The sequence below is a fragment of the Enterobacter cloacae complex sp. IR53030 genome (assembly GCF_049238365.1).
GTDB lineage: Bacteria > Pseudomonadota > Gammaproteobacteria > Enterobacterales > Enterobacteriaceae > Enterobacter > Enterobacter kobei.
On the sequence record NZ_JBMKHA010000021.1, the window covers coordinates 1 to 56,688 of the forward strand.

The following is a 56,688-nucleotide window of genomic DNA, read 5'->3' on the forward strand; positions in this document are numbered from 1 at the left end:
GAAACGCCGTAGCGCCGATGGTAGTGTGGGGTCTCCCCATGTGAGAGTAGGGAACTGCCAGGCATCAAATAGAAGAACCCCGTACCGTAAGGTGCGGGGTTTTTTGCTTTTGGTTTTCCTCTCCCGCAGGAAGAGGGCATCAAACCGCACTCCACGTCACAATAAACTCCGCTATCCCATCCACATCATTTAAATCCAACTGCGGAACCTCAAGCGGCAATACAACATCACCGGCCACCGCAATCACATGCTCATCAAGCGTTAACTCGCTAACATCGTGCCCGGCATCGCTTCGGAACAGCAGGATCTTAGGTACAGCCTCATGCTTAAACCCCTCGACCAGCACCAGATCCAGGCTGGAATGATCCATCCGGCTGACCAGATAAGCCAAATCCAGCAGTGCCTCATCTGGCGTTTCTGTCATTAATGCCCAGCGCTGATTGCTTGCCACGATTGTCTGCGCGGCACCCGCTTTACGCAGCTCATAGCTGTCTTTTCCCGGTTTATCGACATCCATGTTATGGTGCGTATGCTTAATCAATCCGGGGCGAATACCTTTCGCACACAGTGCGGGTATCAGTTTCTTCAGCAGCGTGGTTTTCCCTGTGCCGCTCCATGCGGAAATAGCTAAAACGGGGATCATCTCTTCTCCTGCATCCTCTGCAAATCTTCACTCGTATTCACGTTCACAAAAGCCGATTTGAAATCGCTAAAATCAACAGGATGGCCGCCAGACTGGCGCATAAACACCATCACTCTGCGTTCTCCCGCCGCCAGATACGCCTCCAGAGAAGACACTAGCGAGCGGTGCATTAAGGCAATAGCAGGATGGTCGCGCTCGCCGTCATGTACCCAAACCACGGATGCTGTGCCACGAAGCTGAACCAGACGCTCAACGAGACAGGATGGAATAAACGGGGTATCGCAGGGACAGAACAGAAACCACTCACCGTTCGACTGCTGCATCACTGAGAGCATACCGGCCAGCGGCCCCGGGTAATCCTCAATATTATCCTGATACACGGCATACCCGCTGTGCTGATACGTGTCGATATGCCTGTTAGCACTGATGGCCAGGGTTGTCACCTGGCCGGCGAGCGTATCAGCGACACATTGCCATAAGGGTTTGCCATTCAGGAGCTGGAGCCCCTTATCTTTCCCTCCCATCCGCGTTGCTCTGCCACCTGCCAGAACGACCCCAATGATTTCCTGGCTAAGATTCACGATTATCGCCTCTTTTATTGTGGGATTGACCCTGCTAACGTGTCACTCTAAATGAAAGGAGCACCACCATGAAATGTAAACGTCTGAATGAAGTTATTGAACTCCTCCAGCCAGCCTGGCAAAAAGAGCCAGAGCTTAATCTGATGCAATTCTTGCAGAAACTGGCAAAAGAGTCAGGTTTTGACGGCGAACTGGCAGACCTTTCTGACGACATCCTGATCTACCACCTCAAAATGCGCGATTCTGCCAAAGATGCTGTTATTCCTGGTATTCAGAAGGATTATGAGGAAGATTTTAAAACGGCGCTGCTGCGCGCCCGTGGCGTAATTAAAGAGTAAAAGCTTGTAAGCGGAGCCACCGAAATCGCCACAAGATGATATCCTGAATCATTCGTATAATTTCCGGATGATCGGATGAACGACCAGGCTTTTACTTTCCAGACATTACACCCGGATACCATTATGGATGCCCTGTTTGAACAGGGCATTCGTGTGGATTCGGGGTTAACGCCTTTAAATAGCTACGAAAACCGTGTCTATCAATTTCAGGATGAGGATCGTCAGCGCTTTGTCGTGAAGTTCTATCGGCCTGAACGTTGGACCGCAGAACAAATTCAGGAAGAGCATCAGTTTGCTCACGATCTGCTGGATGACGATGTCCCGGTTGCCGCACCGATAAAATTCAACAACCAAACGCTGCTGACGCATGAAGGCTTTTATTACGCTGTATTCCCAAGCCTGGGTGGCCGCCAGTTTGAAGCGGATAATATCGATCAAATGGAGTGGGTTGCCCGCTATCTGGGTCGCATTCACCAGACGGGAAGAAAAACGGCATTCACAGCCCGACCGACGATCGGTATTCAGGAATATCTTATCGAGCCGCGCCAGGTATTCGAAACCTCTGCACTGATCCCCACTGGGCTAAAGGCTGATTTCCTCAGCGCCACCGATAAACTTATTGCTGCGGTAAAAACCTGCTGGCGCGATGATATTTCCGTCCTGCGCCTGCACGGCGATTGTCACGCCGGAAATATACTCTGGCGCGATGGCCCGCTGTTTGTCGATCTTGATGATGCGCGCATGGGGCCCGCGGTTCAGGACCTGTGGATGCTGATGAATGGCGACAAAGCCGAGCAACGCATGCAGCTTGAAATCATTATTGAAGCCTATGAAGAATTTAGCCCGTTTAATTCAGACGAAATTGCCCTGATTGAACCTTTACGTGCGATGCGTTTTGTATATTATCTCGCGTGGTTAATCAGGCGTTGGGACGATCCCGCATTTCCCCGTAATTTCCCGTGGCTTACCGGGGAAGATTACTGGCGCAGCCAGATATCTACATTCACTGAGCAGGTTAAGGTTCTTCAGGAACCCCCGCTGCAATTAACGCCGATGTATTAATAGGACACACCCAGGAGAGAGTTAATCATGAAAAAAATTTGGCTGGCGCTGGCAGGTATGATTCTGGCATTTAGCGCTTCTGCTGCACAATTTACCGACGGCAAACAGTACACTACGCTGGAGAAGCCGGTTGCTGGCGAGCCACAGGTTCTCGAGTTCTTCTCGTTCTACTGCCCGCACTGCTACCAGTTCGAAGAAGTGCTGCATGTTTCTGACAACGTGAAGAAAAAACTGCCGGAAGGCACCAAAATGACCAAGTACCACGTTGAGTTCCTGGGCCCATTGGGTAAAGACCTGACTCAGGCGTGGGCGGTTGCGATGGCACTGGGCGTGGAAGATAAGATCACCGCCCCAATGTTTGAAGCCGTGCAGAAAACCCAGACCGTTCAGACCACAGCGGATATCCGTAAAGTGTTCGTTGATGCTGGTGTGAAAGGGGAAGAGTATGACGCCGCGTGGAATAGCTTTGTGGTGAAATCTCTGGTTGCTCAGCAGGAAAAAGCGGCGTCTGACCTGCAGCTTCAGGGCGTTCCGGCGATGTTCGTTAACGGTAAATATCAGCTGAACATGCAGGGCATGGACACCAGCAGCATGGATATTTTCGTTCAGCAGTATGCTGACACCGTGAAATACCTGGTTGAGAAAAAGTAAGTTCTTAAGGATGAAAACGCCGGTCACTGACCGGCGTTTTTGTATGAAGATTTAATGCTGTCTATCTGCTCGTCTTTTTCTTTCCAGAGTGTATTAAGCCACTGCTGGAAACGACGTTTGAAATTTTTATCGTTAACGTAGTCGCCATGCAGTTCGGCATCGACGGGAACTAAATTCACCCGCACAACAATGTGTGTCAGCTTGCCGCTGAGCATATCGAAGAACGGGGTGTTATCGTTCTTCGGGTAGCAGAGCGTGACGTTGAGTAACTTATCGAACTGAGCACCCAGTACATTAAGCGCCATCGCAATGCCCGCCGCCTTTGGCGGCAGCAGGTTTTGATACAGGGAGCGTGTTTGCTGACGTTTCTCTTCCGTAAACCGGGAGCCTTCCACAAAGTTCACAATGGTTGTTGGATGCGCGCGAAACTTTTCGCAGGAACGGCGGGTGGTCTCTACATCCTTACCACGACGCTCCGGATGACGAAGCAAATAGCTGCGCGAATAGCGTTTCATAAACGGCATATCGAGCGCCCAGCAGGCCAGACCAATAAAAGGTACCCAGGCAAGTTGTTGCTTGAGGAAGTATTTATTCATCGGGATGTGTTTGCGGAAAAGCACGCATAACACCACGATGTCGGCCCAGCTGTGATGATTACAAATCAGCAGATACCAGTTCTTTTTATTGAGGTTCTCCAGTCCTTCGACATCCCACTTCAGATGCGGGTTCAGACACAACAGGATCGCCAGCCCTTCACACCAACAGTACATCATGAAGTTACAAAACGCTGACACGGCTCGCCACACCGAGGGCACAGGCAGCAGCAGTTTAATGATCCCGGCGATGATGATCGGCACGGAACAGGCGATCGTCACCAGAATAGTTAAAATGATGCTTAACAGTAAGGTTATTGCAGCGAGCAATCTCGACATGATGAGTTTTTTCAGGTGGTTAGCGGTAAGAGCGCGGCCGACACGTCGGCGCTGGGCGCTGATTTTACCAGAAAAACGACAAAGTATTGGCGCTTTCACGCCGTCATTTGACCGCTTTTACCCTGACGCAGAAGATTTCTCTAATATTGCGCACTAATCAGGACTTATATCCACATAGACTAAATTGCCATCAGTAAGCTGTTTTTATGTGATGCGCTTAATTAACAATATGATATCTAATGATTTATTATCAGTCTTGATCTGCAATGGCTGTCTGTTTTTCATTTGAAGTGAAAATATTCACAAACTTATCCACAGTTTGATTTTTGCGAGCGATCCTCACGATCGCAAAATCTTTTTCTGTATCGGGACTGAATAACTGATGTTTTCATCCTTATGTGGCATCCTTTACGCATAAATTGATTAAAGGCACGGACATTATGGTTCAGATCCCAGAAAACCCACTTATTCTCGTCGATGGCTCATCTTACCTGTATCGGGCATACCATGCGTTTCCTCCTCTGACCAATAGCGCAGGGGAACCTACCGGCGCAATGTACGGCGTGCTGAATATGCTGCGCAGCCTGATCCTTCAGTATCAGCCAACCCATGCGGCAGTCGTTTTTGATGCGAAAGGCAAAACCTTCCGCGATGAGTTGTTCGAGCATTACAAATCCCACCGTCCGCCTATGCCTGACGATCTACGTGCGCAAATTGAGCCGCTGCACACCATGGTGAAAGCGATGGGCCTGCCGCTGCTGGCTGTCTCTGGCGTGGAAGCCGACGACGTCATCGGTACGCTGGCGCGAGAAGCAGAAAAAATGGGTCGTCCGGTACTGATCAGCACCGGTGATAAAGATATGGCACAGTTGGTGACGCCAGGCATCACCCTAATTAACACTATGACCAATACCATTCTGGGGCCAGAAGAGGTGGTCACTAAGTATGGCGTGCCGCCGGAACTGATTATCGACTTCCTTGCCTTGATGGGCGACTCCTCGGATAACATTCCTGGTGTGCCCGGCGTCGGTGAAAAAACCGCGCAGGCGTTGCTTCAGGGGCTGGGTGGGTTGGATACGCTTTACGCCGAATCAGACAAAATTGCAGGCCTCTCCTTCCGTGGCGCAAAAACCATGGCCGGCAAACTGGAAGAGAACAAAGAGGTGGCTTATCTCTCTTATAAGCTGGCAACAATCAAAACCGATGTCGAACTGGAACTGGGCTGTGAGCAGCTGGAAGTGCAACAGCCTTCTGCTGACGAATTGCTGAGCCTGTTTAAGAAATACGAATTCAAGCGCTGGACCACTGACGTGGAAGCGGGTAAATGGCTGCAGGCGAAAGGGGCCAAACCTGCTGCAAAGCCAAAAGAGACGATTGTCGTTGATGCCGAAGAGCAGGCAGAAGAAGAAGCCACAGTCCTCTCCTTCGATAACTACGAAACCATTCTTGAAGAGTCGCAGCTGATCGCCTGGATCGAGAAACTGAAAAAGGCACCGGTGTTTGCCTTTGATACCGAAACTGACAGCCTCGATAATATCTCTGCCAACATGGTGGGTCTGTCCTTTGCAACAGAGCCGGGTATGGCAGCCTATGTGCCTGTGGCGCACGACTATCTGGATGCACCAGAGCAGATCTCTCGCGAACGCGTGCTTGAGCTGCTGAAGCCGATTCTGGAAGACGAAAAGGCGCTGAAGGTCGGGCAAAACCTCAAGTATGACCGCGGTATTCTGCAAAACTACGGCATTGAACTGCGCGGGATTGCCTTCGACACCATGCTCGAATCCTACATTCTGGACAGCGTCGCGGGTCGTCATGATATGGATTCCTTATCTGACCGCTGGCTCAAGCACAAAACCATCACCTTTGAAGAGATTGCCGGTAAAGGAAAAAATCAGCTCACCTTTAACCAGATAGCGCTCGAAGAAGCTGGGCGCTATGCGGCGGAAGATGCCGACGTCACGCTGCAGCTGCATCTGAAAATGTGGCCGAAACTCCAGAAGCATGAAGGTCCGCTCAACGTGTTCCAGCATATCGAAATGCCGCTGGTTCCCGTGTTGTCGCGTATTGAACGCAACGGCGTAAAAATCGACCCTACGGTGCTGCATAACCACTCCGGAGAGTTGGCACAGCGTCTGACCGAGCTTGAGCAGAAAGCCCATGAGCTTGCAGGCGAACCGTTTAACCTCTCTTCACCGAAACAGTTGCAAACCATCCTGTTTGAAAAACAGGGCATCAAGCCGCTGAAGAAAACCCCTGGCGGTGCGCCATCCACCTCTGAAGAGGTGCTGGAAGAACTGGCACTGGATTACCCGCTGCCAAAAGTGATCCTGCAGTACCGTGGTCTCGCGAAGCTGAAGTCTACTTATACCGACAAGCTCCCGCTGATGATCAACCCGAAAACGGGCCGGGTGCATACGTCATATCATCAGGCGGTTGCGGCAACCGGTCGACTCTCGTCAACCGATCCAAACCTGCAGAACATCCCGGTGCGTAATGAAGAGGGGCGTCGCATTCGCCAGGCCTTTATTGCACCTGATGACTACCTGATTGTCTCGGCTGACTACTCGCAAATTGAGTTGCGCATTATGGCGCACCTGTCCCGTGACAAAGGCCTGCTGACGGCATTTGCGGAAGGGAAAGATATTCACCGGGCGACCGCAGCGGAAGTGTTCGGTTTGCCGCTGGATAGCGTGACAAACGAGCAGCGCCGCAGCGCAAAAGCGATCAACTTCGGTCTGATCTACGGTATGAGCGCTTTCGGCCTTTCACGCCAGCTCAACATCCCGCGTAAAGAGTCGCAGAAGTATATGGATCTCTACTTCGAACGTTACCCGGGCGTGCTGGAGTACATGGAACGCACTCGCGCTCAGGCGAAAGAGAAAGGTTACGTTGAAACCCTGGATGGCCGCCGTCTTTATCTTCCGGACATCAAATCCAGCAACGCGGCGCGCCGCGCTGGCGCAGAACGTGCCGCGATCAACGCCCCGATGCAGGGAACTGCAGCAGACATCATCAAGCGTGCAATGATTGCCGTGGATGCCTGGCTGGAGAAAGAGAAGCCGCGCGTGAAAATGATCATGCAGGTACACGATGAACTGGTGTTTGAAGTGCATAAAGACGATCTCGACACCGTGTCGAAAAAGATCCACGAACTGATGGAAAGCAGCATGACGCTTGACGTGCCGTTGCTGGTGGAAGTGGGGAGTGGTGAAAACTGGGATCAGGCTCACTAACGGTTCTGTGAATAACGCGCTTTTTATGTAAGTTAGCAACATAACCACGTGCGTTTTGTGACAATCATTAGAATTCCCTATGTAAAGAATGAAAAAAAACTACAAAAAGTGCTTTTTCTGCAGCAAAAAAAGGGGTAGAGTTATCGACGTAGGGTACAGAGGTAAGATGTTCTATCTTTCAGACCTTTTACTTCACGTAATCGGATTTGGCTGAATATTTTAGCCGCCCCAGTCAGTAATGACTGGGGCGTTTTTTATTGTGGCAAAGAAAAGTTCAGGTAAAAAAAAGCGCGGGCATTGCCGCGCTCAGTATTACTCTTCTTCCGCTTCTGTCGCGGGTTCCAGCTCGTTAAACCAGCTATCAAGTTTCTGGCGCAGCTTGTCTACACCCTGTTTTTTCAGCGAAGAGAAAGGCTCCACCTGAACATCGCCATTGAAGGCCAGTACCGCTTCGCGAACCATATTCACCTGCGCTTTACGCGCACCGCTTGCCAGCTTATCGGCTTTTGTCAGCAGCACCAGCACGGCAATATCGCTTGCGACGGCCCAGTCGATCATCTGCTGATCGAGATCTTTCAGCGGATGGCGAATGTCCATCAGCACCACCAGACCTTTCAGGCACATGCGTTTTTCCAGGTATTCGCCCAGCGCACGTTGCCATTTGATCTTCATCTCTTCAGGCACCTGCGCATAACCATATCCCGGCAAGTCGACCAGGCGTTTGCCTTCAGCCACTTCAAATAGGTTGATCAGCTGGGTACGGCCAGGCGTTTTTGAGGTGCGCGCCAGGTTCTTCTGATTGGTCAGCGTATTCAGGGCGCTGGATTTCCCCGCATTGGAGCGGCCAGCAAAAGCCACTTCAATACCGGTATCAGATGGCAGGTGGCGAATATCGGGCGCACTGGTGACAAAATGCGTCTGTTGGTAGTTCCAGGTAGTCACGTGGTCGTCTCCAAAATCGTAATCTGGGGGGGATTATACCCGAATGCCAACAAAAGGCTTTTCTCATTACACAGAGCTTGCAGGGGAAAGCCCGCACTTGTGTGAGAGATCGGCTCATCATGCTATGGGAGATTTAAGAGAATTCGCAGGTGTCAAAAAAGTCAAACTGTTTTAAATCATAAGCTTATTTCCGGGTAATTGTCTGAAAATCTCTTTTTGCACCGTTTCGTTGCTTGTTAGTTTAAGCGAACAAGGTAAAGTATGCGTCAGGGCGAGGAAGCCAACAGGAATTCGACTTAAGGATTAGGGTCAGGAGCGCCAGGAGGCGAAGACGCAGGACAGTCAGGACGACCGGCGCCTGGAGGCGTTTTAAAAGGAAAGGGAACCGTACACGGACGGTATCAGCCAAGGGATAAACAGGGTTTGTTGTTGGTAAACATGGAATGTCTGACCCGCTAAGGGTTGTGAGTCAGGAAAAAAGGCGACAGATTGCTCTGTCGCCTTTTTTCTTTGCTTGCTTTCTGCTAGATTTCGCCGCAATTCTATACTGAAGAAAACGACTTAAAGACAAAACATCATGAAAAAACCAACCTCCGCAGCGGGTGCTAAACGCCCTGCGAAAGCACGCCGCAAAACGCGCGAAGAACTGAACCAGGAAGCGCGCGATCGCAAACGCGATAAAAAACATCGTGGCCATGCTGCGGGAAGCCGTGCGAACGGCGGTGGTGCAGCGGGCGCTTCTGCAAAAGGCAAACAGCAGAAAGATCCTCGTATCGGCAGTAAAACTCCCATTCCACTGGGCGTGACAGACACCCCGGTCACTAAGCAGCACAAACCAAAGAGCGAGAAACCTATGCTTTCACCGCAGGCTGAGCTGGATTTGCTGGAGAACGATGAGCGCCTGGACGCGCTGCTGGAACGTCTTGAAGAGGGTGAAACCCTGACCGCTGAAGAGCAATCATGGGTGGATGCCAAACTGGACCGCATTGATGAGCTGATGCAGAAGCTGGGTCTGTCTTATGACGACGAAGACGACGAAGAAGAAGATGAAAAGCAGGAAGATATGATGCGTCTTCTGAAGGGTGGAAACTAACATTTGCACCCGGCAGGTACGATAGTCCTGCTTATAACCCTTCCGGTTATATGTTATCTGGTGTGGTTATTCGTTAAACTACGGCGGTTGTCGCGGCGACAGAAGTGGCTGCGCACCCGAATGATGGCCCGCAACGGGGCCAGAACGGGCCGCCGTATACGAACGCGACACCAACGGAAGGAGTGAGCATGTCAGCACCAACTATCGACTGGGATTTGGCCCTAATCCAGAAATATAACTATTCCGGGCCGCGTTATACGTCATACCCCACTGCGCTGGAGTTCTCCGATGCCTTCGGCGAGGCGGATTTTCAGCAGGCTGTTGCGCGCTATCCTGAGCGCCCGCTGTCGCTCTACGTCCATATTCCGTTCTGCCACAAGCTCTGCTACTTCTGCGGCTGCAATAAAATCGTTACCCGTCAGCAGCATAAAGCCGATCAGTATCTCGATGCGCTCGAACAGGAAATTCTTCACCGCGCACCGCTGTTTAAAGGGCGTCACGTCAGCCAGCTTCACTGGGGCGGCGGCACGCCAACCTACCTGAATAAAGCGCAAATCACGCGTTTGATGACGCTTTTACGCAGCCACTTTAATTTTAACGACGATGCTGAAATCTCGATCGAGGTTGATCCGCGTGAAATTGAGCTGGATGTCCTGGATCACTTACGCGCGGAAGGCTTCAACCGTCTGAGCATGGGCGTGCAGGATTTCAACAAAGAGGTCCAGCGTCTGGTGAACCGCGAGCAGGACGAAGAGTTTATCTTTGCCTTGCTCAATCATGCGCGTGAAATCGGCTTTACGTCGACCAATATTGACCTGATTTACGGCCTGCCAAAACAGACGCCAGAGAGCTTCGCCTTCACGCTGAAGCGTGTGGCCGAGCTTAACCCGGACCGCCTGAGCGTCTTTAACTATGCGCACCTGCCGACGTTGTTTGCCGCCCAGCGTAAAATCAAAGATGCGGATCTCCCTTCTGCTCAGCAGAAACTGGATATCCTGCAGGAAACCATTACTTCGCTGACCGAGACCGGCTATCAGTTTATCGGTATGGATCACTTTGCTCGTCCGGATGACGAACTGGCGATCGCCCAGCGAGAAGGGGTGCTGCACCGCAACTTCCAGGGATACACCACGCAGGGCGATACCGATCTGCTCGGTCTGGGCGTCTCCGCGATAAGCATGATGGGCGACTGCTACGCGCAGAACCAGAAAGAGCTGAAGCTGTATTATCAGCAGGTGGATGAAACCGGCAACGCCCTGTGGCGCGGCATTGCGTTAACCCGTGATGACTGTATCCGTCGCGATGTGATCAAGGCGCTTATCTGCAACTTCCGTCTCGAATTCAGCGATGTTGAGGCGCAGTGGGATCTGCACTTCAGGGATTACTTCGCGGAAGATCTGAAGCTTCTGGCACCGCTGGCGAAAGATGGGCTGGTGGAGGTGTCGGAGAGTGCCGTTGAGGTCACGCCGAAGGGGCGTCTGTTGATTCGTAACATCTGTATGTGCTTTGACGCGTATCTGCGCCAGAAGGCGCGCATGCAGCAGTTCTCGCGGGTAATTTAAGCAGCAATGCCGGGTGTCGCTTCGCTTACCCGGCCTACATTTGCGCTTTTGTAGGCCGGGTAAGGCGAAGCCGCCACCCGGCTTTTCATTGACAGCTCGCTAGCTAAACAGCCCCACCAGCGCCGCACACAAAACAGCCGCAACGGCGGTTTGTGGCGTGTGGCTTTCAACGGCTCCGCTAGAGAGCATATTTACCAAAGTTTCCAGCATGATCGACACCCTCAATTTCCGGGCACGATCATACAAAACTCATCAGAACAGTAAAGCGCAAAATAACGGCAATTTGCGCTCAATTAATAACCTTTACACTTCGGGTAAGATTACTCCATTCCCAGCTCTTTAAGCTTGCGCGTCAGGGTATTACGCCCCCATCCCAACAGGCGGGCGGCTTCCTGCTTATGGCCTTGCGTATGACGAAGCGCGGTGGTCAACAACGTACGTTCCATCTCTGGCTGGGCTTCAGACAACAAGTTTTGATGACCGGAACGCAGCGCGCGGTCGGCCCATTGTGCCAGCAGCGTCGCCCAACTGTCCGGCAACGCGTGACCGGTACTGCTCTCAGGCGCGGTCGCTTCAAACAGTTCGGCCGGTAAATCCTGAATTAACACTTCCTGCCCGGCAGCCATCACGGTTAACCAGCGACAGGTATTCTCCAGCTGACGCACGTTGCCAGGCCACGCCAGACGCGTCAGGGCGGCATCGGTTTCCGGGTGAAGCTGCTTGGCTTCCACACCCAGCTCGCGGGCGGCCACCTGCAGGAAATGGCGCGCCAGGCGGGGAATATCTTCCCGGCGCTCACGCAGCGGCGGCAGATGAACGCGAATCACGTTCAGGCGATGGAATAAATCCTCACGGAATTTGCCTTCCTGTACGCGTTGCTCCAGGTTCTGGTGCGTCGCGGCGATAATGCGCACGTCCACCTTCACCGGCGCGTAGCCGCCCACGCGATAAAACTGCCCGTCGGCCAGCACGCGCAACAGGCGGGTCTGAACATCCAGCGGCATATCGCCGATCTCGTCCAGGAAAAGCGTCCCGCCATCAGCCTGTTCGAAGCGCCCCTGGCGAATGGTATTCGCGCCGGTAAAGGCCCCCTTCTCGTGGCCGAACAGCTCGGACTCAATCAAATCTTTTGGGATCGCGGCCATATTCAGGGCGATAAACGGCGCTTTTGCTCGCGGGCTGTGGCGATGCAAGGCATGCGCCACAAGCTCTTTACCGGTTCCCGACTCACCGTTAATCAGCACGCTGATGGATGAACGCGACAGACGGCCAATAATGCGAAACACATCCTGCATCGCTGGCGCTTCGCCGATGATGTCGGTGGTAGGCCCAAAATCGGGCGCGTGACGCGGCTGTTGCTGCTCCTGGTAATGGCTAATCGCACGCTCAACCAGTGCCACCGCCTCATCGATATCAAACGGTTTGGGCAGATAATCGAACGCCCCTTGCTGATAGGCACTCACAGCGGCATCCAAATCGGAGTGTGCCGTCATTATGATGACCGGAAGCATAGGGTGGCGTTGTTTAATCTGCTTTAAAAGCGCCAGCCCGTCCATGCCCGGCATGCGAATATCCGAAAGCAGAACGTCTGGCGTTTTGGTGGTGAGTGCATCGAGCACGTCGCTGCCGCTCTCAAACGTCGTGCAGCTTAATCCTGCCCCTGTGAGCGCGCGTTCAAGCACCCAACGGATGGAGCTATCGTCATCGACTACCCAGACTATCCCTCGTTGCATAAACGTCACCTTTATTTTTTAATCGGCAGGAAAACCGAAAACTCGGTATGTCCCGGCCAACTGGTAAATTCAATTTTTCCGGAGTGCTGATCGATCAAGCTGCGGGCGATAGATAAGCCCAGGCCGGTCCCGCCTTCGCGACCGCTGACCATCGGATAAAACAGAGTGTCCTGAAGATGGGAGGGAATACCGGGCCCGTTATCCTCGACGTCGATGCGCGCCGCCAGCCGATAGCGCACGCCATGTAAGGTGAGCTGGAAGGCGGTACGGGTACGTAAAATAATCTCGCCCCCTTCCGGTCCCAGCGCCTGCAGGGCATTACGCACGATATTCAACAGGACCTGCTCAATTTGATCCGGGTCATGCGCCAGTTCCGGCAGGCTGGGGTCGTAATCACGCACCAGCGTGACGTTCTCCGGCAGCTCCATCGAGACGAGTTTCACGACGCGTTCAGCCACCTTATGAATGCTTTCCGTAACATGCATTCCCGGCTGTTGCGGCCCCAGAAGACGGTCAACCAGATTACGCAGACGGTCCGCCTGCTCAATGATGACGTTGGTGTACTCCGCCAGCGCAGGATCGGGTAACGCCTTGGTCAGAAGCTGCGCCGCACCGCGTAACCCACCCAGCGGGTTTTTGATTTCATGCGCCAGACCACGCACCAGGTCACGGGCGGCAATTTGCTGCGCATGCTGGAGCTGCTCCTGGCTCAGGCGACGCTGATTATCCATCGGCGCCATTTCAAGCAGGATCATCCCTTCTGGAAGTCGTTGCGCAGTCAGCGACAGAATATGCGAGCGCCCGTCGATCACCAGTGTCACTTCGTTATCGGTAAACCCCTGGCCGGCCTGCAAACTTTCCTGCATCAGGCCAATATTCAGCGAAAAATAGCTCAGGAGTTCCGGAAGCGGGGTACCAAACAGTTTCCGCGCGCTTTGGGCCAGCAGCTGCTGCGCCGCCGGGTTGGCGTAATGAACGGCCAGCTCGTCGTCGACCAGCAAAATACTGTTAATTAAAGAATTGAGGATCTGCCCAGCATCGGGCAGCTTGCCAGTTGCCATTCAGCAGTCTCCTGGAGTCGTTGCACTGTTTTAGTGCAGTATAGCTTTTTCGGCGTAAAAAGCGCGTGAGATCAGGTTGTTGGTGGAGAAAAAAGCCCATCCGGAGATGGGCTAAAAGTTTCCACGGCAACTACTCCCGGCGCTTGTCACGCCGGGTAAAACAACTTAATTAAACGCTGTAGTACAGTTCGAACTCAACCGGGTGCGGCGTCATGCGCACGCGGTCGTTCTCTTCGGTACGCAGGGCGATGTAAGCATCGATAGCGTCGTCAGTGAACACGCCGCCCGCCGTCAGGAACTCACGGTCTGCGTCCAGCGCCTGCAGGGCTTCTTCCAGAGAGCCAGCAACCTGTGGGATCTCTTTCGCTTCTTCTGGCGGCAGGTCGTACAGGTTTTTGTCCATCGCTTCGCCTGGGTGGATCTTGTTCTTGATACCGTCCAGACCGGCCATCAGCAGTGCTGCGAAGCACAGGTATGGGTTAGCCGCTGGGTCCGGGAAGCGAACTTCGATACGACGCGCTTTAGGAGACGCCACCACCGGGATACGGATAGAAGCAGAACGGTTACGCGCAGAGTAAGCCAGCATGACTGGTGCTTCGTAGCCCGGGACCAGACGCTTGTAGGAGTTCGTGGTTGGGTTCGCCAGGGCGTTGATCGCTTTAGCGTGTTTGATAACGCCGCCAATGTAGTACAGCGCCTGCTCAGACAGACCAGCATATTTGTCGCCAGAGAACAGGTTGGTGCCGTTCTTGGACAGAGACATGTGGCAGTGCATACCGGAACCGTTATCGCCAAACATCGGTTTTGGCATGAAGGTCGCGGTTTTACCGAAACGGTGCGCAACGTTATGCACAACGTATTTGTAGATCTGAATTTCGTCCGCTTTTTTGGTCATGGTGTTGAAGCGGGTAGCCACTTCGTTCTGACCCGCAGTCGCGACTTCGTGGTGGTGAGCTTCAACCACCAGGCCCATTTCTTCCATCACCAGACACATGGTGGAACGGATGTCCTGTGCAGAGTCGACCGGTGGAACCGGGAAGTAACCGCCTTTCACGCCTGGACGGTGACCTTTGTTACCACCTTCGTATTTGGTGGAGGAGTTCCATGCACCTTCGATGTCGTCGATTGCTACGTGGGAGCCAGAAATAGAGGCACCGAAACGGATGTCATCGAACAGGAAGAACTCTGGCTCTGGCCCGAACAGCACGGTGTCCGCGATGCCGGTAGAACGCAGGTACTCTTCAGCGCGTTTAGCGATAGAACGTGGGTCGCGGTCGTAGCCCTGCAGCGTGCCTGGCTCGAGGATGTCGCAACGGATGATCAGGGTTGGTTCTTCGAAGAACGGATCAATGACCGCGGTGGTCGCATCTGGCATCAGAACCATGTCGGATTCGTTAATGCCTTTCCAGCCACCAATGGAGGAGCCGTCAAACATTTTGCCTTCTTCAAAGAATTCGGCGTTCACCTGATGAGCAGGGATTGTGACGTGCTGTTCTTTACCTTTGGTATCGGTGAAGCGCAGATCAACAAACTTCACTTCATGTTCGTTCAGCATCGTCAAAACGTGTTCAGCGGACATACTTAACTCTCCAGATTGGTCATTGTCGTCGTGGTAACGAGGTCTTCAATTTCTGTTTGTACTGGCCGTGTGCCATGTATTTTTATAAAGCGAAATCTGTGCCAACTTTTAAAACACCCCAAAAAGGCGTTATCATGCGCACCATAGTGCAAAAGGGCTGCACCACAATGGATTTGTTGCACCAGTATAGTGCTTCAATGTGAACATTGAGCACCATATTGGTGCAATTTACGTTAAAGTGCCCTTTTACCGCTCCGTGAAAGCGATCACAAAGCATCTCTGCAATACTTGTTTGCGGGGGATGTTTGTGATCCTGTTTTGTAGTGCGATTAATCCGTGTACAATAACGCGCTATTTCTAAATGCCTGAGGCAAAGTTGTGATCGAAAATTTGCGTAACATCGCCATCATCGCGCACGTAGACCATGGTAAAACTACCCTGGTTGACAAGCTGCTGCAGCAATCCGGTACGTTTGATGCGCGTGCCGAAACCCAAGAACGCGTGATGGACTCCAACGATTTGGAGAAAGAGCGTGGGATTACCATCCTCGCGAAAAACACCGCGATTAAATGGAATGACTACCGTATCAACATCGTTGATACCCCAGGGCACGCCGACTTCGGTGGTGAAGTTGAACGTGTAATGTCCATGGTAGACTCCGTTCTGCTGGTCGTTGACGCAATGGATGGCCCAATGCCACAGACGCGCTTCGTGACCAAAAAAGCTTTTGCCCATGGTCTGAAGCCAATCGTTGTTATCAACAAAGTTGACCGTCCTGGCGCGCGTCCTGACTGGGTTGTTGACCAGGTCTTCGACCTGTTCGTTAACCTCGACGCGACCGACGAGCAGCTGGACTTCCCTATCGTTTACGCGTCTGCGCTGAACGGTATCGCTGGTCTGGACCATGAAGACATGGCTGAAGACATGACCCCGCTGTATCAGGCGATTGTTGACCGTGTTCCTGCGCCAAACGTTGACCTGGACGGCACCCTGCAGATGCAGATCTCCCAGCTCGACTACAACAACTATGTTGGCGTCATCGGCATTGGTCGTATCAAGCGCGGTAAGGTGAAGCCTAACCAGCAGGTCACTATCATTGATAGCGAAGGCAAAACCCGTAACGGTAAAGTCGGTAAAGTCCTGACTCACCTGGGTCTTGAGCGTATCGAGAGCGACATCGCGGAAGCGGGCGACATCATCGCGATCACCGGTCTGGGCGAGCTGAACATCTCCGACACCATCTGCGATCCGCAGAACGTCGAAGCGCTGCCTGCTCTGTCCGTTGATGAACCAACCGTATCCATGTTCTTCAACGTCAACACCTCTCCGTTCTGTGGTAAAGAAGGTAAATTCGTTACCTCTCGTCAGATCCTTGACCGCCTGAACAAAGAGCTGGTGCACAACGTTGCGCTGCGCGTTGAAGAAACTGAAGACGCTGATGCATTCCGCGTTTCTGGTCGTGGTGAGCTGCACCTATCTGTTCTGATTGAAAACATGCGTCGTGAAGGTTTCGAGATGGCGGTTTCCCGTCCGAAAGTTATCTTCCGCGAAATCGACGGCCGTAAACAAGAGCCGTTTGAGAACGTAACGCTGGACGTTGAAGAGCAGCACCAGGGTTCTGTCATGCAGGCACTGGGCGAACGTAAAGGCGACCTGAAAAACATGAATCCAGATGGCAAAGGCCGCGTACGTCTCGACTACGTGATTCCAAGCCGTGGCCTGATCGGCTTCCGTTCTGAGTTCATGACCATGACCTCCGGTACCGGTCTGCTGTACTCCACCTTCAGCCACTACGACGACGTGCGTCCGGGCGAAGTGGGCCAGCGTAACAACGGCGTGCTGATCTCCAACGGTCAGGGTAAAGCGGTTGCGTTCGCGCTGTTCGGTCTGCAGGATCGCGGTAAGCTGTTCCTGGGTCACGGTGCAGAAGTTTACGAAGGCCAGATCATCGGTATTCACAGTCGTTCTAACGACCTGACCGTAAACTGCCTGACCGGTAAGAAACTGACCAACATGCGTGCGTCCGGTACTGACGAAGCAACGGTTCTGGTTCCACCGATCAAGATGACTCTGGAGCAGGCTCTGGAATTCATCGATGATGACGAACTGGTCGAAGTGACTCCACAGTCAATTCGTATCCGTAAACGTCACCTGACTGAGAACGATCGTAAACGTGCAATGCGCGGTGCGAAAGAAGAGTAATACAGTCAATCTGTAGGCCGGGTAAGCGTGCGCGCCTCCCGGCAACTAAAAAGCCGCTGATTTCTCAGCGGCTTTTTTATTAGAACGAGTACCGTAACCCCAGCCGAATCCGGTACTGCTCGCGGTTGTAATCATTCCATCTGTCCAGCCACTGAAGTTCGAGGTACGGCAGCCAGTTTCTGTCGATCTTATAGCTGAATTTATTGGTGATTTCCCAGTGATGGTCTTTGCCATTTTTGCTGTGATAATCATTCACCCGCTGGAAAAAGTGCGGTTCAAACGTGTAGAAAAACGCATCCGTTACTTTGAAATTCCAGTAGTTGGCAAACTCGTGCGTGTCGTTCTTATCCATCTGACCGTTATAGTCCGGCGTATCGTAATTGTTATGGTTATAGCGATAGCGGAAGGTCAGGTTAAACCAGTCGATGAATTTATAGTTGGTGTCCAGATAGACGGCACCACCCGAACCGGCGCTGCTGTCATTAATCAATCCGCCGGGCTGGAAGGTGAGTTTGTCGGTGGGTTTAAAGAGCGGATACCATCCCTCTATTTCGTTATAGCTGTGCTTCAGTTCATCCCATTTCCCCACGTTATAGGCATTAGTGAACATCAGGCCCGCGCCCATATCAAAGTTATATCCCGCACGCAGGATCACCTCGTGCAGTTCAGAGGCCGTATTGTAAGCTTCGCGGGTTTCGACATAGGCCCCGGCAAATACCGGGCAGGACACAGACGACACGATCAGTACAGTGATGATTCTTTTCATAATTTGTCCATGTATCAGGTACAGAAAGGCCTCCCTCCTGATTAACAGGAAGGACATATTGGCCGGATTTATTGTTATAAAGTGACTGCTGACGCTTTATTGTTGGTGGTTATCTCAGGGGTATTCGCTGATTGTTTTTTCCGTTTTCCAATCTCCTCGATAATAAAGGCGAAGCGCGCTTCGTTGAGTTTATAAAACAGCCCCATGGTCACAGCGGCGACGATTGCCAGACCGCATGGCCAGAGGAAAATAAGCTGACGCAATCCCAGCAGCGTGCCCGCGCTTTGAACGGCATGGGGAACGTAGCCAATCTGGGTCAGCATGATGCCGGGCAGGAAGCCGGCGAGGGCGGCGGATATTTTGCGCGAGAAGGTATACCCGGTGTACACCGACCCCTCGGCGCGGATGCCGGTTTTCCATTCGCCATAATCGACGGTATCCGGCACCAGCGCCCAGTTCAGACTGTTCACAAACGCCGTGCCGAAGAAGGCCATACAGGAAAACAGCACGAACAGCAGGGAGCTGGTCCCCCAGAAGAAGTTCAGCACGTCACCCACTGCCCACAGTGCCAGCCCACCCAGATACACCGGCTTCTTGCCAAAGCGCTTCACCGCGCCGGGCACCAGAAACACGCCAATCAGAATGCAGCCCATGCTGAAAAAACCCATCCACGACAGCAGATGAAGATCGTTCAGCACGTACTGGGTGTAATAGACCTGAATCGCCAGCTTGATGTTAAACGCGGCGAGGGTACACAGGTTGGCGATGCACAGCACCAGCAGCGGCGGGTTGCGGAAAATCGCGCAGAACGATTTCAGAATGCCGGGCTTATGGTGGTCGGGCGTGAGCTCCACGTAGCGTTCTTTCACACCGCTGTAGCACCACCACATGCAAAACAGGCCACCCGTCACAAACACCAGCGCGGCCACCAGATAACCGAGTGAGGGCTGGTGGACGAACAGTGCCTGAATGGGCATAAAGCCCACGGTGCAGAGCAACAGCCCCACCGTCGCGCCGCCCTGACGCCAGGCGGCCAGCTGCGCACGCTCGTTCGGGTTTTTGGTTATGGCCGGAACCATCGCGCCGTAGGAGCAATTCATCAGGCTGTAGCACAGGCCAAACAGCATAAAGAGCACCGTGGCGAGCGCCGTTTTCACCGTCAGGCTAAAGTCGTTGGCCATAAACTGCGCCGTCGCGACCAGCGCCACCGGGACGGAGGCGTAGAGAATGAACGGCCGGAATTTTCCCTTCTTACCGATATTCCGCCGGGAGTCCAGCAGCACGCCGGTCAGCATGTCGGTAAACGCGGTGAAGAATTTCGCCACCAGGAAAATAATGCCGCCATAGAACGCGGGCATGCCCAGTTCATCGGTGTAAAACTTCAGCAAATACAGCGTGCCAATACACAGCATCAGGTTCGAGCCAAAATCGCCCATCCCGTAGGCGCACTTCTCACGCAGGCTCAATTTCAGGGTTAACGGATCAGTATTATCTCTCATGGTCGATCCTCAGAGCGCCCCGCAGGGCGCTCTATCACGTCATTTATGCCGTACGCTTGCGCAGTTCGATCTCTTCGACGATGCGCACATACATCTTCTCGTTGAGGTTGTAGAAGCAGCCCATCGCCACGATGGTGATGACCGCCAGCAGGCTTGGATAGATAAATATCAGCTGCCGCAGCCCTTCAACCGTACCGGCGGATTGCACTACGTTGGGCACATAGCCGATCTGCGTGAGCATGATCCCCGGGAAGAAGCCCGCCAGCGCCTGAGATACCTTGCGGAAGAAGGTAAAGCCGGTATAGACCGTTCCCTCGGAGCGCACGCCGGTGCGCCACTCGCCGTACTCCACGGTGTCGGAGACCAGCGCCCAGTTCAGGCTGTTCACAAACGCGGAACCGAAGAACGCGAGGCAGGAGAACGCCACAAAGCTCACCGAGCCGCCGCCGAAGAAGTAGTTGAGCAGATCGCCGGCCACCCAAATCATCAGCCCGCTGATGTAGACCTTTTTCTTACCGAAGCGCCGCACCGCGCCGGGCATCATAAAGACGCCGATAAAAATACAGCCCATGCTGAAGAAGCCCATATACGACAGCAGAATCGGGTCGTTCAGCACGTACTGCGTGTAGTAGACCTGGATGGCGAGCTTGACGTTAAAGGCACCCAGCGTGCACAGGTTTGCAATGCACAGGATAAACAGCGGACGGTTCCCGGCGATGGCGCGAAAAGACTGTAACAGCCCCGGCTTTTGCGCCGGATTGGCAGGCTGCATCTCGACGTAACGCTCGGTCACGCCCTTATAGCACCACCACATAAAGAACAGCCCGAACAGCGAGAAGAGGGTGGCGGCAAAGATATAGCCCAGCTGATCGTTGCCTTCAATCAGGTTCATCACCGGGACAAAGCCCACGGTACAGAGCAGCAGGCCGAGCGTGGCACCGCCCTGACGCCATGCGGCCAGCGAGGCGCGCTCGTCCGGGTTTTTGGTAATGGCGGGCACCATCGCGCCGTAAGAACAGTTCATCATGCTGAAGAACAGGCCGTACAGCATAAACAGCACGGTTGCCATCACCGTTTTACCGGTCACCTCAAACGGCGTGCCCACGAAGTTGGCAATCGCCAGCAGCGTCACCGGGAAGGCGGCGTATAGCACGAACGGGCGGAATTTCCCTTTCGGGCCAATCTTGCGCCGGGAGTCGAGCATGATCCCGGTGCCCATATCGGTGAAGGCGGTAAAGAACTTCGCAATCAGGAAGATGATCCCGCCGTAGGTGCCCGGCAGCCCCAGCACGTCGGTGTAAAACTTCAGCAGATACAGCGTGCCGATATCCAGCAGGATGTTAGAGCCGAGATCGCCCATCCCGTAGGCGAGTTTCTCTTTAAACGGCAGGCGCAGGGTTGCCGGATCAGAAGTATGTTGACTCATTATTGTTCTCCGTCTGCCCGCAGGTTTCCCTGCGGGCGAGCCTTATCAGATATGACGTAAGGTGCTAAACAGATCTGCCCATTCACTGTGCTGGCGATAGAAGACCGGTGGCTTGCCGAGTGGGGCATCAACGGTCACGTCACCGCCCTGGCAGCATTCCCCGGTCCACGCATTCACCCAGTTGTCCTGCGGCAGATAGAGCGTCCAGTCCGTGCGCCCCTCTTCGTGAACGGGCGCCACCAGCAGATCGCGGCCAAACAGATACTGGTATTTCAGCGTGTAGGCGCGTGCGTCGTCCTCGTAGTGCAGGAACAGCGGGCGCATCACCGGCAGGCCGCTTTTCGCGTTCTGCGCGACGGCGGCTTTGATATACGGCTTCAGGGTGGTGAAAACGGTGGTCATGCGCGCGAAGTGCGCGATGGTTTCCGCATCGCCGTCGAACTGCCAGTTATCGCCAGGACGGTTACCTTCGTGGGTGCGCATCATCGGCGTGAAGGCGTTAAAATCGCACCAGCGCAGCAGCAACTCTTTACTGCGCTTCATCTCGAACAGGGTGGTATAGCCGCCGATGTCGCTGTGGTGCAGGCCGTGCCCGGTCATCGCCAGAGACAGCGCCGCAGGCACCACGGACGCCAGACCGTCGTCCAGGCTCCAGTCGACGTTCTGATCTCCCGCCCACATCATCACCGAGTGCTTCTGGCTGCCGGTGTAGCCTGCGCGCATAAAGAACAGGATCTCGCCAAGTTTGCCGGTCTCCTCCAGCGCCTCGTAGTTACATTTGGCCCACAGGGCTGGCCACGCGTTGTGCATGATCTCTGCGCTAACGCCGTTGTGCAGGAACGTGTCAGTCGGAAGATATTCCCCGAAATCGGCCATCCAGCCGCCGCAGCCCAGTTCGATCAGGTTCTTTTTGATGACCTCTTTGTACCAGTCGTAGGCTTCAGGATTGGTCAGGTCGATGACGCCCGCATAGAACTCGCCAAACTCGACGTGGTAGTCCTTGCCGTCGGCATTTTTAGTCAGATAGCCGCGTTTCGCTGCTTCTTCGCAGAGATCTTTATCGCTGGCGACGTACGGGTTGATGTAGGAGAGGAACTGCACGCCTTCCTGTTTCCATTGTGGAATACGCTCGTCAAGCTGTGGGTAAAGCTCGCTGTTCCACTTCCAGTTCCACATCACGCGTTTGCCGAAGGAGGTCATGCGAATGCCGGACCAGTCCTGCGCCCAGATGCCGTTCACCTTCACGCCCCCTTTGCGCATGACGTCGAGCTTCTGCTGACAGACCTCGGTGCCGCCCTGAATACCCAGCGTCACGCCGTCGTAAACCCAGTCCGGCAGTTCAGGCTGACGCCCCAGCAGTCCGGTGAGTTTTTCCAGCAGACCGACGTAGGTTTCCGCACAGTCGAAGCGCAACGTGGCGGTATCTTCCCAGAACGCCAGTTCGTGGAAGTCCGGCGCGCTGAAGTCAAAATTCATGTAGCAGCTGTTGTCCACGTGGCAGTAGTACTTCTGGGTGCTCACGAAGGTAGGCTGTGGGAAGAAGGTCCAGTAGTAATCGCCGCCTGCGTTCTCTTTGCAGTCGGCCTGCCAGGTCACGTAGGTTTGCTTGTTACGGCCCACGCCTTGTTCGCTGGTCCACAGCGGGAACGGCTTGCCGCGCAGATCGAAATAAGAGAACTGCTCGCCGCAGCCGTAAATGTGATCTTCTGGCTGAGCCGCCAGCCGCAGCCAGATGCGGTTATGGCGGGTGGCATTGTTTTTAAGCTTCATCTCCAGGCGGCCTTCGCCATCCACGCCCACCAGCAGCGTCGCGCTGACCGCATCGCCACGGGTAAAGCGGATCGCCCAGCCCGCGCTTTGCTGCGTGACGGTTGCGTCCGTCAGCGCGATCTTTTCGTTCAGTTTGTCCTTGATGCTGAAATTGCCGCGAAACATCTCAATATCGGCGACGCCTGCACCGATCCACAGGCAGGGCGCATCCGCGGTATGGGACAAAATCAGGCGGTTTTCCCAGTGCAGGGTGAAACCCCTTTCGTTATTTTTCAGGTCAATATTGTGTAGGGTACGCATAAAAACTCCGTCTTTTATTATTTGGCCAGGCAGTCCAGCAAACCGGCGGCCGTTGCCGGGGCTAAGCCCGGTGCCAGCGGCAAACGTGGGATCACCAGGCAGTGCAGCAGATGGTAAATATCCTGCTTGCCGTCCCAGACTTTGGTTGTCACTTCGTTATGGGTATCCAGCTCCTGCCACCAGGAACCGTTCTCGTAATCCATCAGGTACTTAATGCAGTAATCCCACCACTTCTGATACCAGGCTTCATACTGTGCTTCGCCGGTTACGGTGTAGAGTGCGTAAGCCGTGCCCATCGCCTCGACGATAGGCCAGCGCACGCGTTCACGGACAATAGGCTTACCATCCCAGCCTACGGAGTAGACGAAACCATCGGCCCCGTCCGGTGCCCAGGCGTCGCGGATGGTGGCATGGAACAGTCCTTTCGCATCTTCCAGCAGCCACTCCGGCGGGGTTTCAAAACGGGCTTCCAGCGCGGCGCGCAGGTGCAACATCAGGCGGCCCCACTCGATCCAGTGGCCCGGGGTGCCGCCGTAGGCGCGGAAACGGTGGGCAGGATTGTCGATGTTGTAATCGCGGATCGGGTTCCAGTCGGTGTCGAAATGCTCATTAACGCGGTACTCACCTTTGCGCGCCACGTCGTGAATAATCACCGAGGCGATGCGCAGGGCGCGGTCGAGCCACTTGCGGTCGTGCGTGACGTCATAGACGATCAGGAACGCTTCAACGGCATGCATGTTGGCGTTGCCGCCGCGATAATCCTCGGTTTTGCTAAAGGCCTCGTCCCAGGATTCGAGGCACATTTGTTCTTCCTCGCTCCAGAAATAGCGCTCGATCACCTCAATCGCATCGTCCAGCAGTTTGCGCGCCTGCGGATGGCCGGTGGTCACGGCGCTCGCCGCGCCCAGCAGCACGAAGAAATGCTGATAGCCCTGCTTGGAGGCGTCGATCACGCCTTCATCGTTCACACAGGCGTACCAGCCGCCGTGCTGTTTGTCGCGCAGCGGGCCGTTGAGGGCATTAATGCCGTGCTCAACCAGGGCATACGCCCCGGGACGGCCCATATTGGCGGCCACCGCATACACGTGCAGCATGCGGGCGGTGATCCACAGATGCGTGCCCATATCGCTTCGCACCTGGCCGTTATTGCCCAGCCAGCCAAAGCCGGTCGGCACGGCGGCGTTTTTACCGAAATCGAAAATACGGTCGGTCTCTTGTTCGAGCCAGCGGTTATGGCTCAGGGTGTTAAACCATTTCATGTTCGGGTCCTTTCTTAGCGGCGAGCCATCATTTCGTCGACGATCTCACCCAAACGCTGCAGTTTTGGCACAGAGACATCGCGCAGCATCATTTCAGTATCCGGCAGCCCCACCACGGAGGACCACACGGCGCGACCGGCTAAAAAGCCTGAAGCCCCCGCCTGCATGGCAACCTGCACCGCGCGCGGGAAGAGCTTGTCATCCACGCCGGAAGAGAGGATCACCCACGGCATATTGATTTCCGCGTTCAGCTTTTGCGAGGCGGCCAGCAGTTCCTGCTGCGTACCTTTACCGAACAGCGGCATCTCCACTTTGTAGAGGTCGGCACCGCTATCGCCCAGCTCTCTGGCGGCGTCGATAATCGCCTGCTCGCGGTTGAACGCGGCACCGCGACGCGGCGGACGCACCACCGGTTCGATAATGCTAAGCAGTCCGTTGCTATGGCACAGCGTATTGAACGCCTTCACCATCTCCAGACGTTGCTGCGGATCTTCATCGCTGCGCCACAGCACCAGCAGCTTCAGCGCCTTGCCGCCATCGCGTTTTACTGCCTGCGCGTCGATGTTTTTGTCGATCACCACGCTATCGACCGGAATACCGTTGCCCGGTATAAACTCGTCGGCGGCCACAATCATCGCGCAGCTTTTGGCGACGGCCTGCTGCTCGACGATCTGGCGATAGCAGAACTGCTGGTCAACCAGAATAGCGGAGGCATACGGCGACAGGATTTTGGCCGCGTTAACCTTAAAATCCGTGAGGTGCTGGTCGGTTACCGGCACCGGCGCGCCTGCCGCAGCAAACATCAGGCGCATCGCTTCTCGCTGGTCCACGGCCAGCATGGCAAAACCGCCGGAAGGTCGGGTGATATCTTTCAGGGTGTACATCGTCATTCCTCAGTCCTTTCGTATCAGTGTGATTTTTTCAGCCCGGCAGATGCGCGAACCTGTTCAAGAATGGCCGTCCAGTCTTCGCGCCCGCGCCCGGCGGCGCGAGCCTGGTTGTAAACTTCACGGGAAGCCGCGCCGAGCGGCATGGGAACGTGGAGCTGGTTGGCCACGTCCAGGGCGATCCCCAGATCTTTATGCGCAAGGTCGATCATGAAGGCGGGTGAAAGATCCCCTTTCAGCACCTTGTTCGGCCATGAGGTCGTGAAGTGGCCTTTGCCTGCCGGCGTGCCGCTCATGACCTTGAGCGCCACGTCGAAGGAGAGGCCGAGCGCTTCGCACAGTACGGCCGCCTCTGCTGAAAGCGCGTTCAGGGCGATGCTCATGTAATTATTGATAAGCTTCACGCGGATACCCATGCCCGGCCCGCCAGCGTTGATCAGCTCATTGCCCATCGCCATTAATACCGGCGTGGCGCGCTCAACCTGCTGCGCCGTGCCGCCTGCCAGCAGAAGTAACGTACCGGCGATGGCATGGTCAGACGTTCGTCCGACGGGGACGTCCATCAGGCTGAAGCCGTGCTCCGCCATGTCACGGATCAGCGCGTCAGTTTGCAGTGGATGAATGGTGGACATATCGATCACCAGCGCGTCGCGGGATAACCCTTCGCAAACGCCGTGCTCACCGAACAGTACGCTGCGCACCAGGTCGCCGTTGGGCAGCATGGTAATGACGAATTCGGCATCCGCAGCGGCCTGCGCTGGCGTCGCCACTGCCTGTGCGCCGCTCTCCACCAGCGTCTGAACGGCCTGCGGGTTCACATCAAAGACCTGAAGCCGGTGACCTTGTTTCAGCAGATTCTTCGCCATTGGCGCGCCCATCTGCCCTAAACCGATAAATGCGATTGCTGACATGCCTTTCTCCTGTCACATCGTGTCAATTTTTGCGCGTTTGTGTTGTCTGTTTTTGATCGTATTTGTAATTTATAGTCAAAAAATTGACAGGGGTCACTTTTTAAACATTTGATGAAATTAAAATGGCAGCATCAGAAATCGCACAAGGAATCACCATGACTCGCATCGTTTGTGTCGGCATTACCGTGCTGGATCGCATCTGGTATCTCGATGATTTACCAAGGGAAGGTGGGAAATATGTCGCAAAAGATTATACGGAAGTGGGCGGTGGCCCGGCGGCAACTGCGGCGGTGGCGGCAGCGAAACTGGGGGCTGAGGTGGACTTTATTGGCCGCGTGGGTGACGACGAGACCGGAAGACGCCTGCTCGCGGAGCTGGAATCCCTGGGGGTGAATACCCGCTACACGCGCGTGTTTAAAGGGGCCCGATCGTCACAATCCGCAGTGCTGGTGGACGCCAGCGGGGAGCGCGTGATTGCGAACTACCCCAGCCCCGATCTTCCCGCTGAGGCTGACTGGCTGCAAGACGTCGACTTCTCACAATGGGATATCGTATTAGCAGACGTGCGCTGGCATGACGGGGCAAAACAGGCGTTTATCCGTGCACGCCAGCAGGGCGTACCCACCTTACTTGATGCGGATGTCACTCCGCAGGACATCGCGGAACTGATCGCCCTAAGCGATCATGCCGCCTTCTCCGCGCCGGGACTGCGGCGTTTAACGCAGCTGGATGAAGCTGAAGACGCGCTGAAAAAAGCACAAATGCTCACAAATGGACATGTGTACGTTACGCAGGGGCGAGACGGTTGCTTCTGGCTGGAAAGCGGCAGGTTATGTCATCAGCCTGGCTTTGAGGTCGAGGTGGTTGATACCACGGGGGCGGGCGACGTTTTCCACGGTGCGCTGGCGGTCAGTCTGGCGCAGCAAGCGTCCGCCGCTGACGCCGTGCGTTTTGCCAGCGCCGTCGCCGCCCTGAAATGCACCAGGCCCGGCGGGCGTGCGGGTATACCCGACTGTGATCAAACCCGCTCTTTTTTGTCACTTTTTGTATAAAATGCGGGGCGTGATGGTTTTCAGAGGACAGCCCATGAGTCTTACCGAACTGACCGGCAACCCGCGTCACGATCAGCTGCTGACGCTGATTGCCGATCGCGGCTATATGAATATTGATGAACTGGCGCAGCTGCTGGATGTGTCCACACAAACGGTACGACGGGATATCCGTAAGCTCAGCGAGCAGGGACTCATAACGCGTCATCATGGCGGTGCGGGCAGGGCGTCCAGCGTGGTGAACACGGCGTTCGAGCAGCGTGAAGTTTCGCTCACCGAAGAGAAGCGGGCGATTGCCGAAGCGATTGCGGACTACATTCCCGATGGATCGACCATCTTTATCACCATCGGGACGACGGTGGAGCATGTTGCCCGGGCGCTGCTCAATCACAACCATTTGCGCATTATCACCAACAGCCTGCGGGTGGCGCACATTCTCTATAAAAACCCGCGCTTTGAAGTGATGGTCCCTGGCGGCACGCTGCGCCCGCATAACGGCGGCATTATCGGCCCGGCGGCGACGGCGTTTGTATCCGGCTTCCGGGCGGACTATCTCGTGACCAGCGTAGGGGCGATTGAGCACGACGGTGCGATGATGGAGTTTGACGTCAATGAAGCCAGCGTGGTGAAAACCATGATGGCTCACTCGCGCCATATTTTACTGGCAGCCGATCATACGAAATACATCGCTTCCGCCGCCGTAGAAATTGGCAACGTGGCGCAGGCCACGGCGCTATTCACGGATGAGCTTCCCGGCTCGGCGCTGCAAAATCTCCTCAAATCCAGCAAAGTGGAAGTAGTTGAAGTCAGTTCTGGAGAAGAACAGCAGGCTGGCTGACCTTTTTATGGCCCGATATCTCTCTTCGGGCCATTCCTTTCTTTAAGCTGAATCTCGCACATAGCCAAACCTTCTCTTTCCCGCTACAGTTATTTTTCCACGGCGAGCAGGAGATAAACATGCTTTATATCTTTGATTTAGGAAATGTAATCGTCGATATCGATTTTAATCGTGTGCTGGGCGCATGGAGCGACTTTAGCCGTGTTCCGCTGGCGACGTTAAAGCAGAATTTCGCGATGGGCGAAACCTTTCATCAGCATGAGCGCGGTGAAATGAGTGACGAAGAATTCGCAGAGCGTTTCTGCCAGGATATGGGGCTGTCGTTAAGCTATGAGCAGTTTTCGCACGGCTGGCAGGCGGTATTTGTCGCGATCCGTCCGGAAGTGATCGACATCATGCACAAACTGCGCGAGCAGGGGCACCGTGTGGTTGTCCTGTCGAATACTAACCGCCTGCACACCACGTTCTGGCCTGAAGAATACCCTGAAGTTAAGGCAGCGGCAGATAAAATCTTTCTCTCGCAGGAGATGGGTATGCGCAAGCCCGAAGCGCGGATATATCAGGCCGTTTTGCAGGCAGAAGGTTTCACTGCCGCCGATGCCGTCTTTTTCGACGACAATGCCGATAATATAGAGGGAGCTAACCAGTTAGGTATCACGTCAATTCTGGTGACCGGAAAAGAGACGATACCCAACTACTTTGCGAAGCAGTTATGTTAAAAACCGTTCATCAAAAAGCCACGCATCATACGCGCCCGCTGAGAGCCTGGCTAAAACTGCTCTGGCACCGCATTGATGAGGACAACATGACCACGCTGGCGGGAAACCTCGCGTACGTGTCGTTGCTCTCATTAGTGCCGCTGGTGGCGGTGATCTTTGCGCTATTTTCCGCCTTTCCGATGTTTGCGGACGTCAGCCTGCAGCTTCGCCATTTCGTGTTTGCGAATTTCATTCCTGCCACCGGGGATGTTATCCAGAACTACATCGAGCAGTTCGTTGCCAACTCCAACAAGATGACGGCGGTGGGGGCGTGCGGGCTGATTGTCACTGCGCTGCTGCTGATGTATGCCATTGATAGCGCACTGAACACCATCTGGCGGAGTAAAAAAGCGCGGCCAAAAGTCTACTCTTTTGCCGTGTACTGGATGATCCTCACGCTCGGCCCGCTGCTGGCCGGGGCGAGCCTTGCCATCAGCTCTTACCTTCTGTCATTGCGCTGGGCGAGTGATTTAAACGGCGTTATTGATAATGTGCTTCGCATCTTTCCGCTGATCCTGTCATGGCTCTCGTTCTGGCTGCTCTATAGCGTCGTACCGACCACGCGCGTACCAAACCGCGATGCGGTAGTGGGGGCGCTGGTGGCGGCCGTGCTTTTTGAGCTGGGTAAAAAAGGGTTCGCTCTCTACATCACCATGTTTCCGTCCTATCAGCTGATTTACGGCGTGCTGGCGGTGATCCCCATTTTGTTTGTCTGGGTCTACTGGACCTGGTGTATCGTCTTGCTTGGTGCCGAAATAACTGTCACTCTCGGCGTATACCGCGAACTTAAAAAAGTAGCAGCAGCTGAAAAACAACAAGAAGCAGACCAACCATGATTGCATTGATACAGCGCGTAACCCGTGCCAGCGTCACCGTGGAGGGAGAGGTGACGGGTGAAATTGGCCCAGGACTTTTGGTGTTGTTAGGTGTCGAAAAGGATGATGACGAACAAAAAGCTAACCGCTTATGCGAGCGGGTGCTGGGTTACCGCATTTTCAGCGATGCGGAAGGCAAGATGAACCTGAACGTCCAGCAGGCGGGCGGCAGCGTCCTGGTGGTGTCTCAGTTTACGCTGGCAGCGGATACCGAGCGCGGCATGCGCCCGAGTTTCTCGAAAGGCGCCGCGCCCGATCGTGCAGAAGCACTTTACGAATACTTTGTTGAGCGTTGTCGCCAGCAGGAAATGCATACGCAAACCGGACGATTCGCTGCAGATATGCAGGTTTCGCTGGTGAACGATGGCCCCGTCACATTCTGGCTCCAGGTATGAGCCAACTGGCGGCGTGGCCGCGGGTAACAAGAGAGAGTACAGCTATGTATCACCTTCGAGTACCGCAAACGGAAGAAGAGTTAGAAGCCTATTACCAGTTCCGCTGGGAAATGCTGCGCAAGCCATTACATCAACCGAAAGGCTCTGAGCGCGACGCCTGGGACGCAATGGCCCATCACCAGATGGTGATGGACGAGGAGGGCAATCTCGTCGCCGTCGGGCGTCTGTATATCAATGCCGATAACGAAGCATCTATTCGCTTTATGGCGGTTCACCCTTCCGTACAGGACAAAGGGCTGGGGACGCTGATGGCAATGACCCTGGAGTCCGTCGCCCGGCAGGAAGGCGTTAAGCGCGTCACCTGTAGCGCCCGCGAAGATGCCGTGGAGTTTTTTGCCAAACTCGGTTTTGTGAATCAGGGGGAAATCACCGCCCCGCAAACCACGCCGATTCGTCATTTTTTGATGATCAAACCCATTGCCACTCTGGACGACATTCTGCATCGCGCAGACTGGTGCGGTCAGTTACAGCAAGCCTGGTATGAACATATCCCTCTGAGTGAAAAGATGGGGGTGCGCATTCAGCAGTACACCGGGCAAAAATTCATTACCACCATGCCGGAAATCGGCAACCAGAACCCTCACCACACCCTGTTTGCTGGCAGCCTGTTTTCTCTGGCAACGCTCACCGGCTGGGGGCTGATCTGGCTGATGCTGCGCGAGCGCCATCTTGGCGGCACCATCATTCTGGCCGATGCCCATATCCGTTACAGCGCGCCGATCAGCGGTAAACCGAGCGCGGTGGCTGATCTTGGCGCACTGGGCGGCGACCTTGATCGTCTGGCGCGTGGCCGCAAAGCGCGCGTGCAGATGCAGGTTGAGCTGTTTGGCGATGACACCCCGGGCGCGGTGTTTGAAGGAACTTACATCGTTCTCCCTGCGAAGCCGTATGGCGCGTATGAAGAGGGGGGAAATGAAGAGGAGTGATCGCCTGTTTACTCTTCCCGGACGTGCCTAATCCGCCCGGCGATATCCCGCATTACGTCTCGCGCTGACTGGCTAATACCACCAAGCTGGAAGAAGCCATGGATGACACCCAGCCAGCGTTGAGCGGTACACTCCACTCCTTGCTCTGTAAGGTGCTGATACAACATTTCTCCTTCATCACACAGCGGATCGTGCTCTGCGGTAATGATGTGCACAGGGGGAAGACCGTGAAAATCATCCCGCCACAATGGGCTGGCTTCGGGATGCTGACGGTCAGTGTCTGCGAGATACATCTCATACCCGCTAAGCAAGGTATCTCGGGTGATGACATAATCTGCACCATTGAGAATATAACTTTCAAAACTGGCCGTAGCGTCGAGCATAGGGTAGATAAGAATCAGCTGTGCAGCTTGCCAGACACCTTTCGTTTTGAGTCTTAGCGACGTCACCAGCGCCAGATGTGCGCCTGCACTGTCTCCGCAAAGGGTGACCCGGTTTTTATCTACGCCTAATTTTTCGGCATTGTGCCAGATAAGATCAGCCGCCCTTTCTGCATCGTCGTGTGCGGCGGGGAAGAGATGCTCGGGTGCGAGTCTGTACTGAACCGCAATGACCCGACAGTTACCGTAAAACGCCAGTTGGCGAAGCTGATTATCATGGGTTTCAAACCCACCGCTGACAAAACACCCACCATGATAGTAGAGGGCACAAGGTAACGTTTCAGGGGCATTGACAGGCGAAAATACCCGAAAGGTCAAATCCTCAAGAACAAGCGTTTCAACCTGGACACGAGTTTCTTTTTCCCCGGCCAGCGCTGTGCTGGCGACATATCCGCTTCTCCGGTCATCAATACTCTGCTTTCGCGAGGAAGGTCGTCCTGCGGCAATAAACTCCTGTACCAGCTTATCAATACCCTTCTCCAGAGCCATGGTTACGTCCTTTTACTGTGTGTTTATACAGTTTATAGCCTGGTTTACAGCAGATGAAAACAAAGAAATTGGGTTAAACCAGAGATTTGGAAAAAGGCTCGCAAAATCCTTATACACTCAATGAAATAAATGGATTAGTTGCTCGAATATCAAGAACGTAGCTCATATGGGAGTACGTCATTGACGTACATAGGAGATGTGTTACTCTAAGCCAATGGCGTATAATTTATGCTATTCATTGAAACGGATATTTTCACAGAAGACGTCAAAACGTTACTGGATGACGACGAATACCATAAGCTTCAGGTTTTCCTGGTAACGCAACCTAATTATGGCGATCTGATTCAGAATACGGGGGGCCTGCGAAAGATTCGCTGGTTTTCTGGAAGCAAGGGAAAGCGTGGTGGAGTAAGGGTTATTTATTTTCATCGTACGCGTGAGTTTGAAATTAGGTTGCTGCTCATTTATCGCAAAGGGATCAAAGATGACCTGTCCGCGAAGGAGAAAGCCATTCTGAAAAAGATGATAGAGAGGTGGTAAATGGATAAGGCGCTGTTTGAGCGATTAACCCAAAGCATTGCGCAAATGAACGAAATTGCCGAGGGCCAACGCGAGCCGTCGCGTACGTTTCAAATCGATGCGATGAAAATAAAAGAAATTCGGCAGGCGTCCGGGTTGTCGCAGAGTAAATTCGCGAACTTAATCTCAGTCAGTGTTGATACGTTGCGTAACTGGGAACAAGGCAGACGCTCACCCACAGGCCCGGCCAAAGCGCTCTTGCGCGCCATTGCTAACGACCCTCAACATGTCATCCCTGCGCTATCGCAGTAAATAGCCCGGTTGCACAGAGGTTCACCGGGCTTTGGTGGAGATTACTCCCCTTCACCCGGGAACAGGAACGGGTTGATTGAGCTGCGGGCGAAGCCCTCCTGCTCCATTTTGGCGTCCAGAATCAGCGAGGCGAGATCGTCGGCTACCGCTTCGACTTTCGGGTCTTTTTCCTGATACAGAATCTTCAGGTAGGTCCCACAGTCGCCGCAGCTTTCAGCTTTCACTGCCGCTTCTTCATTTTCCAGCGACCAGTAGTTGAGATCGCGGGTCTGCTCGCAGTTGCTGCACTTCACGCGCACGACGTGCCATTCGGTTTCGCACAGGTTGCAGTGCAGGTAGCGCAGCCCCTGGGTGGTGCCAATCTGTACCATGCTGGAGACCGGCATGGAACCGCACACCGGGCAGAACTGGCGCGCTTCGCCGTACTCGGCGCGGGCTTTGCCGGGGATCAGGCTTGCCATCTGCGCCCAGTAGAGCGACAGTGCCGCCCAGATAAACGGCGCTTTATCACTGCTGACCAGCGAGAAGTCGGAAGCAAACAGCGCACTCGCCATCTCTTCCAACTCCTGTTCGGACGCTTTTTCCAGGTTCTCAATGACCGCCAGCGCAGTACCGCTCATTTCGGGCTTCAGCTCGGCAATCAGCGAATGCAGCAGTTTGTGCCAGTGCTTGTCGCGCGGCAGGACGTGAATATCCAGCGGCGGCTTGCCCTGCTCATTGGCTTCTTTGATGCGCGCAGTCAGGTCCATTTGCAGTGGGTGGTCGTACAGCACCACTTCCTGCGCGTGGGCGACAAGCGCAGCAAAACGCAGAAAATCGCCCAGCGGGTTGTTCTCTGCCAGCTCGCGCAGACGCTCTGCGCGGCGGTTGTAGAGGTTCTTGAGTCTGGGGAATAACAACGGCGGAATATACTCCGCCGTACGTTTCTCGCTCGACCCCAGCTCATCTTGTGGGATTATGCGAATACTCATTCAGATGACTTTTCCTGTTTCTGGCGGACTTCACGGTACCAGCGCGGGTGATGTTTCTTCGCCCACGTACTGGTTACCCAGCCTTCCACCATCGCGGTAATGGTGCCTTTCACCCAGAGGGCGGCGTAAATATGCACCATGATAACCACAATTAGCGCCACTGCGGCAAATGAATGCAGCATCAGCGCGAATCGGATCACCGGGATTGAGAAAGCAGGCGCAAAATACGGACGCCAGATGATCACGCCGCTGACCAGCAACAGGACCAGAAAGATAATCGCCGCCCAGAATACGCATTTCTGACCGAAGTTATAACGCCCGGTATCACCTACTTCCTCGTTGACGACGATCTTACGAATATTCTTCGCCCAAAAGATATCATCCCGATTGATTAGGTTATGGTGCCAGTAGCGGAAAAACATGATGATGAACGACGCGAACATGATGACGCCAACAAACGGGTGCAGTATACGCGCCAGTTGTGGTGTCCCCATGATCTGCATCAGCCAGTTGAAGGAGGGGAAGAAGAACCCCAGCCCGCTTATCGCCGCCAGCATGAAGCAGAAGGCGGTGACCCAGTGGTTGATGCGTTCCGGCGCGGTGTAGCGCACGATGGTGTCACGTTTTCTCATTTGCGCACCTCGTCTTTCTCTTCATGCAGGTTGTCGTCTTCCTCTTCCGCACGGTTCGGACCGACGCCGACGTAGTGGAAGATGCTCGCTGCGAAGGTGGCAGCAAAACCTACCGCGGCCAGCGGTTTCCAGATGCCTTTCCAGAACTTCACGGTGGCGCTGATTTCCGGGTTCTCCGGCAGGCCGTGATACAGATTCGGCTTGTCGGCATGGTGCAGCACATACATCACATGCGTACCACCAACACCGGCCGGATCGTACAGGCCCGCATTGTCGTAACCACGGGTTTTCAGCTCGCCCACGCGCTCTGCCGCCAGCGTTTTCATATCCTCTTTAGAGCCAAAGTGGATAGCGCCGGTTGGGCAGGTCTTCACGCACGCGGGCTCCTGGCCGACATTGACGCGGTCAACGCACAGCGTGCATTTGTAGACGCGGTTGTCTTCCGGGTTCAGGCGCGGTACGTCGAACGGACAGCCCGCAATGCAGTAGCCGCAGCCGATGCACTGCTCGGACTGGAAGTCGACGATGCCGTTGGCATACTGAATGATAGCCCCTTCTGACGGACATGCCTTCAGGCAGCCCGGATCCGCGCAGTGCATACAGCCATCTTTGCGGATAAGCCATTCCAGTTTGTCGTTCTGCTCCACTTCCGAGAAACGCATCACCGTCCAGGACTTGGCGGTCAGGTCCGCAGGGTTGTCGTACACCCCAACGTTGTGACCCACTTCGTCACGCAGATCGTTCCACTCAGAGCAGGCCACCTGACAGGCTTTACAGCCGATACAGGTGGTCACGTCGATAAGTTTCGCCACTTCCTGCTGGTGGTCCCGCGCCTGAGGCGCGGGCGTGAAACCGTTAGTCGCGGAACGACGGATAATGTCTTGAGATTGATAAGCCATAAGTCGTCTCCGTTACACCTTTTCCACGTTCACGAGGAAGGCCTTAAACTCCGGCGTCTGCGTGTTCGCATCACCGACGAACGGCGTCAGGGTATTCGCAATGAACCCTTTCTTCGCCACGCCCTCATAACCCCAGTGAATTGGGATACCGATGGTATCCACCTGCTGACCATGAACGTTCAGCGTGCGAATACGCTTGGTCACCACCGCCTTGGCTTTAATGTAGCCGCGGTTAGAGGAGACCTTCACGGTATCGCCATGGGCGATGCCGAGCTTGTTCGCCAGCTTCTCGCCGATCTCCACAAACTGCTCCGGCTGCGCGATGGCGTTAAGCAGCGCGTGCTTGGTCCAGTAGTGGAAGTGCTCGGTCAGACGATAGGTGGTGCCCACGTACGGGAACTTGTCTTTTTTACCCAGCGCTTCAAAGTCGCCCTTGAAGATACGCGCTGCCGGGTTAGAGACCACGTTCGGGTGCAGCGGGTTAGTGCCCAGCGGCGTCTCAAACGGCTCGTAGTGTTCCGGGAACGGCCCTTCTGCCATCTTATCAATGGCAAACAGACGTCCCATCCCTTCAGGCTGCATGATAAACGGTCCGACATCGCTGCCTGGTGCGGCAGTGCTGTAGTCCGGAATATCCACGCCGCCCCATTTCGCGCCGTCCCACTTCAGAAGCTGACGCTTCGGATCCCACGGGTTGCCCTGCGGGTCTGCGGAGGCACGGTTATAGAGGATGCGACGGTTAAGCGGCCACGCCCACGCCCAGCCCAGCGTATTGCCAAGGCCCGACGGGTCGGCGTTGTCGCGGTTGGCCATCTGGTTGCCTTTCGGCGTCCAGCTACCAGCGAAGATCCAACAACCGCTTGACGTTGTACCGTCATCGCGCAGATGGGCGAAGGTACTGAGCTGATCGCCTTTCTTCGCCAGCACGGTGCCGGTGGTCGGGTCGATAACATCCGCCAGCGCCTTACCGTTGCTCTCCATCGCCACTTCTTCCGGCGCAGGATTTTCAGGCGTCGAGTAGTTCCAGGTCATGTTCAACACCGGTTCCGGGTTCGCGCCACCTTCAGCCGCGTACATCTTACGCAGGCGTAAGAAAATACCGGCCAGGATCTCGCCGTCGTTCATGGCGATGCCCGGGGCGTCCGCACCTTTCCAGTGCCACTGCAGCCAGCGGCCGGAGTTGACAATAGACCCGTTCTCTTCCGCGAAGCAGGTGGATGGCAGACGGAACACTTCGGTCTGAATCTTCGACGGATCGACGTCGTTCGATTCGCCGTGGTTCTGCCAGAAGGTCGAGGTTTCAGTATTGAGCGGGTCAATCGTCACCAGGAACTTCAGTTTCGACAGGGACTCAACAACCTTGTTCTTGTTCGGGAACGAGGCCACCGGGTTAAAGCCCTGGCAGATATAGCCGTTGACCTGGCCCTGATGCATCATCTCGAAGTACTGAAGCACGTCGTAGCCTTTGTCCCACTTCGGCAGCCAGTCAAAGCCCCAGCTGTTTTCCGCCGTCGCCTTGTCGCCGTAGAAGGCTTTCATCAGCGAGACGAAGAACTTCGGATAGTTGCCCCAGTAGTTCACCTGGCCTTCGAGCAGCGGTTTTGGCGTGCTGGCCGTCAGGTAGGTTTGCAGGTCGGTTTGTTTCTCGCTTGGCAGGTTCATATAACCTGTCAGGCTTTGAGACAGCAGGCCGAGGTCGGTCAGACCCTGAATGTTGGAGTGACCGCGCAGGGCGTTCACGCCGCCGCCTGCCATGCCCATGTTGCCGAGCAGGAGCTGAACCATCGCCATGGTACGGATGTTCTGCGCACCGATGGAGTGTTGCGTCCAGCCGAGGGCGTAGAGGAACGACGCGGTTTTATCTTTCGCGCTGGTTTCGGCAATCAGCTCGCAGACCTTCAGGAAGTCCACCTTCGGCGTACCACAGATGTTTTCGACCACCTCCGGCGTGTAGCGGGAGACGTGCTCTTTCAGCAGGTTCCACACGCAGCGCGGGTGTTGCAGGGTGGTATCGCGTTTCGCAAAGCCTTTCTCATCCAGCTCGTAGTTCCAGCTGGTTTTGTCGTACTTGCGTTTTTCGGCGTCGTAACCGCTGAACAGGCCATCTTCGAAGTGGTAATCCTCACGCACGATCAGGCTGGCGTTGGTATAGGCTTCGGTGTATTCGCGGTTGTATTTTTCGTTGGTCATCAGGTACAGCAATACGCCTGACAGGAAAGTGATGTCAGTACCTGAACGAATAGGGGTGTAGAAATCCGCCACTGACGCTGTACGCGTGAAGCGGGGATCGATCACAATCAGTTTCGCACCGTTGTGGATTTTGGCTTCCATCGCCCAGCGGAACCCGACAGGGTGCGCTTCAGCGGCGTTACCGCCCATCACCACAATAAGGTTGGCGTTCTTGATGTCGACCCAGTGGTTGGTCATCGCACCGCGACCAAATGTTGGAGCAAGACTTGCTACCGTTGGTCCGTGTCAGACACGCGCCTGGTTGTCGACCGCGAGCATACCGAGTGCGCGCGTAAATTTCTGGGTTAAATAGCCGGTTTCATTACTGGACGCTGAAGCACACAGCATCCCGGTGGAGAGCCAGCGGTTGACCGTCACGCCGTCGGCGTTCTTCTCAATGAAGTTCGCATCACGGTCTTCTTTAATATGTTTAGCGATGCGGTCAAACGCCTCTTCCCAGCTGATTTGCTGCCATTTGTCGGAGCCAGGCGCACGATATTCAGGGAACTTCAGGCGGCTTTCAGAGTGGATAAAGTCCACCAGACCGGCCCCTTTCGGACACAGCGCGCCGCGGTTGACCGGGTGATCCGGGTCACCTTCGATATGGAAAATAGACGCTTTGGCGTTTTTAGCACCGTCGCCGAGGCTATACATTAACAGCCCGCAACCGACAGAGCAGTACGTACAGGTATTACGGGTTTCACGGGTGCGCAGCAGTTTATACTGCCGCGTTTCCGCCAGCGCGACGCCGGGCGCGAAGCCCAGTGCTGCTGCCGTTGTGCCTGCCATACCGCCAGCGCAGATCTTAAAGAACTGCCTTCTGCTGACCTGCATGGGTCACTCCTTGTTTCGACATTGCTTACATATGTAGTTTTGACTTCGCGGTTGAAGAATGACCGCAAAGGAAAAAATTTGCGTTAATCCCTCATTTCTCCGAGGGATATCATCAGAATACCACAATGTCGGTACACCTGTTCTAATGGCGTTAATACAAAGTGAACGTATTATCACCATGTTGATTATAAAGTGTGATACAGATCACGCTATTGCTTCTGCATGTTAAAGTGGTGTAGCGCTGGCCGGGTTGCACCCCTTCTAAATGAGTAGGAGAATGATTGTCGAAAAGTTGATCCATACTATGCGTAAGGCCTGTTGTTTATGCTGCAATAGCAGGCTCACCTCCGTGGTTGTTCAGGAATACCGCTGTGTCTAAACAAAACCGTGCTACCCACTCGTCGCCACTGCCTGCAGGCATTGTGGAACTGTCGGTACGCAGACCGCCCCACATTACCCACGCCACGCCCGATTTGCTGGCGGAAGAAGTGCCTGTTGCGCTTGTTTACAACGGTATTTCGCATGTGGTGATGATGGCTTCGCCGAAAGATCTCGACCTGTTCGCCATTGGCTTTTCTCTCTCGGAAGGCATTATTGCGCATCCGCAGGAGATCTACGGGATGGACGTGGTGAAGGCGTGTAACGGTCTTGAAGTGCAAATCGAACTCTCCAGCCGTCGCTTTATGGGGTTGAAAGAGCGCCGCCGCGCGCTGGCCGGACGCACCGGCTGCGGCGTGTGTGGCGTTGAGCAGCTCAATGATATCGGCAAGCCCGTTGCGCCGCTGCCGTTTACCCAGACCTTCAATCTGGCACACCTTGATCATGCGCTTGAACATCTCAACGACGTACAGCCCATCGGCCAGTTGAGCGGTTGTACGCATGCGGCGGCGTGGGTGTTGCCGTCGGGCGATATTGCCGGAGGGCATGAAGACGTGGGCCGCCATGTCGCGCTGGATAAGCTGCTGGGACGCCGGGCGCGAGAAAGCGAGGTCTGGCAACAGGGCGCGGCGCTTGTTTCCAGCCGTGCAAGTTATGAGATGGTGCAAAAGTCCGCAATGTGCGGTGTGGAAATCCTGTTTGCGGTATCGGCGGCCACAACGCTGGCGGTGGAAGTGGCGGAGCGCTGCAACCTGACGCTGGTCGGGTTCTGCAAGCCGGGAAGGGCAACAATCTATACCCATCCGCAGCGATTAATAGTTGATCAATAATTTTGAATGTTTCAGGCAAAACCTTCCGCTTTTAGTTGTTCGGGATGAGGTCTAGTATTTATCTCATCAAGGCACGGTGCCTTACTAAAACAACTTAACGAAAGGGTTTATATCATGAAAAGCATCAAAACTTTTGTCGCTGTAATCGCTCTGGCTGCTTCTTTCGGTTCTTTCGCTGCACAGACTGTGACCGCAACCGCCTCTACCATCGACGGTGCAGAAGCTAAAATCGCGGCACAGGCTCAGGAAGCGGGTGCATCATCCTACAAAATTACCCAGGCATTCACGGGTAACCGCGTACACATGACTGCTGAACTGAATAAATAAGCCAGTCACACCGTCGAAAGAGCGCCCCCGGGGCGCTTTTTTATTTTTTCTCTTTTTTAACAATATCTTTTCTATCCTGAACCTCTACCAGGGAATAAAAAGGCGCGACGTTTTTACAGGTCAGACGCCAGATCCCGTAATCCCGCTTTTTTGGCGTAAACACACGATAATTACCTTCACCTACCATCATAAAGCGCGCATTGGGATAGTCGTTGAGAATTCGATATTCATTGTTACAGTAAAACGTATCCCGAGTGTCGTAATCGATTGTCACATTGAGGACGTATTCAAGCACCCGGCTGGTATTGACGTTATAGGCAATAAAGAAGATATAGCCAGCGCAGAAAAGGGGGGCAGAAATCGCCATGACGTTAAACTGGACCGATGAATTCTGCAACAAGGGAAGCGCCATCGTGAATAGCAGAAATACCATGGAAAAGAATAAGGTGCAGAAGATTAAAAAGAACCCAAACGACGTAATTTTATTGAAAGTCGCCTCGTAGGTGACATCCGTGACGTCCATAAAGACCTTTCGCGCCAGTATGTAGCAGATGAAGGAAATTAACAGCCATACACCACGTGTAAGGGTGAAAGCCTTTTTCGCAATTTTCTTTCTGTCATCATCCACGGCGTCCAGATAGAGGGTGATGGAATAGTAGATACATCCCACCGTCCCGATCGCGAGCGTGACGGGTAGCTCCAGGCCATTTCCGGCGAAATATTTAAATGCCACGCACGATGTTAAAAACAGCAGAGAAGACATCAGCGTCGAGCCCGCTATTTTTTTGTATTCACCCCATTCCATTTGGGACAGCTGCAACAGCGTGAGGGGTTTTATGCGTGAGGAAATGATGATAGCGCAGGCTATCAGCATGGCCATCCAGACGAAGACGGGCATCGCTTTACTGTTAAAGGGCGTTATGACAAAAATGGCGCCCGCATAAGCGATAAAATGGACGGCAGTACTATGTCTGATGAGGAATGAGGGTTGTTTTCTGCTTTGCATTGGCGTTTTTCTCCCTGAAAAAGGCTGACGTTCAGGACATCAGGAAACAGATATCAGCGCAATGCATAACGTTTTTTTTGAATTCAGTAATTTTGAATGATAATAGCAAATCCTTCCGCTTTTAGTTGTTCGCGATGAGGTCTAGTATTTATCTCATCAAGGCGCAGTGCCTTACCAAAACAACTTAACGAAAGGGTTTATATCATGAAAAGCATCAAAACTTTTGTCGCTGTAATCGCTCTGGCTGCTTCTTTCGGTTCTTTCGCTGCACAGACTGTGACCGCAACCGCCTCTACCATTGACGGGGCAGAAGCTAAAATCGCGGCGCAGGCTCAGGAAGCGGGTGCATCATCCTACAAAATTACCCAGGCATTCACGGGTAACCGCGTACACATGACTGCTGAACTGAATAAATAAGCCAGTCACACCGTCGAAAGAGCGCCCCCGGGGCGCTTTTTTAGTTTATGCCCGCCACGCGCAGTAGCGCCGTCACTACTGCCGCCGCGATGATCACCACAATCAATGGCATTTTTCGCCACGCCAGAAATACCGCAAACGCCACGCCCAGCACGCGCGCCATCCCGGCGAAATGTTCCCCTTCATAAAATGTGGTCGCCAGCGCCACAGAAAACAGCAACACCGTTGCCGCATCTGACAGCAGCGCCTGAGATCGTTCAGAGAGTGCCAGTCGGTTGCCGAGTTTTGCTCCGCCGAGACGCATCAAATAGGTTCCCGCAGACAAAATGGCGATGCCGAGAATAAAAATCGTCATATTTCCCATTATTTCTTCCTCGCAGCGAGACCGAGTAAAGAGAGCAGCACCGGTAATCCCACCGGGGCAAACGGTACGGCAGCCAGGGATAGCACGGCACCGCTACAGGCGCGGATTAACGTGGTACGGTTTTTAAATGCGGGAACCACTAACGCCAGCAGAATGGCCGGAAAGACCGCATCCAGCCCGATGGTTTCCGGGGCCGGGAGCAGCTTACCGACCATGGCGCCCAGCAAGGCGCCCACCGGCCAGATAATTGCCACGCCTAAACCACATAACCAGTACGCCGCCTTACGCTGCTCGGGCGTTTTTTGCGACAGGCCAAACACCACGCTTTCGTCATTCATGATGTGGCAGCCCAACAGGCTCAGGCCGCGCTTGCCTACCAGTTCACGCACCGTCACGCCAAATGGCACATGGCGTGCGTTGACCAGCAAACCGGCTGCCGCCGCCGCCAGAGGGTTACCGCCGCTGGCCACAATGCCGATAAACATAAATTCCGATGCGCCCGCGAGGACGGTGAGCGAGAGAACAAACGGCACCCAAAGCGGGAAACCGTAGGCCATCGCCAGTGAGCCGTAAGACATCCCGACCACGCCGACCGCGAGGCAAACCAGGATGATTGCTTTTATCGTGTCGCCTTTCAGGCAGGAGAGATGATGCTTCATACAATTTTAGCCATATCGAACGTGTATCCATTATAATGAACGCAACAGAACTGTTTTTCAAGACGAACGATTCGTTCGATTTATAGAACAAAAGGGCCGTTATATGACGCAGCCAATTAGCGTAATCGCCAAAAGCCTGGTGCGAGAACGCCTGCGAACCGGGCTTTCACTGGCGGAAATTGCCCGCCGTGCCGGGATCGCTAAATCCACGCTTTCCCAGCTGGAATCCGGCAACGGCAACCCCAGCCTGGAGACGCTGTGGTCGCTCTGCGTGGCGCTTGATATTCCCTTCGCCCGTTTGCTGGAGCCACAGTTGCCGAGCACGCAGGTGATCCGCCGTGGTGAAGGAACGAAAGTGGTTGCCGGACAGGCAAACTATGAAGCCATACTGCTGGCGGCGTGCCCGCCAGGCGCGCGACGGGATGTCTATCTACTGATGACCCAGCCGGGTGCAGACCGCATTTCTCAGCCGCATTCGCCTGGCTCGGTAGAACATATTATCGTCATGCAGGGAAGGGCCCTGGTCGGCCTGCTGGATGCGGCAGAAGAGCTCGCCGCCGGGGATTACATCTGTTACCCCGCCGACCAGCCGCACATTTTTAAGGCGCTGGAGCCAGACACGCATGCGTTGCTGGTGGCGGAACAAAATTAACGTAGATACGGAAAATCATGTCGCTTAAAGCCATTGCCAAAGAGCTGGGACTCTCCATTACGACCGTCAGCCGCGCCCTCAACGGCTATGACGACGTCTCTGCTGAGACGCGCGCCCGCGTGGAAGCCGAGGCTCAGCGCCGTGGTTACCGACCTAACACCTTCGCCCGTCGCCTGAAGATGGGCAAAATTGACGCGGTCGGGCTGGTGTTTCCCGTACATCCTGTTCCGCTCAATAACAGCGTATTTATGGACATGGTCGGCGAAATTAGCCACGAACTGGCGCGACATGAGATCGACTTACTGCTCATTGCCGATGACGATCTGGCGGATAAGCACAGCTATATGCGCATGGTACAGAGCCGGCGCGTCGACGCGCTGATTGTGGCGCATACGCTGGATCGCGATCCGCGGCTTGAGCAGCTGCAGGCCGCCGGGTTCCCTTTCCTGGCGCTTGGGCGCAGCCAGCTGCCGCAGCCTTACGCGTGGTTTGATTTCGATAACTATGCCGGTACGTACAATGCTACCCGCTGGCTGATTGAGAAAGGCCATCAGCGTATTGCGCTGCTCGGCGAAAGCAATAATCAGGCATTTATCACCCAGCGCCGTCAGGGCTATCTGGACGCTCTGCGGGAAGCCGGGCTTTCCAGCGAATGGCTGCGCGCCATGCCGCCGTCGCGCCGCGTGGGATATGCCACCACGAAAGAACTGCTTGCCCTGCCGCAACCGCCCACGGCGATCATTACTGACTGCAACACCCACGGCGACGGGGCGGCGATGGCGCTCGAACAGCTGGGGCGTTTATCCGGCGACAACGCCGTGTCGCTGGTGGTCTACGACGGACTGCCGCAGGACAGTATCGTCGATACCGACGTGGCGTCGGTGATCCAGTCCACCCGTCAGGGTGTCGGAAAACAGATTGCCGACATGGTCCGCCGGCTGATTAACGGCGACGATATTGCGCAGCTTCAGGTGCTCTGGCAACCGGAATTCTCCCCCGGCCAGACGGCCTGAATATCTCCATTTTCTAAACTCGATCACAAATCCGAAACGTTTTGGTTTGTATCCGAAACGTTTCGGATCAAAACTCAAGGCATCCCATGACAGGAGATGTCTGATGCAAGATTCTATTTTACGACTTGAAAGCGCAACGGTAGATGTGGTGATAAAAACGCGTCCGTTCGCCGAAATTATTTACTGGGGGCCGCATCTTCAGCACTTTTTGCCGCAAAATGCTGAAACCCTTTCGCGGCCCGTTGCTAACGGCAGGCTGGATGTCGATTCTCCGGTTACGCTGATGGCTGAACTCGGGCACGGCCTGTTTGGCTCGCCGGGTATTGAGGGGCACCGACAGGGGCTGGACGGTTCCCCGGTATTCAGAACTACGCGGGTACAGCAGGAATTAAACACCCTGACGATTACCGCTGAAGATGACTATGCGGGCCTGCGTCTGATCAGCGAGCTGGTGCTGGACGACAGCGGCGTGCTGGTGGTTCGTCACGGTTTAACGAACCTGAAAGCACGTCCCTGGCAGGTTGACCGCTTTGCCGTCACGCTGCCGGTGGCCGAGCGCGCCCGGGAGGTGATGGCCTTCCACGGACGCTGGATCAGAGAGTTCCAGCCGCACCGCGTAAACCTTGAGCACGACAGCGTTGTGATTGAAAACCGCCGGGGTAAAACCTCCCACGAACACTTTCCTGCACTGATAGCCGGTACGCCATCGTTCAGCGAAATGCAGGGTGACGTCTGGGGCGTGCATCTGGGCTGGAGCGGGAACCATCGCCTGCGCGCGGAAGCGAAAACCGACGGTCGCCGTTATATTCAGGCCGAAGCGCTCTACCTGTCGGGGGAAATGGCGATAGAAGAGGGCGATACGCTCTGGACACCGCGCCTGTATGCCAGCTACTCCCCGCGGGGCCTGAACGGCATGAGCCAGTCTTTCCATCGCTACCTGCGCGACAACGTCATCCGCTTCCCGGAAAATAAACCGCGTCCGGTACACCTCAATACCTGGGAGGGGATCTACTTCAACCACGATCCGGATTACATCATGCGCATGGCCGACGAGGCCGCCACGCTGGGCGTGGAGCGCTTTATTATTGACGACGGCTGGTTCAAAGGCCGCAATGACGACCACGCCGCGCTGGGCGACTGGTATCTGGATGAGAAAAAATATCCGAATGGCCTGACGCCGGTGATTGACCACGTCAAACGGCTCGGCATGGAGTTTGGCATCTGGGTTGAGCCGGAGATGATCAACCCGGACTCCGATCTGTATCGCGCGCATCCTGACTGGGTGCTGGCGCTGCCGGGCTATGCCCAGGCGACCGGGCGTCATCAGCTGGTGCTCAACCTCAACATTCCGCAGGCTTTTGATTATCTTGTGGAACGCATGAGCTGGCTGCTGGGCGAGCATGCGATCGACTACGTGAAGTGGGACATGAACCGCGAGCTGGTGCAGCCGGGACACAACGGTAAAGCCGCCGCCGACGCCCAGACCCGTCAGTTTTACCGGCTGCTGGATGTGCTGGGCGAGCGCTTCCCGCATATTGAATTCGAATCCTGCTCTTCCGGCGGCGGGCGCATTGATTACGAAGTGCTGAGCCGGAGCCATCGCTTCTGGGCGTCCGACAACAACGACGCGCTGGAGCGCAGCACCATCCAGCGTGGCATGAGCTATTTTTTCCCGCCGGAGGTGATGGGGGCGCATATCGGTCATCATAAATGCCACGCCACCTTCCGCCAGCACAGCATTGAATTCCGCGGCCTGACGGCGATGTTTGGCCATATGGGGCTGGAGCTGGATCCGCTCACCGTGGACGCGCAGGAGCGCGAGGGGTATCGACATTACGCCGCGCTGCACAAGCAGTGGCGAGAGGTGATCCACCACGGCACCCAATGGCGGATTGATATGCCGGACGCCACCACGCTGGCGCAGGGGATTGTGAGCGAAGACAAGGCGCAGGGGCTATTTATGGTCAGCCAGCTCGCGATGCCGGATTACAGCCTGATGATGCCGCTGCGCATGCCGGGGCTGGAGGCCAGCGCGCAGTACCGCGTCGCGCTGCTCGATCACCCGAATATTCAAATTACGGGCGAAGGCGGGCACACCATGCGCAAGCTGCCGGCGTGGATGAAAACACCGCAAACGGTGAGCGGTGAGTGGCTGATGCAGGCGGGCATTGCGCTGCCGATTCTCGATCCGGAAACCGCCATTCTGATTGGCGTGGAACGCGTGTAAAGGTGATGGGCCGGGAAACTGGCCCTCCGTTGAGGATAAAAATAATGAATACAACAACCTGTACCCACAAAGACAACCCAAATTTCTGGATCTTCGGGCTGTTCTTCTTTCTCTACTTCTTCATCATGGCCACCTGCTTTCCGTTCCTGCCGATCTGGCTGTCGGATATCATCGGCCTGAATAAAACCCATACCGGGATTGTTTTCTCCTGCATCTCGCTGTCGGCCATTGCGTTCCAGCCGGTGCTGGGGGTGATTTCGGACAAGCTGGGGCTGAAAAAACACCTGCTGTGGATAATCTCGGTGCTGTTATTCCTGTTCGCACCGTTCTTCCTGTACGTCTTCGCGCCCCTGCTGAAAACCAGTATCTGGCTGGGGGCGTTGAGCGGCGGGTTATATATCGGTTTTGTCTTCTCGGCGGGATCGGGCGCAATCGAGGCCTACATCGAACGCGTGAGCCGCAACAGTTTCTTCGAATACGGCAAGGCGCGCATGTTCGGCTGTCTCGGCTGGGGGCTATGCGCGTCTACGGGCGGCATCCTGTTCGGCATCGATCCGTCGTATGTATTCTGGATGGGATCAGGGGCCGCATTGCTGTTGATGCTGCTGCTGGTGGTCGCGAAGCCGAAGCCCAACCAGACGGCGCAGGTGATGAACGCCCTGGGAGCCAACCAGCCGCAGATCACTGCCAGAACCGTCTTTAAGCTGTTCCGCCAGCGCAGAATGTGGATGTTCATTCTGTACGTGATTGGCGTTGCCTGCGTGTATGACGTTTTCGATCAGCAGTTTGCCACCTTCTTTAAAACCTTCTTCGCCACGCCGCAGGAAGGCACTCGCGCCTTTGGCTTTGCCACCACGGCGGGGGAAATCTGTAACGCCATCATCATGTTCTGCTCGCCGTGGATCATTAACCGTATCGGCGCGAAAAATACGCTGCTGATCGCCGGGGTGATAATGGCGACGCGTATTATCGGCTCGTCGTTCGCCACCACCGCCGTGGAGGTGATTGCCCTGAAGATGCTGCACGCGCTGGAAGTCCCGTTCCTGCTGGTGGGCGCCTTTAAGTACATCACCGGGGTGTTTGATACCCGACTGTCGGCGACTATCTATCTGATCGGCTTCCAGTTTGCCAAACAGTCGGCGGCGATTTTCCTTTCTGCCTTTGCCGGAAATATGTATGACCGGATCGGTTTTCAGGAGACGTATTTGATGCTGGGCTGTTTCGTGCTGGCAATTACGGTGGTGTCGGCGTTTACGTTGAGCAGCAGGCAGGAGATTGCTGCCGCCTCGGGGGCAGCAGCGTTAACACATCAGTCCCGATAAAACACTTCGGTAAGTTCCGTACTCACCGGGCTATTATCCGGGTTTGACGGCATAACGTCGCCCATATGTTCCCACCAGCGCTGGCAGACGTCGGTATTCGCTACCGCGCGCCAGCGCTCCTCCGATTCAATCTCCACGGTCGCAAACAGCAGGTTGCGTGCTTTGTCGAGATAGATGGCGTAGCGGTGCGCGCCGTGGTCTTTCAGCACCGCTTCAAGCTCGGGCCATATGGGGTTATGGCGACGCGCATACTCCTCGTGCGCGTCCGGGTTTACCTGCATCACAAACGCTTTGCGGATCATCATGCCTCCAGTCGCTTTCGCGGACGGCTATGGGTACAAATCCAGTGCCGACTGCATCGGCGTAACGCCAAAGCGTTTACCGAGTGCAATCAGCTCTTCCCGGGTAATGGTCTGCTTCATACCGCCCATGGAATAGACCTTCACCAGCACTTCAGCTGATTTTTCAGCGGTATCGATCAGGCCGAAAGTTTCATCCAGCGTCGGGCCGCTGCCGAAAACACCGTGGAATGGCCACAGCACCAGAGAATGCTTTTGCATCTCTTTGGCGGTTGCCTGGCCGATCTCGTCGGTACCGGGCACCATCCACGGCAGAATGCCGACACCGTCCGGGAAGACCACCAGGCACTCGGTGCTGCCTTCCCACAGCTTGCGGGTGATGAGATCGGCGTTGTTTTCCAGCACGTAGGTCAGGGCAATCAGATTGGTGGCGTGGCAGTGCATGATGACGCGGTCTTTACCGTGGGTCGCCTTGATGCGCTGGCAGTGCGAGAGGAAGTGCGCTGGCAGTTCAGAGGTGGGTACTGCCTCGTCCGTGAGCCCCCAAAGAATGTGGTAGCCCGCGCCGTCGCTGTCCACCCTCACGACGCCGAGATTGGCCTGCGGGTCGAGCTGGACGTTGCGAAAGAACTTGCCGGATCCGGTGACGATAAACGGCGTGTTAGCGAGCAGCGGCATCGGCTGGCTCAGGGCGATATAGCGTGGTTTTTGATGGAAATCAGCGGCGTACGGCTCGATGTCGGCATCGTCCAGGCGCAGCGTCAGGTTGCCGCCGTTACGCTCATCCCACCCTTTCAACCAGGCGTCAGAGGTGGCTTTAATCATGCCCTGGACGAACCAGGAATGGGTGATGGTCTGCATACTGTGGTTCCTTTGAAAATGCCGGGTGGCGCTATGCTTACCCGGCCTACTTATACTGCGGGGAGGGTTGAATCACCCGCGTGTGCTCAACACGTCTTTCTCATACGCCCGCACGTTCTCCAGCCACTGGCTGCCTGTTGGTACGTCGTTGCGCTGACAGTACATTTCCCACACGGCCTGCCACGGCAGCGATTTCTGCTCTTCCAGCAGCGCCAGGCGGGCCGTGTAGTCACCTCCCTGCTCCAGCTGTTTCAGTGCTTCAGTCGGCTCCAGCAGGGCACGAAGCAGCGCTTTCTTCATGTTGCGGGTGCCGATAACCCACGCCGCGATGCGGTTGATGGAGGCGTCAAAGAAGTCGAGGCCAATATGGACGCGGTCGAACAGGTCGTGGCGAACGATCTCGCTGGCAATGGCCTGCGTTTCGTCATCCAGCAACACCACATGGTCGCTGTCCCAGCGCACCGGACGGCTGACGTGCAGCAGCAGGCGCGGCACGTAGAGCATGGCGGCAGAAATTTTGTCGGAGATGACCTCCGTCGGGTGGAAGTGCCCGGCATCCAGACAAAGGGCAGTCTGGCGGCTGGTGGCGTAACCCATATAGAACTCGTTCGAGCCGACGGTATAACTCTCCGCGCCAATGCCGAACAGCTTGCTCTCCACGGCATCAATATGGTGCGCCGGGTTAAGCTTCTCGCTAATGGCTTCATCCAGTGCAGCCAGCAGGCGCTGGCGCGGGGCGAGGCGGTCAATGGTGACGTCCTTCATGCCGTCCGGGATCCAGATATTCATCACCGACGGGGTGCCAAGCTGTTCACCAAACCAGGCTGAAACGCGGCGGCTGGCCTTCACGTGGTCGATCCAGAACTGACGGATCTCGTGACTGGGATGGGCGAGGGTAAAGCCGTCAGCGCTGAGCGGGTGCGAGAAGCAGGACGGGTTGAAGTCCAGGCCCAGACCGTTGGCTTTTGCCCACGCCACCCAGTTTTTAAAGTGTTTCGGCTGGATTTCATTACGCGCGACCGGCTCGTCGGATTCCAGATAAATCGCGTGCAGGTTCAGGCGCTTCGGACCGGGTATCAGGCTGAGCGCCAGCGTCAGATCGGCGCGCAGTTCGGTCGCGTTGCGCGCTTTCCCGGGATAGTTACCGGTTGCCTGAATACCCCCCGTCAGGGAACCGCCTGGTTTTTCGAAGCCGGCGACGTCATCGCCCTGCCAGCAATGCATGGAGACCGGCAGACGGTCGAGCTGACGCAGTGCCGCTTCGACATCCACGCCGACGGCGGCGAAACGCTGTTTAGCCAGGTTCCAGGCTTGTTCAAGTTGAGTGGTCATGCGCAAAGCTCCTTAGTCAGTCGGTTTTGCTGAAACTGCGCCCGGTAGCGGGCAATTTCATGGCAGGGATCGGGAAGGAACGTGGTCAGGCTGCCGCTGGCGGTGACTACCGAGCGGAAATCGTCCACGCTGGCCAGTTCGTCAAGGGTCATCAGCTGAATGCCGATATTGCCGAGCGTGGAGGCCTCGACCGGGCCCGCCACCACGGTGATGCCGCAGGCATCGGCACAAAGCTGGTTTAACAGCGCGTTCTGGCAACCGCCGCCAACAATATGCAGCGTGTCGAACGGTCTGCCGCGAAGGCTAGCCAGCTCGCTCAGCACATCCGCATAAAGCAGGGCAAGGCTGTCAAAAATACAGCGCGCCAGTTCGGCCGGGCTTGATGGTACAGGCTGTCCGGCCTCGCGGCAGGCGGCCTGGATCTCGGTGCTCATGTGCGCCGGATTGATAAAGCGATCGTCATTGGGATGAATCAGGAACGTACAGGCTTTGCGCTTTTCGGTGTCGGCGATAAGCCCGGGCAGATCGGTAATTTTCTGCTCCTTAAGCACCCGCTGGAGCAGCCACAACCCCATAATGTTCTTTAACACCCGATAGCGCCCTTCGGCCCCGCCTTCGTTGGTGATATTTGCGACCATTGCTTCCGCGCTGACGTAAGGCGTTTTGCTTTCAAAGCCCATCAGCGACCAGGTGCCGGAAGAGAGATAGGCGGCATCTTTACCGCAAAGCGGTGAGGCAATAACCGCGCTGGCGGTATCGTGGCTCGCCACGGCAACGACCGGGATCGCATTCCCCTGCGGGCACACCCACTGGCCGATGACGTTGCCGGGATGGGTCGGCGTACCGAACCACGCCGGGGATGCGCCCGTCCAGGCCAGCAGGTGCTCATCCCAGTTATCCGAGTTGATGTTGACCAGCTGGGTGGTGGTGGCGTTGGTATATTCCCAGTTCATGTTGCCGGTCAGGCGATAGCTCAGGTAGTCCGGGATCAGCAGCACATGGGCAACGTCTGCTGCCAGCCCTGGCTGCTGCTCGACCAGCGCGCGCAGTTGATAAAGCGTGTTAAACGGCAGAAACTGTATGCCGCTGCGCCCGTAGATATCATCCTTACCGAGCCGGGCGATGGCGTGCGCCATCAGGCCATCCGTGCGGCTGTCGCGGTAGGAGACGGGCAGGCCAACGCGAGCGCCGCTGCTGTCCAGCAAGACATAATCGACGCCCCAGGTATCTATGCCGATGCTGTCGATGAGGATCCCGCTATCGCAGACTTTTTTGAGCCCGGTACGGATCTCCGTCTCAAGTTCATCAATGTTCCAGGTATCAAAGCCGTCCTGTTTTTGCAGGCAGTTCGCAAAACGATGCATCTCGTGAAGGGAAAGGGTGTGCTGGTCGCAGTCCCAGGTGGCGAGCATTACACGGCCGCTGGATGCGCCTAAATCCACAGCGACACAATGGCGAAAGGTCATGGTCGGATCCTTCTTGAAATCATTAGCGCTGAGTGTAAAAAAGGGGCGAAAAGACCACCTTCTCGCCACTGACAGTCCGCAACCCGTGCTGGCAAGAAAGCAAAGATGAACGTGAGGGGGTTCACACTTTTCCGCGAAGGCGCGCCGTTCAGCCACTGTGACGTTGACCGCAATTCCGGATCTTTCCCGCTTATTCTTGAAAAACAGGCAGGTTTTGCGGCGTTTGCTGTCGAAAATTTAAGGTGAGGGTGAGAGGCCTTATTTACTATTTTGAGAACATTTCTCATTGGTGGGGGGCGTTATGACCATACTGCACAGCGTGGACTTTTTTCCGGCGGGTGGCTCGCCTGTGGCGATAGAGCCGCGGCTGCCGCAGGCGGCTTTCCCGGAGCATCATCATGATTTTCATGAAATCGTGATTGTTGAGCATGGCACGGGCATCCATGTCTTTAACGGTCAGCCCTACACCATCAGCGGCGGCACAGTCTGCTTTGTGCGCGACCACGATCGGCATCTGTATGAGCATACCGACAACCTGTGCCTGACGAACGTGCTCTATCGATCGCCGGACGCATTCCAGTTTCTCGCAGGGCTTCATCAGCTACTGCCGCAGGAGAAGGAAGGACATTATCCGTCGCACTGGCGCGTGAATCAGGCCACGCTGCAGCAGGTTCGCCAGATTTTGCTCCAGATGGAGCAGAGTCAGGACGGACAGGAGATGCATGCGCTCGCCACGCGCGAGATGTTGTTTATGCAGCTGCTGGTGGCGTTGCGCCGCAGTAACCCGGTGGAGGGGGAGAGCAGCGAAGCCCGCCTGAACCAGCTGATGGCCTGGCTGGAGGAACATTTTGCCGAGGATATCTGCTGGGAAATGCTGGCGAGTCATTTTTCACTCTCCCTGCGCACCCTGCACCGCCAGCTTAAGCAGCGAACCGGGCAGACGCCCCAGCGTTACCTTAACCGACTGCGGCTGATAAAAGCGCGCCACCTGCTTCGCCACAGTGATGAAAGCGTCACGGATATCGCTTATCGCTGCGGTTTCGGCGACAGTAACCACTTTTCGACGCTGTTTCGTCGGGAGTTCAGCTGGTCTCCGCGTGATATTCGCCAGGGGAGGGACACCTCACTACAGTAACGCGAGCCCAGTCAACGTTTTGCTGCCGTAAAGCGGGTAATAATGTCAGGTTTTCGCCGTTGAGGTGGTGATGTGGCCGCACCGTTAATTCTTCGCAAAGATGACTTTTTTGCCTCCGCTGAACAAGCTGTTGCGGTGGCGGATCGCTATCCGCAAAACGTCTTTGCTGAACACACGCACGAATTTTATGAGCTGGTGCTGGTGTGGCGCGGCAACGGTCTGCACATTCTCAACGATCGGCCTTACCGCATTACCCGGGGGGATCTGTTTTACATTCGTGCCGAAGATAAACACGCCTACGCCTCGGTGAATGACCTGGTTTTACAGAACGTTATCTACTGCCCCGATCGGCTCAGCCTTAACGTTGACTGGGCAGCATGCATTCCCGGCTTCAACGGTGCGAAAGGCTCACCGCACTGGCGTTTAAGCAGCAGCGGCATGACTGCCATCCGTCAGGCCATTTCCCTCCTTGAACAGGAGAGCTATAAAACCGATCCGCTGGCTAACCCGATGGCGGAGATCCTCTTCGCACAGCTGGTGATGATGCTTAAACGGCATCGCTACGAGACGGATAACCCCTCCGCAACGCAGCAGGAGACCCTGCTCGATAAGCTGATTGCCACGCTGGCGGCCAGCCTGAATAAAAGCTTTGTTCTGGAAAAGTTCTGCGAGCAGGAGCAGTGCAGCGAACGTGCCCTGCGTCAGCAGTTCCGTACCCAGACGGGCATGACGGTAAATCACTATTTGCGCCAGCTGCGCATTTGCCACGCCCAGTATTTGCTCCAGCATACAGAGTTCATGGTCAGTGACGTGGCAATGCGCTGCGGCTTTGAGGACAGTAACTACTTTTCGGTGGTCTTTAATCGCGAGGTAGGGATGACGCCGGTGCAATGGCGTCATCACAGTCGCAGGGCGGCGTAATCAGTTCGCCATACCGAGGCCGACAATGTTGGCCGCAATGATAATCACCACACAGCCCAGGCTCAGAACGCCCACCGGTCGGCGTCCGGCATTGTTCCACTCCCTCAAGATGAGACCCACCAGTCCGCCGCACAGCACGTAGAAGCTCATGTGCAGCATCCAGCTCATATAGTCATATTGTGCCGGGATGCTGGCGTGTCCCCAGGCGTAGAAAAAGAACTGCAGGTACCACATCAGTCCGCCGAGTGCCGAAAGCAGTACGTTGGTGATGATGACCCGTTTTGCCAGTGAGAAGTCGGCTTTTAGCGACAAACTCTCAACTTTTGCCAGACGAATTACGCAATAGCCGAGGTTAACCAGTGCGCCGCCGCCCATGATCACCACGTAGCTGGGCAGCGCCACGTACAGCGGGTCGACGCCCAGCGCGGCGGCCGCCTCGTGCATCGGTTTGGCGGCGTTCATGGCAAACGACATTCCGGCGGAGAAGATGCCGCACATTACCGCCAGCAGCAGACCCTTTTTCAGGTTAAAGTCCTCGGCTTTAATGCCCATCTTGCGCTCTTTCAACTGGCCCGCGCGGGTCACTATTCCGACGCCAATAACCGCTACCAGCACGCCCAGCAGCGTCATTCTGCCGCCTTCGGTATTCAGTAACACGTCGAGGTTACCGTTGAGGATGGGCGTCATCAGAGTGCCGACAATCAGCGTGATGCCAATCGCGATGCCGATCCCCATCGACATGCCGAGATAGCGCATGGTGAGGCCGTAGTTAATATTGCCGATGCCCCACATGGCACCAAACAGAAACACCGGCAGCAGAGTGGAGGCGTTAAAAGAGGAGAAGTAGCCCCAGAAATCCGGGAGTAGCATGGCGCTGATGGCCCAGGGAAGCAGGATCCAGGAGACCACACCGCCAACCGACCACATGGTTTCCCATGACCACTGCCTGACTTTTTTAAACGGAGCATAGAAGCAGGCTGCACTGGCCGCACCTATCAAATGCCAGAAAATACCCATCGTAATCGCATGATTCATGTTTACGTCCTCATCGTTTTTATCGGTCAATGGCATCCCACCGACCCGATGAGTGTAAAAATTAAGCAGAACGACCACCTTCGGGAGGCTGCCGCACTTTGGTTTTAAATGGCAATCAACGCGTTAAGCGCGTGAGCAGATTCACATTTTCACGCTTCATCAGAAAAGGAATGACCTTACAAAAACTACGGCATTGATAATCATTTTCAATATCATTTAATTAACTATAATGAACCAACTGCTTACGCGGCATTAACAGCTGTGCCGCCCGACAATAATGGAGAGGATTATGAGTTATACACTGCCATCCCTGCCGTATGCCTACGACGCACTGGAACCGCATTTCGACAAGCAGACGATGGAAATCCATCACACTAAACACCACCAGACCTATGTGAACAACGCGAATGCTGCGCTGGAAAGCCTGCCAGAGTTCGCTAACCTGTCTGCTGAAGAACTGATCACTAAACTGGACCAGCTGCCAGCGGACAAGAAAACCGTTCTGCGTAACAACGCGGGCGGCCACGCTAACCACAGCCTGTTCTGGAAAGGCCTGAAAACCGGTACCACCCTGCAGGGCGACCTGAAAGCGGCTATCGAGCGTGACTTCGGCTCCGTTGACAACTTCAAAGCGGAATTCGAAAAAGCCGCTGCAACCCGTTTCGGCTCTGGCTGGGCGTGGCTGGTTCTGAAAGGTGACAAACTGGCGGTGGTTTCCACTGCTAACCAGGACTCCCCGCTGATGGGTGAAGCGATCTCTGGCGCATCCGGCTTCCCGATCCTGGGTCTGGACGTGTGGGAACACGCTTACTACCTGAAGTTCCAGAACCGTCGCCCTGACTACATCAAAGCGTTCTGGGATGTGGTGAACTGGGACGAAGCAGCAGCGCGTTTCGCCGCTAAAAAATAAGGTTGCATTGACGCCTGTGAGAAGCGAGTCTGATGACTCGCTTTTTTTGTATCTGCGTAATGGAGGCAGCGATGCATTACCCGGTGAATGTGTTTACAGGCAAGGTAAGGGAGTACGACGGCAGCCGCCCGAGCGCCATCGCGAAAGTGCAGGTTGACGGTGAACTGACCTTAACCGACCTTGGGCTGGCAGGCGATGAGCAGGCCGAAAAGAAAATCCACGGCGGGCCGGATCGCGCGCTGTGTCACTATCCTCGCGAGCACTATCAGCACTGGAAAACCGAATTTCCTGACCAGGCGGACCTCTTCGTCGCGCCTGCATTTGGTGAGAATCTCTCGACGGAAGGGCTGACGGAAAAGAATGTGTTTATCGGCGATATTTATCGCTGGGGCGACGCCCTGATTCAGGTGACGCAGCCTCGCTCGCCGTGCTTCAAGCTCAACTACCACTTCGGCATTCAGGATATGTCGGCCCAGCTGCAAAGCGCGGGTAAAACCGGCTGGCTGTACCGTGTGGTGCTGGCCGGGCAGGTTTCGGTGGATGCGCCGCTTGAGCTGGCTTCGCGCCTGAGCGACGTGTCGGTGTATGACGCCTGCGCCATCGCCTGGCATATGCCGTTTGATGATGAACAATATCATCGGTTACTGTCTGCGGCGGGGTTATCGACCAGCTGGACCAGAACAATGCAGAAGCGGCGTTTAAGCAACAAGATCGAAGATAATTCGCGGAGATTATGGGGAAAATAGTGCTCCGCAGAAAGTAGGCCGGGTAAGGCGAAGCCGCCACCCGGCACATACAGTTACGAACGCTTATACAACGGCAGCCACAGCGTTAACCGCAACCCGCCCAGCGGGCTGTCGTCAGCTTTCACCCAGCCG

At 55.2% G+C, this 56,688-nt stretch carries 55 protein-coding genes (1 of these 55 only partly in view); 26 read left to right on the forward strand and 29 right to left on the reverse strand.

Annotated features, from left to right (window positions below; genetic code table 11):
* Positions 1-139: 139 nt before the first annotated feature.
* Both mobB and mobA read right to left on the reverse strand, forming a co-directional pair.
* Positions 140-643, reverse strand: a complete 504-nt coding sequence (gene mobB / locus ACOTXR_RS19075; RefSeq protein ID WP_047624714.1) for a molybdopterin-guanine dinucleotide biosynthesis protein MobB — start codon at positions 641-643, stop codon at positions 140-142.
* Entirely contained in the window at positions 640-1,224 is a 585-nt protein-coding gene (gene mobA / locus ACOTXR_RS19080; RefSeq protein ID WP_014885770.1) for a molybdenum cofactor guanylyltransferase MobA, read from the reverse strand. The genes mobB and mobA overlap by 4 nt, the downstream gene beginning before the upstream one ends.
* A gap of 68 nt (positions 1,225-1,292) precedes the next feature.
* Here mobA and ACOTXR_RS19085 point away from each other — a divergent pair, with 68 nt between their 5' ends.
* The 3 genes from ACOTXR_RS19085 to dsbA all read left to right on the forward strand — a co-directional run bounded on the left by ACOTXR_RS19085 (position 1,293) and on the right by dsbA (position 3,275).
* Positions 1,293-1,562 carry a YihD family protein gene (locus ACOTXR_RS19085; protein WP_003861904.1) on the forward strand — a complete coding sequence of 90 codons (270 nt, stop codon included), beginning with the start codon at positions 1,293-1,295 and terminating at the stop codon, positions 1,560-1,562.
* A gap of 75 nt (positions 1,563-1,637) precedes the next feature.
* On the forward strand, positions 1,638-2,624 hold the full coding sequence (locus ACOTXR_RS19090; protein WP_058690333.1) for a serine/threonine protein kinase: 987 nt from the start codon (positions 1,638-1,640) through the stop codon (positions 2,622-2,624).
* A 27-nt stretch (positions 2,625-2,651) separates the two neighbouring features.
* On the forward strand, positions 2,652-3,275 hold the full coding sequence (dsbA, locus tag ACOTXR_RS19095; RefSeq protein ID WP_014885768.1) for a thiol:disulfide interchange protein DsbA: 624 nt from the start codon (positions 2,652-2,654) through the stop codon (positions 3,273-3,275).
* Positions 3,276-3,298: 23 nt separating this feature from the next.
* On the opposite strand, the gene ACOTXR_RS19100 is transcribed toward dsbA, so the two are convergent.
* Entirely contained in the window at positions 3,299-4,207 is a 909-nt protein-coding gene (locus ACOTXR_RS19100; protein ID WP_058690334.1) for an acyltransferase, read from the reverse strand.
* A gap of 440 nt (positions 4,208-4,647) precedes the next feature.
* Between ACOTXR_RS19100 and polA the strand changes: the two genes are divergently transcribed.
* Positions 4,648-7,440 (forward strand): DNA polymerase I, encoded by a 2,793-nt coding sequence (polA, locus tag ACOTXR_RS19105; protein ID WP_047624719.1) that lies wholly within the window; start codon positions 4,648-4,650, stop codon positions 7,438-7,440.
* 312 nt (positions 7,441-7,752) lie between these two features.
* Here polA and yihA read toward each other — a convergent pair whose 3' ends face one another.
* The gene (yihA, locus tag ACOTXR_RS19110; RefSeq protein WP_014885764.1) at positions 7,753-8,382 is read right to left on the reverse strand and encodes a ribosome biogenesis GTP-binding protein YihA/YsxC; all 630 of its coding nucleotides are present in this window, start codon (positions 8,380-8,382) and stop codon (positions 7,753-7,755) included.
* Between the two features lie 577 nt (positions 8,383-8,959).
* Between yihA and yihI the strand changes: the two genes are divergently transcribed.
* Positions 8,960-9,475, forward strand: a complete 516-nt coding sequence (yihI, locus tag ACOTXR_RS19115; RefSeq protein WP_014885763.1) for a Der GTPase-activating protein YihI — start codon at positions 8,960-8,962, stop codon at positions 9,473-9,475.
* A 188-nt stretch (positions 9,476-9,663) separates the two neighbouring features.
* Positions 9,664-11,037, forward strand: a complete 1,374-nt coding sequence (gene hemN, locus ACOTXR_RS19120; RefSeq protein WP_047624616.1) for an oxygen-independent coproporphyrinogen III oxidase — start codon at positions 9,664-9,666, stop codon at positions 11,035-11,037.
* A 99-nt stretch (positions 11,038-11,136) separates the two neighbouring features.
* On the opposite strand, the gene ACOTXR_RS19125 is transcribed toward hemN, so the two are convergent.
* From ACOTXR_RS19125 to glnA, 4 genes are all read right to left on the reverse strand, one after another.
* Complete coding sequence (locus ACOTXR_RS19125) at positions 11,137-11,247, reverse strand: YshB family small membrane protein (RefSeq protein ID WP_023331639.1); 111 nt, start codon at positions 11,245-11,247, stop codon at positions 11,137-11,139.
* Between the two features lie 110 nt (positions 11,248-11,357).
* Positions 11,358-12,770 carry a nitrogen regulation protein NR(I) gene (glnG, locus tag ACOTXR_RS19130; protein WP_014885761.1) on the reverse strand — a complete coding sequence of 471 codons (1,413 nt, stop codon included), beginning with the start codon at positions 12,768-12,770 and terminating at the stop codon, positions 11,358-11,360.
* 11 nt (positions 12,771-12,781) lie between these two features.
* Positions 12,782-13,831 (reverse strand): nitrogen regulation protein NR(II), encoded by a 1,050-nt coding sequence (glnL, locus tag ACOTXR_RS19135; RefSeq protein WP_047624618.1) that lies wholly within the window; start codon positions 13,829-13,831, stop codon positions 12,782-12,784.
* Between the two features lie 169 nt (positions 13,832-14,000).
* On the reverse strand, positions 14,001-15,410 hold the full coding sequence (gene glnA / locus ACOTXR_RS19140) for a glutamate--ammonia ligase (RefSeq protein WP_008501856.1): 1,410 nt from the start codon (positions 15,408-15,410) through the stop codon (positions 14,001-14,003).
* Positions 15,411-15,788: 378 nt separating this feature from the next.
* Between glnA and typA the strand changes: the two genes are divergently transcribed.
* Positions 15,789-17,612 carry a ribosome-dependent GTPase TypA gene (typA, locus tag ACOTXR_RS19145; RefSeq protein WP_047624623.1) on the forward strand — a complete coding sequence of 608 codons (1,824 nt, stop codon included), beginning with the start codon at positions 15,789-15,791 and terminating at the stop codon, positions 17,610-17,612.
* 79 nt (positions 17,613-17,691) lie between these two features.
* On the opposite strand, the gene ompL is transcribed toward typA, so the two are convergent.
* From ompL to yihU, 7 genes are all read right to left on the reverse strand, one after another.
* Positions 17,692-18,378, reverse strand: coding sequence for a porin OmpL (gene ompL, locus ACOTXR_RS19150; protein WP_014885758.1), 687 nt, complete (start codon positions 18,376-18,378; stop codon positions 17,692-17,694).
* A gap of 74 nt (positions 18,379-18,452) precedes the next feature.
* Positions 18,453-19,877, reverse strand: a complete 1,425-nt coding sequence (locus ACOTXR_RS19155) for an MFS transporter (protein WP_023331636.1) — start codon at positions 19,875-19,877, stop codon at positions 18,453-18,455.
* Between the two features lie 43 nt (positions 19,878-19,920).
* Positions 19,921-21,303 carry an MFS transporter gene (locus ACOTXR_RS19160; protein ID WP_014885756.1) on the reverse strand — a complete coding sequence of 461 codons (1,383 nt, stop codon included), beginning with the start codon at positions 21,301-21,303 and terminating at the stop codon, positions 19,921-19,923.
* A gap of 45 nt (positions 21,304-21,348) precedes the next feature.
* A complete protein-coding gene (locus tag ACOTXR_RS19165) occupies positions 21,349-23,373 on the reverse strand; it encodes an alpha-glucosidase (RefSeq protein WP_058690335.1) in 2,025 nt (674 codons plus the stop codon).
* A gap of 17 nt (positions 23,374-23,390) precedes the next feature.
* Positions 23,391-24,632, reverse strand: coding sequence for a sulfoquinovose isomerase (gene yihS / locus ACOTXR_RS19170; RefSeq protein ID WP_014885754.1), 1,242 nt, complete (start codon positions 24,630-24,632; stop codon positions 23,391-23,393).
* A gap of 14 nt (positions 24,633-24,646) precedes the next feature.
* Positions 24,647-25,522: a sulfofructosephosphate aldolase gene (gene yihT / locus ACOTXR_RS19175; RefSeq protein WP_014885753.1), complete on the reverse strand. Its 876-nt coding sequence runs from the start codon at positions 25,520-25,522 to the stop codon at positions 24,647-24,649.
* A 17-nt stretch (positions 25,523-25,539) separates the two neighbouring features.
* Positions 25,540-26,430, reverse strand: coding sequence for a sulfolactaldehyde 3-reductase (gene yihU / locus ACOTXR_RS19180; RefSeq protein ID WP_058690337.1), 891 nt, complete (start codon positions 26,428-26,430; stop codon positions 25,540-25,542).
* Positions 26,431-26,585: 155 nt separating this feature from the next.
* Here yihU and ACOTXR_RS19185 point away from each other — a divergent pair, with 155 nt between their 5' ends.
* The 6 genes from ACOTXR_RS19185 (at position 26,586) to fabY (ending at position 31,331) form a co-directional block, all read left to right on the forward strand.
* The gene (locus tag ACOTXR_RS19185) at positions 26,586-27,482 is read left to right on the forward strand and encodes a sugar kinase (protein WP_047343715.1); all 897 of its coding nucleotides are present in this window, start codon (positions 26,586-26,588) and stop codon (positions 27,480-27,482) included.
* Positions 27,483-27,516: 34 nt separating this feature from the next.
* Positions 27,517-28,317: a DeoR/GlpR family DNA-binding transcription regulator gene (locus tag ACOTXR_RS19190; RefSeq protein ID WP_047343714.1), complete on the forward strand. Its 801-nt coding sequence runs from the start codon at positions 27,517-27,519 to the stop codon at positions 28,315-28,317.
* A 119-nt stretch (positions 28,318-28,436) separates the two neighbouring features.
* Positions 28,437-29,036, forward strand: coding sequence for a glucose-1-phosphatase (gene yihX, locus ACOTXR_RS19195; RefSeq protein WP_200923749.1), 600 nt, complete (start codon positions 28,437-28,439; stop codon positions 29,034-29,036).
* Positions 29,030-29,911, forward strand: coding sequence for a virulence factor BrkB family protein (locus ACOTXR_RS19200; protein WP_047343713.1), 882 nt, complete (start codon positions 29,030-29,032; stop codon positions 29,909-29,911). Before yihX ends, ACOTXR_RS19200 begins: the two co-directional genes overlap by 7 nt.
* Positions 29,908-30,345, forward strand: a complete 438-nt coding sequence (gene dtd / locus ACOTXR_RS19205; protein WP_014885747.1) for a D-aminoacyl-tRNA deacylase — start codon at positions 29,908-29,910, stop codon at positions 30,343-30,345. The genes ACOTXR_RS19200 and dtd overlap by 4 nt, the downstream gene beginning before the upstream one ends.
* 44 nt (positions 30,346-30,389) lie before the next feature.
* Positions 30,390-31,331 carry a fatty acid biosynthesis protein FabY gene (gene fabY, locus ACOTXR_RS19210; RefSeq protein ID WP_023336483.1) on the forward strand — a complete coding sequence of 314 codons (942 nt, stop codon included), beginning with the start codon at positions 30,390-30,392 and terminating at the stop codon, positions 31,329-31,331.
* Between the two features lie 8 nt (positions 31,332-31,339).
* On the opposite strand, the gene ACOTXR_RS19215 is transcribed toward fabY, so the two are convergent.
* Positions 31,340-32,260: an alpha/beta hydrolase gene (locus ACOTXR_RS19215; RefSeq protein WP_058690339.1), complete on the reverse strand. Its 921-nt coding sequence runs from the start codon at positions 32,258-32,260 to the stop codon at positions 31,340-31,342.
* A 228-nt stretch (positions 32,261-32,488) separates the two neighbouring features.
* Between ACOTXR_RS19215 and ACOTXR_RS19220 the strand changes: the two genes are divergently transcribed.
* The gene (locus ACOTXR_RS19220) at positions 32,489-32,800 is read left to right on the forward strand and encodes a hypothetical protein (protein WP_058690340.1); all 312 of its coding nucleotides are present in this window, start codon (positions 32,489-32,491) and stop codon (positions 32,798-32,800) included.
* Positions 32,801-33,091, forward strand: coding sequence for a NadS family protein (nadS, locus tag ACOTXR_RS19225; protein WP_032635182.1), 291 nt, complete (start codon positions 32,801-32,803; stop codon positions 33,089-33,091).
* 41 nt (positions 33,092-33,132) lie between these two features.
* On the opposite strand, the gene fdhE is transcribed toward nadS, so the two are convergent.
* Genes fdhE through fdnG form a run of 4 tightly spaced genes read right to left on the reverse strand, consistent with a single transcriptional unit; the run spans position 33,133 to position 38,656 of the window.
* The gene (fdhE, locus tag ACOTXR_RS19230; RefSeq protein ID WP_014885738.1) at positions 33,133-34,062 is read right to left on the reverse strand and encodes a formate dehydrogenase accessory protein FdhE; all 930 of its coding nucleotides are present in this window, start codon (positions 34,060-34,062) and stop codon (positions 33,133-33,135) included.
* On the reverse strand, positions 34,059-34,694 hold the full coding sequence (gene fdoI / locus ACOTXR_RS19235; RefSeq protein ID WP_008501832.1) for a formate dehydrogenase cytochrome b556 subunit: 636 nt from the start codon (positions 34,692-34,694) through the stop codon (positions 34,059-34,061). The genes fdhE and fdoI overlap by 4 nt, the downstream gene beginning before the upstream one ends.
* A complete protein-coding gene (gene fdxH / locus ACOTXR_RS19240; protein ID WP_014833793.1) occupies positions 34,691-35,593 on the reverse strand; it encodes a formate dehydrogenase subunit beta in 903 nt (300 codons plus the stop codon). Before fdxH ends, fdoI begins: the two co-directional genes overlap by 4 nt.
* Before the next feature lie 12 nt (positions 35,594-35,605).
* A complete protein-coding gene (fdnG, locus tag ACOTXR_RS19245) occupies positions 35,606-38,656 on the reverse strand; it encodes a formate dehydrogenase-N subunit alpha (RefSeq protein ID WP_139153099.1) in 3,051 nt (1,016 codons plus the stop codon).
* A gap of 371 nt (positions 38,657-39,027) precedes the next feature.
* Here fdnG and fdhD point away from each other — a divergent pair, with 371 nt between their 5' ends.
* Both fdhD and ACOTXR_RS19255 read left to right on the forward strand, forming a co-directional pair.
* A complete protein-coding gene (gene fdhD, locus ACOTXR_RS19250; RefSeq protein ID WP_014885735.1) occupies positions 39,028-39,864 on the forward strand; it encodes a formate dehydrogenase accessory sulfurtransferase FdhD in 837 nt (278 codons plus the stop codon).
* Between the two features lie 114 nt (positions 39,865-39,978).
* A complete protein-coding gene (locus ACOTXR_RS19255) occupies positions 39,979-40,191 on the forward strand; it encodes a DUF1471 domain-containing protein (protein WP_014885733.1) in 213 nt (70 codons plus the stop codon).
* Between the two features lie 40 nt (positions 40,192-40,231).
* On the opposite strand, the gene ACOTXR_RS19260 is transcribed toward ACOTXR_RS19255, so the two are convergent.
* Entirely contained in the window at positions 40,232-41,197 is a 966-nt protein-coding gene (locus ACOTXR_RS19260) for a hypothetical protein (protein WP_226856251.1), read from the reverse strand.
* Between the two features lie 204 nt (positions 41,198-41,401).
* On the opposite strand from ACOTXR_RS19260, the gene ACOTXR_RS19265 reads away from it, so the two are divergent.
* A complete protein-coding gene (locus ACOTXR_RS19265; protein WP_014885733.1) occupies positions 41,402-41,614 on the forward strand; it encodes a DUF1471 domain-containing protein in 213 nt (70 codons plus the stop codon).
* A 40-nt stretch (positions 41,615-41,654) separates the two neighbouring features.
* Here the strand turns inward: ACOTXR_RS19265 and ACOTXR_RS19270 are convergent, their stop codons facing one another.
* Both ACOTXR_RS19270 and ACOTXR_RS19275 read right to left on the reverse strand, forming a co-directional pair.
* The gene (locus tag ACOTXR_RS19270) at positions 41,655-41,978 is read right to left on the reverse strand and encodes an AzlD domain-containing protein (RefSeq protein ID WP_032635181.1); all 324 of its coding nucleotides are present in this window, start codon (positions 41,976-41,978) and stop codon (positions 41,655-41,657) included.
* Positions 41,978-42,637: an AzlC family ABC transporter permease gene (locus ACOTXR_RS19275; RefSeq protein WP_014885731.1), complete on the reverse strand. Its 660-nt coding sequence runs from the start codon at positions 42,635-42,637 to the stop codon at positions 41,978-41,980. The genes ACOTXR_RS19270 and ACOTXR_RS19275 overlap by 1 nt, the downstream gene beginning before the upstream one ends.
* Positions 42,638-42,740: 103 nt before the next feature.
* Between ACOTXR_RS19275 and ACOTXR_RS19280 the strand changes: the two genes are divergently transcribed.
* The 4 genes from ACOTXR_RS19280 to ACOTXR_RS19295 all read left to right on the forward strand — a co-directional run bounded on the left by ACOTXR_RS19280 (position 42,741) and on the right by ACOTXR_RS19295 (position 47,851).
* Positions 42,741-43,289, forward strand: a complete 549-nt coding sequence (locus ACOTXR_RS19280; protein WP_014885730.1) for a helix-turn-helix domain-containing protein — start codon at positions 42,741-42,743, stop codon at positions 43,287-43,289.
* A 17-nt stretch (positions 43,290-43,306) separates the two neighbouring features.
* A complete protein-coding gene (locus tag ACOTXR_RS19285) occupies positions 43,307-44,302 on the forward strand; it encodes a LacI family DNA-binding transcriptional regulator (RefSeq protein ID WP_014885729.1) in 996 nt (331 codons plus the stop codon).
* Positions 44,303-44,405: 103 nt separating this feature from the next.
* On the forward strand, positions 44,406-46,529 hold the full coding sequence (locus ACOTXR_RS19290; RefSeq protein WP_014885728.1) for an alpha-galactosidase: 2,124 nt from the start codon (positions 44,406-44,408) through the stop codon (positions 46,527-46,529).
* 44 nt (positions 46,530-46,573) lie between these two features.
* A complete protein-coding gene (locus ACOTXR_RS19295) occupies positions 46,574-47,851 on the forward strand; it encodes an MFS transporter (RefSeq protein ID WP_014885727.1) in 1,278 nt (425 codons plus the stop codon).
* On the opposite strand, the gene rhaM is transcribed toward ACOTXR_RS19295, so the two are convergent.
* The 4 genes from rhaM to rhaB form a co-directional block, all read right to left on the reverse strand.
* Entirely contained in the window at positions 47,839-48,153 is a 315-nt protein-coding gene (gene rhaM / locus ACOTXR_RS19300) for an L-rhamnose mutarotase (protein WP_058690342.1), read from the reverse strand. The two genes, ACOTXR_RS19295 and rhaM, sit on opposite strands and share 13 nt — an antisense overlap.
* A gap of 27 nt (positions 48,154-48,180) precedes the next feature.
* Positions 48,181-49,011, reverse strand: a complete 831-nt coding sequence (rhaD, locus tag ACOTXR_RS19305) for a rhamnulose-1-phosphate aldolase (protein WP_045134868.1) — start codon at positions 49,009-49,011, stop codon at positions 48,181-48,183.
* A 72-nt stretch (positions 49,012-49,083) separates the two neighbouring features.
* Positions 49,084-50,343: an L-rhamnose isomerase gene (locus ACOTXR_RS19310; RefSeq protein WP_058690343.1), complete on the reverse strand. Its 1,260-nt coding sequence runs from the start codon at positions 50,341-50,343 to the stop codon at positions 49,084-49,086.
* Positions 50,340-51,809, reverse strand: coding sequence for a rhamnulokinase (rhaB, locus tag ACOTXR_RS19315; protein WP_078310245.1), 1,470 nt, complete (start codon positions 51,807-51,809; stop codon positions 50,340-50,342). The genes ACOTXR_RS19310 and rhaB overlap by 4 nt, the downstream gene beginning before the upstream one ends.
* A gap of 301 nt (positions 51,810-52,110) precedes the next feature.
* On the opposite strand from rhaB, the gene rhaS reads away from it, so the two are divergent.
* Together rhaS and rhaR are read left to right on the forward strand one after the other, a co-directional pair.
* A complete protein-coding gene (gene rhaS / locus ACOTXR_RS19320; RefSeq protein ID WP_023331610.1) occupies positions 52,111-52,944 on the forward strand; it encodes an HTH-type transcriptional activator RhaS in 834 nt (277 codons plus the stop codon).
* A gap of 72 nt (positions 52,945-53,016) precedes the next feature.
* A complete protein-coding gene (gene rhaR / locus ACOTXR_RS19325) occupies positions 53,017-53,865 on the forward strand; it encodes an HTH-type transcriptional activator RhaR (protein ID WP_023336471.1) in 849 nt (282 codons plus the stop codon).
* Here rhaR and rhaT read toward each other — a convergent pair whose 3' ends face one another.
* The gene (rhaT, locus tag ACOTXR_RS19330; RefSeq protein ID WP_014885719.1) at positions 53,866-54,900 is read right to left on the reverse strand and encodes an L-rhamnose/proton symporter RhaT; all 1,035 of its coding nucleotides are present in this window, start codon (positions 54,898-54,900) and stop codon (positions 53,866-53,868) included.
* Positions 54,901-55,189: 289 nt separating this feature from the next.
* Between rhaT and sodA the strand changes: the two genes are divergently transcribed.
* Positions 55,190-55,810 (forward strand): superoxide dismutase [Mn], encoded by a 621-nt coding sequence (gene sodA, locus ACOTXR_RS19335; RefSeq protein ID WP_004203668.1) that lies wholly within the window; start codon positions 55,190-55,192, stop codon positions 55,808-55,810.
* Positions 55,811-55,881: 71 nt separating this feature from the next.
* Positions 55,882-56,556, forward strand: coding sequence for a 6-hydroxyaminopurine reductase (yiiM, locus tag ACOTXR_RS19340; protein WP_032635174.1), 675 nt, complete (start codon positions 55,882-55,884; stop codon positions 56,554-56,556).
* Between the two features lie 53 nt (positions 56,557-56,609).
* On the opposite strand, the gene cpxA is transcribed toward yiiM, so the two are convergent.
* A protein-coding gene (gene cpxA / locus ACOTXR_RS19345; protein ID WP_014885717.1) for an envelope stress sensor histidine kinase CpxA crosses the window boundary here: on the reverse strand, positions 56,610-56,688 show its 3' portion. 1,295 nt of this gene lie beyond the right edge of the window; the window shows 79 of its 1,374 coding nt (coding positions 1,296-1,374); its start codon lies beyond the right edge, outside the window — the gene reads right to left on this strand; it ends in the stop codon at positions 56,610-56,612.

Excerpts from the sequence above, each read along its gene's own strand:
- ACOTXR_RS19090 (WP_058690333.1), top strand. The coding sequence starts at position 1,638 with ATGAACGACCAGGCTTTTACTTTCCAGACATTACACCCGGATACCATT.
- ACOTXR_RS19215 (WP_058690339.1), bottom strand. The coding sequence starts at position 32,260 with ATGGCTCTGGAGAAGGGTATTGATAAGCTGGTACAGGAGTTTATTGCC.
- ACOTXR_RS19290 (WP_014885728.1), top strand. The coding sequence starts at position 44,406 with ATGCAAGATTCTATTTTACGACTTGAAAGCGCAACGGTAGATGTGGTG.
- ACOTXR_RS19085 (WP_003861904.1), top strand. The coding sequence starts at position 1,293 with ATGAAATGTAAACGTCTGAATGAAGTTATTGAACTCCTCCAGCCAGCC.
- ACOTXR_RS19260 (WP_226856251.1), bottom strand. The coding sequence starts at position 41,197 with ATGCAAAGCAGAAAACAACCCTCATTCCTCATCAGACATAGTACTGCC.
- glnG (WP_014885761.1), bottom strand. The coding sequence starts at position 12,770 with ATGCAACGAGGGATAGTCTGGGTAGTCGATGACGATAGCTCCATCCGT.
- ACOTXR_RS19165 (WP_058690335.1), bottom strand. The coding sequence starts at position 23,373 with ATGCGTACCCTACACAATATTGACCTGAAAAATAACGAAAGGGGTTTC.
- rhaB (WP_078310245.1), bottom strand. The coding sequence starts at position 51,809 with ATGACCTTTCGCCATTGTGTCGCTGTGGATTTAGGCGCATCCAGCGGC.
- dsbA (WP_014885768.1), top strand. The coding sequence starts at position 2,652 with ATGAAAAAAATTTGGCTGGCGCTGGCAGGTATGATTCTGGCATTTAGC.
- yihS (WP_014885754.1), bottom strand. The coding sequence starts at position 24,632 with ATGAAATGGTTTAACACCCTGAGCCATAACCGCTGGCTCGAACAAGAG.
- ACOTXR_RS19280 (WP_014885730.1), top strand. The coding sequence starts at position 42,741 with ATGACGCAGCCAATTAGCGTAATCGCCAAAAGCCTGGTGCGAGAACGC.
- glnL (WP_047624618.1), bottom strand. The coding sequence starts at position 13,831 with ATGGCAACTGGCAAGCTGCCCGATGCTGGGCAGATCCTCAATTCTTTA.
- yihI (WP_014885763.1), top strand. The coding sequence starts at position 8,960 with ATGAAAAAACCAACCTCCGCAGCGGGTGCTAAACGCCCTGCGAAAGCA.
- ACOTXR_RS19185 (WP_047343715.1), top strand. The coding sequence starts at position 26,586 with ATGACTCGCATCGTTTGTGTCGGCATTACCGTGCTGGATCGCATCTGG.
- ACOTXR_RS19255 (WP_014885733.1), top strand. The coding sequence starts at position 39,979 with ATGAAAAGCATCAAAACTTTTGTCGCTGTAATCGCTCTGGCTGCTTCT.
- dtd (WP_014885747.1), top strand. The coding sequence starts at position 29,908 with ATGATTGCATTGATACAGCGCGTAACCCGTGCCAGCGTCACCGTGGAG.
- ACOTXR_RS19270 (WP_032635181.1), bottom strand. The coding sequence starts at position 41,978 with ATGGGAAATATGACGATTTTTATTCTCGGCATCGCCATTTTGTCTGCG.
- glnA (WP_008501856.1), bottom strand. The coding sequence starts at position 15,410 with ATGTCCGCTGAACACGTTTTGACGATGCTGAACGAACATGAAGTGAAG.
- hemN (WP_047624616.1), top strand. The coding sequence starts at position 9,664 with ATGTCAGCACCAACTATCGACTGGGATTTGGCCCTAATCCAGAAATAT.
- ACOTXR_RS19265 (WP_014885733.1), top strand. The coding sequence starts at position 41,402 with ATGAAAAGCATCAAAACTTTTGTCGCTGTAATCGCTCTGGCTGCTTCT.
- mobB (WP_047624714.1), bottom strand. The coding sequence starts at position 643 with ATGATCCCCGTTTTAGCTATTTCCGCATGGAGCGGCACAGGGAAAACC.
- ACOTXR_RS19190 (WP_047343714.1), top strand. The coding sequence starts at position 27,517 with ATGAGTCTTACCGAACTGACCGGCAACCCGCGTCACGATCAGCTGCTG.
- nadS (WP_032635182.1), top strand. The coding sequence starts at position 32,801 with ATGGATAAGGCGCTGTTTGAGCGATTAACCCAAAGCATTGCGCAAATG.
- ACOTXR_RS19285 (WP_014885729.1), top strand. The coding sequence starts at position 43,307 with ATGTCGCTTAAAGCCATTGCCAAAGAGCTGGGACTCTCCATTACGACC.
- rhaD (WP_045134868.1), bottom strand. The coding sequence starts at position 49,011 with ATGCAGACCATCACCCATTCCTGGTTCGTCCAGGGCATGATTAAAGCC.
- ACOTXR_RS19275 (WP_014885731.1), bottom strand. The coding sequence starts at position 42,637 with ATGAAGCATCATCTCTCCTGCCTGAAAGGCGACACGATAAAAGCAATC.
- fdxH (WP_014833793.1), bottom strand. The coding sequence starts at position 35,593 with ATGGCTTATCAATCTCAAGACATTATCCGTCGTTCCGCGACTAACGGT.
- ACOTXR_RS19200 (WP_047343713.1), top strand. The coding sequence starts at position 29,030 with ATGTTAAAAACCGTTCATCAAAAAGCCACGCATCATACGCGCCCGCTG.
- yihU (WP_058690337.1), bottom strand. The coding sequence starts at position 26,430 with ATGTCAGCAATCGCATTTATCGGTTTAGGGCAGATGGGCGCGCCAATG.
- ACOTXR_RS19100 (WP_058690334.1), bottom strand. The coding sequence starts at position 4,207 with ATGTCGAGATTGCTCGCTGCAATAACCTTACTGTTAAGCATCATTTTA.
- sodA (WP_004203668.1), top strand. The coding sequence starts at position 55,190 with ATGAGTTATACACTGCCATCCCTGCCGTATGCCTACGACGCACTGGAA.
- fabY (WP_023336483.1), top strand. The coding sequence starts at position 30,390 with ATGTATCACCTTCGAGTACCGCAAACGGAAGAAGAGTTAGAAGCCTAT.
- ompL (WP_014885758.1), bottom strand. The coding sequence starts at position 18,378 with ATGAAAAGAATCATCACTGTACTGATCGTGTCGTCTGTGTCCTGCCCG.
- yiiM (WP_032635174.1), top strand. The coding sequence starts at position 55,882 with ATGCATTACCCGGTGAATGTGTTTACAGGCAAGGTAAGGGAGTACGAC.
- yihX (WP_200923749.1), top strand. The coding sequence starts at position 28,437 with ATGCTTTATATCTTTGATTTAGGAAATGTAATCGTCGATATCGATTTT.
- polA (WP_047624719.1), top strand. The coding sequence starts at position 4,648 with ATGGTTCAGATCCCAGAAAACCCACTTATTCTCGTCGATGGCTCATCT.
- ACOTXR_RS19155 (WP_023331636.1), bottom strand. The coding sequence starts at position 19,877 with ATGAGAGATAATACTGATCCGTTAACCCTGAAATTGAGCCTGCGTGAG.
- ACOTXR_RS19310 (WP_058690343.1), bottom strand. The coding sequence starts at position 50,343 with ATGACCACTCAACTTGAACAAGCCTGGAACCTGGCTAAACAGCGTTTC.
- ACOTXR_RS19220 (WP_058690340.1), top strand. The coding sequence starts at position 32,489 with ATGCTATTCATTGAAACGGATATTTTCACAGAAGACGTCAAAACGTTA.
- rhaS (WP_023331610.1), top strand. The coding sequence starts at position 52,111 with ATGACCATACTGCACAGCGTGGACTTTTTTCCGGCGGGTGGCTCGCCT.
- ACOTXR_RS19160 (WP_014885756.1), bottom strand. The coding sequence starts at position 21,303 with ATGAGTCAACATACTTCTGATCCGGCAACCCTGCGCCTGCCGTTTAAA.
- yihT (WP_014885753.1), bottom strand. The coding sequence starts at position 25,522 with ATGACGATGTACACCCTGAAAGATATCACCCGACCTTCCGGCGGTTTT.
- ACOTXR_RS19125 (WP_023331639.1), bottom strand. The coding sequence starts at position 11,247 with ATGCTGGAAACTTTGGTAAATATGCTCTCTAGCGGAGCCGTTGAAAGC.
- fdoI (WP_008501832.1), bottom strand. The coding sequence starts at position 34,694 with ATGAGAAAACGTGACACCATCGTGCGCTACACCGCGCCGGAACGCATC.
- fdhE (WP_014885738.1), bottom strand. The coding sequence starts at position 34,062 with ATGAGTATTCGCATAATCCCACAAGATGAGCTGGGGTCGAGCGAGAAA.
- ACOTXR_RS19295 (WP_014885727.1), top strand. The coding sequence starts at position 46,574 with ATGAATACAACAACCTGTACCCACAAAGACAACCCAAATTTCTGGATC.
- rhaT (WP_014885719.1), bottom strand. The coding sequence starts at position 54,900 with ATGAATCATGCGATTACGATGGGTATTTTCTGGCATTTGATAGGTGCG.
- rhaM (WP_058690342.1), bottom strand. The coding sequence starts at position 48,153 with ATGATCCGCAAAGCGTTTGTGATGCAGGTAAACCCGGACGCGCACGAG.